This window comes from Sphingosinicella humi (assembly GCF_003129465.1).
GTDB classification, from domain to species: domain Bacteria; phylum Pseudomonadota; class Alphaproteobacteria; order Sphingomonadales; family Sphingomonadaceae; genus Allosphingosinicella; species Allosphingosinicella humi.
The window spans coordinates 895,318-952,988 of record NZ_QFFF01000001.1 but is presented as its reverse complement, the minus strand read 5'-3'; the positions used below and the strand labels follow the sequence as shown (position 1 = coordinate 952,988).

Sequence of the window (57,671 nt, the reverse complement as noted above, 5' to 3'; positions counted from 1 at the left end):
ATCGCGGCCGGCGCGCTCGCCAAGGTTTCGGTGCCGCCGAGGCTCACGGCCAGCTTGGCGATCTTGAGCGCGTCGAGGAAGGCGAAGGCCTCGCGCTCCCCGCCCTTCAGGTAGAGCGAGAAGGTGGAGCCGGCGCCGGTGCAGTGGCGCTTGTAGATGTCCGCCTGGCGGTCGTCCTTCAGGAAGCCGAGGTAGCCGACGCTCTCGACCTTGGGATGATCGCGGAGAAAGGCGCAGACCTTGGCGGCATTCTCGCCGGCGCGGGTCATACGCAGCTCCAAGGTCTCCAGGCTGCGCAGCAGCATCCAGGCGGTGTGGGGATCGGTGATGGTGCCGATCGTGTTGCGCATAGCCCGTATCTGGTCGAGCAGCGCCTTCTTGCCGACGATGCCGCCGGCGACGAGGTCGCTATGGCCGCCGGCATATTTGGTGAGGGAATAGACGCTGAGATCCGCGCCATGCTCCAGCGGCTTCGACCAGAGGGGGCCGAGGAAGGTGTTGTCGATGGCGATCGGCGGCGCCGGCGTGTCGCCGTCGAACAGGGCGGCGCGCGCGGCGGCGACGGCCTGCACGTCGACCAGCTGGTTGGTCGGGTTGGCCGGGCTTTCGAGATAGATGAGCGCGACGCGGCCGAGGTCCTTGGCGCGTTCGATCACGCTCTCGATCTCCTCGCGGGTGGCGCCGGCGGGGAAGTCGAGCCACTGGACGCCGAAGCGGCCGAGAATGCGGGCGATCAGCGTCTCGGTCGCGGCGTAGAGCGGGCCCGAATGGACGATCACGTCGCCGGGCTGGACGAAGGTCAGCAAAAGCGTGGCGATGGCGGACATGCCGCTCGAGAAGGTCAACGCCTCCTCCGCATCCTCCCAGACGCTGAGGCGATCCTCGAGTATCTCCTGGTCCGGGCCGTTGAAGCGCGAATAGACGAGGCCCTCGGCGCCGCCGGGACGCTTGCCGGTGACGCCCTCGAAGTGGCGCTTGCCGGCCGCGGCGCTCTCGAACACGAAGGTAGAGGTGAGGAAGATCGGCGGCTTCAGCGACCCTTCCGACAGCGCCGGATCGAAGCCATGGCCCATCATCAGGGTGGAGGGCTTCAATTTGCGTCCGCCGATCTCCAGCACGTCGGCCTTGGGCCGGCGGCGGGGGGTGGTGCCGCTGATATCGTTCTCGTCCTGCACGTGAGCTCTCCTGATCCGGTTCGGAAGCTGCCTAGACCTGACCGGCCAAAGCGGCAACCGCCCAGACTATGCCGACCATGATCGGGACGCCGGCCAGATCAAGCAGCAGGCCCGCCTTCAGCATCCGCGGAAGCGCTATGTGGCCGGTCGCCCAGGCGATCGCGTTGGGGCCGGTGCCGGACGGCAGCATGAAGCCCCAGCTCGCCGCCATCGCTGCGGGAAGGGCGAGCAGGATCGGGTCGGCGCCGGTGGCAAGGACGAGGCTGCCGACGACGGGAATGATGCCGCTCGCGGTGGCGACGTTGGAGGCGAATTCGGTGACGAGGATCACCAGCGCCACCAGCACCAGCGCGACGATGATCGGCGGCACGGCGGAGAGCGGCTGGAGGGCCGTGCCGAGCCAGGCCGCGAGGCCGGATTCGGTGATGCCCGCCGCCAGCGCGAGGCCGCCGCCGAACATCATGATGACGCCCCAGGGCGCGCGGTTGGCCTCGTCCCAGTTGAGCAGGGCGCGGCCGGTGCCGTCCGGAATGACGAAGAGCAGCAGGGCGCCGAAGATTGCGACCGTGCCGTCGGTCAGCGCGTCGTCCGGCATCAGGGGCGAAAGGAACGGCACCAGTACCCAGGTGACCACCACCGCCACCACCAGCGGCACGAGACGCTTCTCGGCGGTCGACCAGGGGCAAGCCTCGCCGATGCCGGCGCGGGCCGCCTCGCCGTCGAAATCCTCCGGCCGGACGCGCTGGACCTTGAGCAGGATCAGCCAGCACAGCGGGATCGAGACGAGGACGAGCGGCAGGCCGTAGATCGCCCAGGTGAGGAAATCGATCTGGAGGCCGGTGGCGCGCTCGATGATGCCGGCGGCGATGGCGTTGGTGGGGGAGCCGACCAGCGTGCCAAGCCCGCCGATCGAGGCCGAAAAGGCGATGCCCATGGTGAGCGCGCCGGGAAAACCCTCGGTCTCGCCTGCCTTCACCCCCGCCGCGTGGAGCACGGCGACGCCGATCGGGATCATGATCAGTGTCGTCGCGGTGTTGGAGACGATGAAGCTCAAGATCGCCGTGGCCGACATGAAGGCGAGGAGGAGAGCCGCCGGCGTCGTCCCGCCCCGGCTGACGATGGCAAGCGCCAGGCGACGGTGAAGGCCGGTGCGCTCGATCGCCAGCGCGATGATCGCGCCGCCGAGGACGAGGAACAGGATCGGCGAATAGTAGGCCGCCGCCGCTTCATTCGCGCTCATCACGCCGAACATCGGGAAGGCGAGGAAGGGGAGGAGGGCGGTGGCGGTGAGCGGCAGCGCCTGCGTCATCCACCAGGTCGCCATCAGCACCACCAGCGCTGCCGCCCGCCAGGCCTCGACCGGCATGCCTTCGGGCGCCGGCATCAGCAGCATGGCGATGAAGGCCGCGAGCCCGCCCCAGAGGCCCGCCCGTCCCGCGCTCATGCAGGGAAGTTTCGCTGCATCACCGGCGCCAGCTGCGGCAGCGCCTCGGCGCTCAAGGCGATGGCGTGGAGCTTCGGGCAATTTGCCGCGAACCAGGCGCGCCGCGGCCGCCAGTGCGACATGATGGTGACATAGAGGTCGAGCGCCGAGGGCTCATAGCCCAAGGTCCATGGTCCGTCGCCCAGCTGCGCCTCGAACTGCCGCCAGAGCGACTGGCGGAAGGCGTCGACCCGCTCCGCCAATTGCTCGGCCGCATCCGGCGCCCAGCGCTCGGGATAATCGCGATAGGTGAAGGTGGGATAGACGGCCGAGACGAACCAGATCAGGCGATTGAGAAAGGCCGTGCGACCCGGATGATCGGTGGGCGGGGCGAGCTTCGCCTCGGGATGAAGCTCGGCCAGACGGAGGACGATGGCGGCGCTTTCGGTCAGCACCTCGCCGTTCGGCGCAACGAGTGTCGGCACACGCGCGAGGGGATTCACCGCGATCAGGCGCTCGCGCGAGGGTCCGGGCCTGTCGAACCCTTCCACTTCGTCGAACTCGAACGGCGTGCCGGTCCAGGCCAGCGCCCCCTCGGCCAGGGTCGAGCCCCAGCCGCGCACGCCGAAGAGCTTCCAGTTCGCCATCCTTCCCCCTTTCCGGTCCAGGACCAGTCCGCGCCGTGTTCAGCGTCGTTTCGCCTGCCTGGGCGAAGACGACAATGGAGGCAAGACACCCGATGCGGCGAGACCCATGGCGCGGCGGAAGTTAGGGCACCCCATGTGACTGGGTTCCGGACATGCCGCCGCGTGCCGCAAGCCGTCGCGCACGGCGCTGAGCCTCTCGATCCGACGGTCTAGCTCGTCGGCCTTGGCCGAAAGCTGGTCGCGATCGATGCGCGGCCGGCCATCTGGCAGCAGCATGGTGCCGATCTCCGTCAGGGAAAAGCCGGCAGCCTGGCCGAGGCTGACGAACGCCAGCCGCTCCAGCACGTTCGGTTCGAACAAGCGCCTGAGGCCGCGCCTTCCGATCGAGGCGATCAGCCCTTTCTCCTCATAGAAACGGAGCGTCGAGGCCGGGACTCCAGATCGTTTCGCCACTTCCGCGATATCGAGCAGCTGCATCTTGACCTCAAGTTCACTTGAACTGCTAGGTTGTAGCGAATCACTTGTGAAACGCAATCGAGGGAGCCGGCATGTCGGAGGAATTTATCCCCAACCAGGAACAGGCGCAGCGCTGGAACGAGGTCTCCGGCCCCACCTGGGTCGATCTTCGCGAGCTGCTCGACGGGTTGCTGGCGCCCTTCGCCACCTTGCTGATCGAGGCGGTCGCGCCCGCGGAGGGCGACCGCCTTCTCGACGCGGGGTGCGGCACCGGCGCGGTCACCCTGGCGGCGGCAAGGCGTGCCGGGCCGGGCGGTGGTTGCCTGGGCGTCGATATTTCGGCGCCGATGATCGAGGCGGCAAAGGCACGAGCCCGGGATGAAGGGGTCTCAGCGGCGGAGTTCATCAGCGCCGATGCGCAGAGCCATCCCTTCGGAGCGGGAAAGTTCGACGCGATCGTCTCGCGTTTCGGAGTCATGTTCTTCGAGAATCCCGTGGCGGCCTTCCGCAATCTCAGGACGGCTGCTCGCGCGGGCGGCAGGCTCGCCTTCATCGCCTGGCGAAGCGCGGACGAGAACGCGTTCATGACGACGGCCGAAAGAGCGGCGGCGTCGCTCCTGCCTGAATTGCCGGCACGGGACGAGCAGGCGCCCGGCCAGTTCGCCTTCGGAGACGGGGAGCGCGTGCGTTCGCTATTGGAAGCGAGCGGATGGGCCGACGTTTCGATCCGTCCGATCGACGTGGCCTGCGCCATGCCCCGGCGCGATTTCGGCACCTATGTGACTCGCATGGGACCCCTCGGCGCCGTATTCCCGACGCTTCCGCAGAATGTGCGGACCGAGTTCGCGCGGCGCCTGGAGGCAGCCTTCCAGCCCTATGTCCACGGAAAGGAGGTGCGCTTTACCGCGGCCTGCTGGGAAGTGACCGCCACCACATAACCGCTCAGCCGGGGAGGGCGATCAGTGAGATCTGACGGCCATAATCCGCTTCGCCCCGATGGGTGGCGCGGCGGTAGCTGAAGAACCTATCGGCGTCGGAATAGGTGTCCAGCCCCAGCGCCTCGATCTGGCGCAGGCCGGCGGCGGCGAGGCGGAAGACGACATAGGCTTCCAGGTCGAACTGGTGATGCCCGGCGCGGCCGCCGCTGAAGAAACGCTCATTCTCCGGATCGGCCTCGAGGAAGCCGCGGAAGAAGCCTTCGTCCACTTCATAGGACTTGCGGGCGATGGTTGGGCCCACCGCAGCGACGATGCGGCCGCGTTCGCCCCCCAGCCGCTCCATCGCGGCGACCGTCGCTTCGGCGACACCGCCGATGGCGCCTTTCCAGCCCGAATGGGCCGCGCCGATCACGCCAGCCTCCCGATCCGCGAACAGGATCGGGGTACAATCTGCCGTGAGGATGCCGAGGGCGAGCCCTGGCCGGTCCGTCACCATCGCGTCCGCCTGCGGCCGGGCGTCGTCCGGGAAGGGGTCGGTCACCGCGATCACCGTCGGCGAATGGACTTGGTGAACCGTCACGAGCCGGGCGCCGGGCGCGACCGCGTCGACGGCGAGGCGGCGGTTGGTCCGGATGGCATCGCGATCGTCGTCGGAGCCGAGGCCGACATTGAGTCCGGCGCAGATGCCGGTGGAAACCCCGCCCCGCCGGCCGAGGAAGCCGTGCGGCACGCCTTCGAGCAGGCGGGAACGGATCACCTCAACCGGCATGGGCCCTGCTTAGCGGCAGGCGCATCACATGGTCCACATCGGCGTGGCTGCCGACCATGAAGTGATAGTCGCCGACATATTCGAAGCCATAGCGGGCATAGAAACGGCGGGCGCGATGATTGTCGATGAAGACGGAAAGGTAGAGATCGTCGGCGCCCCGCGCCTTCGCTTCGCCGATTACCCAGGTCATCAGCTCTCGTGCGAGGCCGCTGCCGTGCCAGGGCGCGAGGACGTAGAATTGGCGAAGCTCGATCGAGGGCCCGCGCGGCTCGAAAGGCAAGGAAGGCGGGCCGAGCTTGGCATAGGCGATCGCCTCGTCCGCCGCTTCCACCAGACGAACGGCGAACGCGGGATCGGCCAGTTCCTGCCGCCAGCGTTCCTCGCTGTGGTTGGCGAGGAAGGCGGCGAGATCCTCGGGCTTGTAGAGATGGCCGAAGGTTTCGGTGAAGCTGCGGCGGCCGAGCGCTGCCACCGTCGCCGCATCCTCGGGTCCCGCCATCCGATGAGTGGGCGTCGTCATCAAAATCCCTCCGGCTCCGGCCAATCGCGCGATATCAAGGCCATCACCTTGAACAAACTGCCCATCTGGTCCGGCTGGGTCAGCCGGTCGCGGGCAGTGGCGATCTCGTCGCCCCGTTCCGGTGCCGCCTTTGTGAGCGATGCGGCGCGAACATGGATGCCCATCGTCTTCAGCCATTCGCCCTGCTCACGGGGCCCGCAGACCCGCACCCCTTCCCCGCGCGCCGCCTCGGCGAGCGCCTCGAAATCGACATGGGCGGTAAGGTCCCGCGCTCCCGGGGCTTCCCAGGGGTCGGCATAAGCGTGACGCTCCACCGCCTGGAGCGTGTCGCCGAGGCCCGTCCGCTCATGGCCATAGTCGACGATCAGCGCGGCGCCCCCCTGGTCCGCCAGGCGCCGCGCCAGCTCGCGGACGATGGCGACGGAGGCGGGCGACGTTTCGAGGATGCTTCCGGGCGAAGCATTTCGGAGCCGCTCGGGGACGGCCGCGTCAGGCCGCTGCGATCCGGCCACCGGCGCGAACCGGTCGCCATCGAGCGCGACCATCCGCTCGCGCCAGCCCCGCTCGGTCGCCACCAGCTGGTGAACCGGCAGTGCGTCGAAAAACTCGTTGGCGACGATCAGCAGCGGCACATTTTCCGGCAGAGAGGCGACATCGCCATGCCAGCGCGCCGCCGGCACGCGGTCCGCCTGCGCCTCGCGGAGCGCCGGACTGGTCTCGACCAGTTCCGCCGGCGGCTCCAGCCCCGCCGATCGCATCGCCCTCAGCGCATCGGCTGCAAGCGTGCCGCGGCCCGGCCCCAATTCGACATAATGCGCCGTTGCCGGGCGTCCGGCGCGCATCCACAGGTCGGCCAGCCAGAGGCCGATCAGTTCCCCGAACATCTGGCTGATTTCGGGCGCGGTCGTGAAGTCGCCGGCCGCACCGAGCGGATCGCGGCTCCCATAATAATGCGCGTTCGCCTCGGCCATATATTGAGCGACGGAGATGGGGCCGCTCGCGGCGATCAGGCGGGCGAGGCGGTTTGTAATGTCCTTCACGTCAGACATCGTTCGTCCCGAGCGAAATCGAGGGGCGCTGGCACTGAGTCATCACACCCGCCCCTCGACTACGCTCGGGACGAACGAATCCTGCGATTCAACATCAAGCCACACTCTCGCTTCCGGCGATCGGCTCCACGCGCTGGCGGCGACCCTTGGCCGTGGCGATCAGGTAAATTCCGCCCACAATCATCGGCACGGTCAAGGTCTGGCCCATGGTGAGGCCCCAGGAGAGATTTTCCAGCCCCGCATCGGGCTGCCGAACCAGCTCGACGAGGAAGCGGCTGATGCCGTAGCCGAGGATGAAGGTGCCGACGAGCTTGCCCGGCTGGTAGCGCGCGTCGGTCTTCCAGAAGAGGAACCACAGGACGAGGCCGAGCAGAATTCCTTCGAGGCCCGCTTCGTAGAGTTGGCTCGGATGGCGCGCGACCTCGCCGCCCGACGGAAAGACCATGGCCCAGGGCAGGTCCGTCGGCCGCCCCCAAAGCTCGCCGTTCACGAAATTGGCGAGGCGGCCGAAGAACAGGCCGAAGGGGACGCAGCAGGCGACATAATCGTGGATGCGGAGCCAATCGAGGCCGTGCTTCCGCGCCATCCAGAGAATGCCGAGGCTGACGCCGATGACGCCGCCGTGAAAGGACATGCCGCCATCCCACAGCTGCACGATCTCGGCCGGATTGGCGAAGTAGAATTCGGGCCGGTAGAAAAGGACGTAGCCGAGCCGGCCGCCGATCAGGATGCCCAAGGTCGCGTAGAACACCATGTCGTCGGCATGGCGCCGCGCCATCGGCGCGCCCGGCTTCTCGATCAGCTTCAGCAAATACCACCAGCCGAGGACGATGCCGGCGAGATAGGCCAGCGAATACCAGCGCAGCTGGAAAAAGCCGAGATCGAGCGCGACCGGATCGAGGCCCAGGCTGTCCCAACGCAAGGCGGCCGTAGCGTCAGCGGCGAGGGCGGCGATTTCCGGCTGTATCAAGGCTTTTCCCTTCGAATTTCCGCCCTCATAGTAGGCCGAAAAGAAAACCGGAAGTGCAGGAGAGTCTGGGTGCCGAGTGAACTCGATCGCAAGTTCGATGCGGTGATGGGCGTGGTGACGGGCCCCGAGGGCCGGATCCGCGTCGGCCATGATGCCGAGGGGCTGGCGGTGGTGACCAACCTGCCGGCCACCCTGCCCGGCCTGTTCGACGCCTTTTGCGCCCTCCATGCGGAGACGGTCGCGGTCATCGCCGGCGACGAGCGGCTGACCTTCGCCCAGCTGAACGCGGAGGCGACGCGCCTCGCCCACGCGCTGGCGAGCGGCTTCGGCATCCACAAGGGCGACCGGGTGGCGATCGCGATGCGCAACGCTCCAGGCTGGATCGTCAGCTACATGGCGGTGCTGAAGGCAGGCGCGGTGGCGGTGCTGATCAATGGCTGGTGGCAGGCCGATGAGCTGCGTCATGCGCTGGAGCTGACCGAGCCGAAGCTGGTCATCGCCGATGCCCCCCGCGCTCAACGAATAGAGGCGGCGGGTCTCGACCCGCAGACGGTGACGTTGCCGATTGAACGGCCGCTGCGCGAGGCGTTGGCCCCTATCCTCGACGAGGGCAATGGCGACGGCGCGCTTCCGCAGGTGAAGCCGGAGGACGATGCGACAATCCTCTTCACCTCCGGCTCGACCGGAAAGGCCAAGGGCGCGGTGTCGACGCATCGGGCGGTGACGACCGGCACCTATGCCTATGCGATCGGGCTCGCGACGCTCCTCGGCATCCTCGAAAGCGAGGGCCGCCCGCCGGCCAATCCGCCGCGTACCATGGTCGCCGTGCCTTTGTTCCACGTCACCGGCGAGGTACCGGTGATGCTGAACAGCTTCGTTGTAGGCCGGGGCATGGTGCTGCTTTACCGATGGGACGCGGGCGAGGCGCTGCGGCTCATCGAGAAGGAGACGGTCACCTATTTCGTCGGCGTGCCGACGATGAGCCTCGAGCTGATGGAGCATCCGGACCGCGATAGATACGACCTCTCGTCGCTCACCGACATCGCCGCCGGCGGCGCCGCGAGGCCGGTCAGCCATGTAAAGCGGCTCCAGAACGCCTTCGAGGGCGCGCAGCCGGCGCTCGGCTACGGCCTCACAGAGACGAACGCCGTCGGCTGCAGCAACTTCTGGTCCAACTATGCCGACAAGCCCGCCTCGACCGGACGGGCGCAGGCGCCGCTGGTCGAGGTGGCCATCCTCGGCGAGGGCGACAGCCACCTGCCGCCCGGCGAGCGCGGCGAGATCGCCATCCGCTCGGCCGCCAACATCAGCTGCTATTGGCGCGACCCCGAGGCGACGAAGGCGCTCTTCACCGCCGACGGCTATGTCCGCAGCGGCGATATCGGCTATCTCGACGAGGAGGGCTATCTCTTCATCGTCGATCGCAAGAAGGACATCATCATCCGCGGTGGCGAGAATATCAGCTGCAACGAGGTGGAAGCGGCGCTCTATGCGCATCCGGCCGTGTCCGAGGCCTGCGTCTTCGGCGTCGCCTGCGAACGGCTGGGCGAAGTGCCCGCCGCCGCCATCTACAGCGAGAACGACCGCGCGCTCGACAAGCCGGCGCTCCTCGCCTTCCTCGAAGGCCGCCTCGCCCAGTTCAAGCACCCCGCCCATGTCTGGGTCCATGACGAGCCCCTGCCGAAGCTCGGCACCGGCAAGATCGACAAGGTGAAGCTGAGGGAGCGGTACCGGGACGCATTGGAACCGTCCGCATAGAGGCGCGGCGGCACGGTGCATCCGTCATCCCGGCGAAAGCCGGGACCCAAGAACGCAGGCCTCGGAAGTAGGATGATGAACGCGTCGCCCTCCCCTTCATACCGCGGTGTTCTTGGGTCCCGGCTTTCGCCGGGATGACGTTAAGCGGGCTCTAGCCGCCTTGCCTCGGCCCGATTATCAGGCACCTGATGGCCACGAGCGCTAAAGATACGGGCGTCACCCGGCGCAATTTGCTGATCGGCGGCGGCGCCGGTGTCGGGCTGCTCGTCGCCTGGAGCCTGTGGCCGCGAGTCTATCCGCCGAACCTGCGGGCCGCCGAGGGCGAGACTTTGTTCAACGCCTTCCTCAAGATCGCCACCGACGGCCGCGTCATCGTCGCGGTGCCGCAGTCGGAGCTGGGCCAGGGTGTCTACACTAGCTTGCCCCAAATCCTGGCCGACGAGCTCGGCGCCGACTGGCGCAACGTCGCGGTGGAGCCGGCACCGATCGGGCCGCTCTATGCCAACACCTTCCTGGCGGGCGACGCGCCGGAGGATACCATCCCATCCGCCTGGCGTAGCGTCGCCCATTGGGCCACCGGCGAGCATGACGGCCGCGCCGCCCTGATGCTGACCGGCGGTTCCACCTCCGTCCGCGCCTTCGAAGCGCCGCTGAGGGAGGCGGGCGCCGCCGCGCGGGCGCTGCTCAGCATGGCAGCGGCCGAGCGTTGGGACGCGGATTGGGAGACGCTGGACGCACAGGACGGGTTCGTCGTCAACGGCCCGCAACGGATCGGCTTCGGTGAGCTGGCGGAAGCGGCAGCAGGGATGGAGCTGCCGGACCATCCGCCTGTCCGCGGCGGAACTCAGAACCGACTTGCCGGTCAGCCGCTGCCGCGCCTCGACCTCCCGTCTAAGGTCGACGGCTCGGCGCGCTTCGCCGCCGACGTGCGCCTGTCCGACATGGTCTATGCCTCGGTGCGGCGGGGGCCTTATGGCGGCGGACCGCTGATCAGGATCGACGTCGACGCGGCCGAGGCGGTGCCGGGTGTCATCGCGCTGTTCGAGAACCCCTGGTGGGTCGGCGCGGTGGCCAGCAACTGGTGGGCCGCCAACCGCGCCGTCGAGGCGATGAAACCCGCCTTTGGAGCCCCTGAAAGCCCAACCAGCGGCGAGAGCATCGATGCGGCGCTGACGACGGCGCTGGAGACGGGCGAGGGGAAGCGTGTTTTCGGACGCGGTGACATGGCGGCGGCCTATGCGGCCGGGCCGATCTACCGCGCCCGCTATTCGGCTGGCGTCGCGCCGAACGCGCCGCTGGAAACGTTGAGCGCCACGGCGCGCATCACCGGCGACCGGCTTGAGGTCTGGGCGCCCGTTCAGGCACCGGCCCTTGCCCGCGCGGCGGCGGCACGAGCGGCGGGACTGCCGGAGGCTCACGTGACGATCTATCCGATGCTCGTCGGCGGCGGCTACGGCCGCAAGCTCGAGACGGCGGCGATCGAGCAGGCGGTGATGATGACGGCGAAGGTGAAGCGGCCGGTCCAGCTGACCTGGTCGCGCATCGAGGAGACGATGCAGGACGGCTTCCGGCCGCCCGCATTGGCAACGGTGAGCGCCACGCTCGGCGAGGGCGGCCGCGTCACCGGTTGGCAGACCCGCATCGCCGCGCCCGGCACCGTGTCACAGGTAACCGCGCGCTTGGCTGGAAAAGGCGGTGCAGAGGGCGAGGCCGACCGGGCCATGGCCGACGGGGCGGTGCCGCCCTATGACATTCCCGCCGTCGCGATCGATCTGCTGCCGGCCGATATCGGCCTTCGCACCGGCCTCACTCGTGGGGCGGCGCACGGCTACACCGCCTTCTTCACCGAGAGCTTCATCGACGAGCTGTCACGGCAGGCAGGAGTCGAGCCGCTCTCCTTCCGCATGCAGATGCTGGGCGGCAACACGCGCCTCGCCCAATGCCTTTCCACCGCAGCGGCGCTCGGCGGCTGGGACGGCGGCGGTGCGGGCAGCCGCCTGGGCCTCGCCGCGCACAGTGCCTTCGGTTCCCACATCGCGCTCCTCGTCGAGGCGGAGTTCGACGCGCTGCGCCGCATTCGCGTCAGCCGCGCCGTTGCTGCCGTCGATTGCGGCCGCGTCGTCAATCCCACCATCCTCGCCCAGCTGATCGAGGGCGGCATCCTCCACGGCATCGCGGTCGCGACCGGTCGGGCCATCGAATTCGAAGGGGGGCTGCCGGCGGCTCGGGGCCCCAGCGACCTCGCGCTGCCCCGCCTTGCCGACTCGCCGGAAGTGACGGTGGAGATCATCGCCAGCCAGGAGCCTCCCGGCGGAGCCACCGAACTCGGTGTGCCGCCCGTCGCGCCCGCCATAGCCAATGCCCTGTTCGCGTCGACCGGCCGGCGGCTTCGCTCGCTGCCCTTGGGGGCTCGGCCATGATCGGCGTCCTTCTCATCAACCTTGGCACACCTGAGGCGCCGGAGCCGGCGGCGGTGCGCACCTATCTCGGGGAGTTCCTGTCCGATCCCCGCGTCATCGAGATTCCCAAATGGGCCTGGCAGCCGATCCTGCGCGGCGTGATCCTGCCGACGCGGCCGAGGAAATCGGCCGAAGCCTATCGTCAGGTCTGGAGCGAAGAGGGCTCGCCACTTGCCGCCATCACCGCACGCCAGGCCAAGGCGCTGCAGGCGGCGCTTCCCGACGTTCGGGTCGATCATGCGATGCGCTACGGCCGGCCCGCCATCGCCGATCGGATCGAGGCGCTGAAACGAGAAGGGTGCGAGCGCATTCTGCTGGCGCCGCTCTATCCGCAATATTGCGCCGCGACGACGGCAACGGCCAACGACAAGGCTTTCGCCAAGCTGGCGACGATGCGCTGGCAGCCGGCGATCCGGACGCTGCCGCCTTATTATGACGACCCCGCCTATATCGGGGCCCTGAAGGAGAGCGTGGAGGCGAGCCTCGCCCGGCTCGGCTTCGAGCCGCAGGCGCTCGTCGTCAGCTTCCACGGCATGCCGGAACGGACGCGGACGCTGGGAGACCCCTATTACGACCATTGCCTCGCCACGGCGCGTTTGCTGAGCCAAGCGCTGGGGCGCGAGCTTGTCGTCACCTTCCAGTCCCGCTTCGGCCGCGCCCAATGGCTGGAGCCGGCGACGGACGTCACCCTCGCCGCTCTTCCCGCGAAGGGTGTGAAGCGCGTTGCCATCGTCGCGCCGGGCTTTTCGGCCGACTGCGTCGAGACGCTGGAAGAGCTCGACATCCGCGGCCGCGAAACCTTCCTCGAAAGCGGCGGCACCGATTTCGCCTATCTCCCCTGCCTCAACGACAGCGAGGCCGGGATGGCGATGCTGCGCACCCTGATCGCGCGGGAACTTGCCGGATGGACGGAGGCTAAATAAGCCGGAGAGATAAAAAAACGGGAGAGGACCATATGGCACGAGTCGCTATCGTCACGGGGGGAACGCGCGGGATCGGCGAGGCGATAAGCCTGGCGCTCAGGGATGCGGGAATGAACGTCGCCGCCAACTATGCCGGCAATGACGAGAAGGCGAAGGCCTTCACCGACCGCACCGGCATCAGGGCCTATAAGTGGGACGTCTCCGATTTCGACGCCTGCCTTTCAGGGGTCCGGCAGGTCGAGAGCGAGCTTGGCCCCGTCGACGTGCTCGTCAACAATGCCGGCATCACCCGCGACGGCACCATGAAGCGGATGACCCGGCAGATGTGGGACGAAGTCATCGACGTAAATCTGGGCGGCTGCTTCAACATGGCCAAGGCGGTGTTCCAGGGCATGAGCGAGCGCCAATATGGCCGTATCGTCAACATCGGCTCGATCAACGGCCAGGCGGGGCAGTACGGCCAGGTCAATTATGCCGCCGCCAAGTCGGGCATCCACGGCTTCACCAAGGCGCTGGCCCAGGAGGGCGCCCGCGCCGGCGTCACCGTCAACGCCATCGCCCCCGGCTATATCGACACCGAGATGGTGGCGGCGGTGCCCGATGACGTGCTCGGCAAGATCGTCGCCCGCATTCCCGTCGGCCGGCTCGGCAAGGCCGAGGAGATCGCCCGCGGCGTGGCTTTCCTCTGCGCCGAGGATGCGGGCTTCATCACCGGCTCGACGCTGTCGATAAACGGCGGCCAGCACATGTATTGATGGCGGAGGTCTATGCCGGCCCGGTCAAGCGATCGATGATGATCGCAGGCCACGCGACCTCGATCAGCCTGGAGCCGATCTTCTGGGATGCGCTGCGGCAGGCGGCGGAGGCGGAGGGCCTGCCCCTCAACGCCCTCGTCGCCCTCATCGATGCCGAGCGGATCCAGGCGGACGCCCCGCCGAACCTCGCGAGCGCGATCCGGGTGTGGCTGTTCGCGCGAGAGCGAGATGGCTGAAGGAGCCCCTCTCCCTTGAGGGGAGAGGGTTGCGAAGACTTGGCAGCTTGCTGCCTAGTCGCAGCTGGGTGAGGGTGACAGAGGCGGAGAATAATCTCGACCGGTGTCACCCTCACCAACTTCGCCTAGGCTCCTTCGTCGCCAAGGCTCCGTATCCTCTCCCCTCCAAGGGAGAGGGTTATCTGCCCAGCAAAACCCGCGCCTGCGTGGCGATCTGGGCCAGCATCGGCGCCGTAGTGACGGGAGCCGTCCGCGCCCGGTCGACGACACGGCGGAACTGGGCGATGCGGGCGTCCTGCGCCTCCACCCATTTGTCCACCGCCGCCTTGGGATCGCCGTCGTGCCGCTTCTCGAGGAATTCGAGCCTCAGCTGCTCGAAGTCGCGCGCGAGGCCGGCGGTGAGCAGGCGCTCCCACTGGTCGGTCGCCTCGAAGCGATTGGCCTGGCTCTGCGCCCAGTCGAGCCCCAGGGCCTCGCCAAGCTTCGTATAGGCATTGGTGAGCTGGATCTCATCGCTGCCGAGCCGCCTGGCGAGCGCGGCGAGGCCGATGCCGCCGTTCAGCTCGAACAGCCGGACGACCTGGTGGACGATGGCCTCGGGCGCGCCTAGCTCGATCAAGCGAGCGCGCTGGGTCGAGGCCTGGCTCCGCGCCTCGTCCCGCAGCAGGTCGTCGACATGGGCATTGAGCTTCTCCAGCCCCGGGCCCATCGACTCGACCATCTCCTTCAGCATCATCGTCGGCGGCGTCACGCGCAGCAGGTCGGCAATGTGGAGCTGAAGGCCCTTGGAAGCCTGGTCGAACAGCTCGAGGCGGACGTCCTCGGGCGCGTCAATCGTATCGAGGTCGTGCCATAGCGCCTGCATGCCGAACAGCCGTTCGGTCGCAACGAAGCCGGCCGCCGCCTGGCCGAAGGAGGCCCCTTCCTCCTCGGTCAGCGAGAAAGGCGCGGTGATGCCGAGGCGGTTGACGAAGCGGTTGGCGATCTTGGTGGCGATGATCTCCTTGCGGAGGCGGTGCGCCCTGATTGCGTCGCCGTGCAGCTCCTGCATTCGCCGCGGAAAGGCGTTGCAGAGCTCCGGCGTCAAGGTCGCGTCGTCGGTCAGCTTGCCGCTCTCGATCGCCGACTGCAGCGCCATCTTGGACGTCGACAACAGCACGGCGAGCTCGGGCCGGGTGAGGCCGCGCTGCTCCTGCGCCCGCCGCATCAGCTCCTCATTGCTGCCGAGGCCCTCGACGGCGCGGTTGAGGACGCCCTGTTCCTCGAGGATTTCGATCGCCCGGACGAGCGGCGGAATAGCGCTGGCGCCGCCCCGTTCGGCGATGGAGATGGCGAGCGTCTGGAGCCGGTTATCCTCGAGGACGATCTCGACGACATCCTCCTCCATTTCGGCGAGCAGCTTGTTGCGGTCCTCGAAGGTGAGGCGGCCCTCCTGCATCTCCCGGTTCAGCGGGATCTTGATGTTGACTTCCTGGTCGGAGGAGTCGACGCCGGCCGAATTGTCGATGAAGTCGGTGTTGATGCGTCCGCCGGCGAGCGCGAATTCGATGCGGCCGGCCTGGGTGACGCCGAGGTTCGCGCCCTCGCCGACCACCTTGGCGCGAATGTCGGCGCCGTTGACCCGGAGCGCGTCGTTGCTGGGATCGCCGACCTCCGCGTTGGTCTCGCTCCTGGCCTTGATATAGGTGCCGATGCCGCCGAACCAGATGAGGTCGATGGGCGCCTTCAATATGGCCTTGATGAGCCCCGCCGGGTCGATGGTTTCCGCTTCGATGCCCAGCGCCTCACGGATTTCCGCGGTGAGCGGGATCGACTTTTGCGAGCGCGGGAAGACGCCGCCGCCCTTGGAGATCAGGCTCTTGTCATAATCGTCCCAGCTGGAGCGCGGCAGGTGGAACAGGCGGTTGCGCTCCTCCCAGCTCTTCGCCGGATCGGGTTCGGGGTCGATGAAGATGTGGCGGTGGTCGTAGGCGGCGACCAGCTTGATCGCCTTCGACAGCAGCATGCCGTTGCCGAACACGTCCCCCGACATGTCGCCGCAGCCGACGACGCGCACCGGCTCCGACTGCACGTCGACGCCCATTTCGCGGAAGTGGCGCTGGACCGAGACCCAGCCGCCGCGGGCGGTGATGCCCATTTCCTTATGGTCGTAGCCCTGGCTGCCGCCGGAGGCGAAGGCGTCGCCCAGCCAGAAATTGCGCTGGAGGGCGATTTCGTTGGCGACGTCCGAGAAAGCCGCGGTGCCCTTGTCGGCGGCGACGACGAAATAGGGGTCATCATCGTCGCGGATCGTGACGTTGGTCGGATGGACGATCTCGCCCTCGATGATGTTGTCGGTCACCGACAGCAACGCGCGGATGAAGATGCGGTAGCTCTCCGTGCCTTCCTTGAGCCAGGTCTCGCGATCTCCGGGCGGCGGCAGCTGCTTGGCGTAGAAGCCGCCCTTGGCGCCGGTCGGGACGATGACCGCGTTCTTCACCACCTGCGCCTTCAAGAGGCCCAATATCTCGGTGCGGAAGTCGTCGCGCCGGTCGGACCAGCGCAGGCCGCCGCGCGCGACCGCGCCGCCGCGCAGGTGAATGCCCTCGATGCGAGGCGAATAGACCCAGATCTCCCGCCACGGCAGCGGCGCCGGCAAGCCCGGCACCTGCGCGCTGTCGAGCTTGAAGGCGAGCGCCTCGCGGCCAGACTCGGCATAGGCGTTGGTCCTGAGCGTCGCGTTCACGACGCCCCGGAACAGCCGCAGGATGCGGTCCTCGTCGATCCCCGCCACGCCGGCGAGCCCTTCGGTGATCGTCTCGTCGGCCTTGGCGGCGAGCGCTTTCCGGGCGCCGTCCTGCGCCGGATCGTGCTGAGCGTCGAAAAGGGCGATGAGACCGCGCGCGACCGTCGGCGCCCGGCGAAGCGCCTCGACCACGGTCAACAGGCTGTAGGTGAGCCCGGTCTGGCGCAGATAGCGGAACCAGGCGCGGAACAGCACCACGTCCCGAGCCTTGAGGCCGGCGCCGACCAGAAGCTGGTTGAAGGCGTCATTCTCCGCCTTGTTCTCCAGCACGGCAGCGATGGCGCGCTCGATCGGTCCGGCCCGCTTCATCACCTCTTCGGCGTCTATCCCGGTGGGCATCTCGAGGACGAAATCGTGGATGTAGCCGAGCTTGCCCTCGTCGAGCGGCGTCGGCAGCTCCTCGAGAACGCGAAAGCCGAAATTCTCCATCACCGGCACGGCTTCGGAAAGCGGGATCACGTCCGCAAGGCGGTAGGTCTTGAGCCGCAGCCGACCCGGTGCGTCGTCTTCCTTGCGGTAGAGGCGGGCGTCGCGCGCGGCGGCGCCGTCCAGTTCGCACACGCGCAGCACGTCCTGCGCCGCCTCGTTCGCGCCGGTGCGGGTGCGATAAGGCTCGGGGAAGTCGTCGAGAATGCTGAGCGCCAGCCGCGTGGCCCGGGCCGGACCCACGAGCGTGCCAAGCGCTTCCTCGACGCTCGGCTCCCAGCCGCGGACCATGGCATCGAGCCGCTCGTCGAGCGCCGCGACGTCGGGCAGCGGGGTCGCGGCATCGACGTCGAGCGTGTAGCGGACGAGCGCGAGATCGCCGTCGCCCAGCTCCACGGACCAGCTGTAGATGCGGCCCTTGGACGCCTCTTCTATCATCCGCCCGATCTTGGTGCGGTTCCGGGTCGAAAGCTCTTCGCGCGGGAGCCAGACGAAGGCGAACAGATGGCCCTTGAGGATGCTGTGGACGAGCAGCAGCGTCGGCCGCGGCCGGTCGGCCAGCGACATCGCCGTCATCACCAGCTCCTTCACCGACGCCTTGTCGACGTTGATGAGGAGATCGCGCGGCAGCGACGAGAAGGCGTGACGGAGCGCCTTGCCGCTATGGCCCTTGGGATCGAAGTCGAACTCCTGCTCAAGCTCCTTGAGCACCCGGCGGAGGAGGGGCACGTCGTCCGTCGGCGCGGCGAGCGCCTGGCTGGTCCAGAGGCCGACATGGACGCCGATGCCCGTCACCTGGCCGCCTTCGCGCACCGGCACGACGACCAGGTCGAGCGGAACGCGGCGGTGAACCGTCGAAAGCCGCTCCGCCTTGGCGACCAGCGGCGCCGAGCCGCCTTGCGCGAAATAGTTGATCGCGCCCTCGGAGCCGCCCCTGTCGGTGGGCTGGCCGGGGATGCGGAAGAGGCCGAGCGCCTCCGACGGCTCCTCGCCGGGCCGCTCGATATGATAGCCGAGCAGCGTCATCGCCCCGTCGGCGAACCAGTGGAGGAGCGCCGTGCCTTCCGGATCGTCGAGGGCATCGGCATCGGCGCGCATCTTGGCCTGGAGCGCCGTCCAGTCGCCGACCGCGGCCCGCACGTCGGCCAGCACCCGGTGCAGCTCGGCGACCAGCCGCTGGCGGCCGCGCGCATCGGTGCGGTCGATCTCCAGATACATGATCGACTCGCGCTTCTCGTCCTCGTCGCAGAGCGGGGCGACGCTGACGAGGCAGCCCTTGGCGTCGCGCTCGACGCAGACCACGGGGTGAAGCAGGCGGTGGACGATCAGCCCCTTGGAAGCGATCGCGCCGGCGATGGAATCGACCAGAAACGGCATGTCGTCGTTGACGACGCACAGCCGCATCCGGCGCTGGCCGACCTGGCCGCCGACCGACTCCAGCCGAACCAGCGCGATGCCGGGGGGGCGCTGACGGGCGCAGGCCGCGACGAAGGCCGCCGCCTGCCTGGCGTCCTCCTCGCTGAAGCCTTCGGTTTCGTCGGGAAGCGCGCCGTCGAGCAGCGCGTGAGCGATGGCGTTCAGATAGGGCAGGTCAGCGGCCTTTTCCGCCACCATGCTGTCGGCGTTCATAACTGTCGGCTCCCACGCGGACGGCAGGACATCGCCGTCGGCTTAGTCGCGGGCTATATGCGCCTGGAAGATTCGGGGAGCAAGGCTCCTCCGGTCACGCCGCGCTTTTGCGGATCGCGCGCTCGACAAGGCTCTTGTCGCCCTCGACCGGGGCGACGACGGCGAGGCGGCCGTCCGCCTCGCGCCGGGCGATCAGCAGAACGAATTCCTCGCTCCCCTCGGTGCCGGGAATGAAGGCGACGGGGCGGGCCCTACGCAGCGTTTCGCGCGCCTCCGCCGACTTGTCGGGCTTGGATTCCGGCCGCCGCGCCTGGCGCTCGGCCTGGACCACGGCCTTGAGACCGCCGGAAAAGCTTTCGATGAAGGTCGTGAAGCCCCCTGTCGCCACGGCCTCGCGGCGAGCATGGGACAAAGCGGCGGCATATTCGGTGAGGCGTGCCTTGTCATAGGCGACGCCGAAGACGAGCTTCACGACCGGGGTCATGGGGGCGCGCGCCTGGGCCTTGAGGCCGGCATCGGCCAGCAGCTCGGCATAGTCTTCCGGCTCCGCTTCGGCGGCCAGCGCGAAGTCGTAAGCGTAGCCCAGCGCCCGATAGAGGGCGGAGCGGCTGCGGGCGTCGGCGTTTTTCACCGCTTCGGCGGTCTCCCGCGCCGCGCAGAGGCGGTCGGCGAGGCCAGCGTCGGGGCCGAGGGGAAGATCGAGGGCATGCTGGTCCTCGTCGATCTCGTCTCCGACCTCGGTGGACGGGCCGTCGGCAAAGCCTTCCAGCGGCGCTGCGCTGGGGCCGTCGGCCCAGATCGGGCTGGCATCGGCCGACAGCCCCGAAGCCGCGGCGCGATAGGCCTGCTCGGCGATGCCGTTAGCGGTGTTCTGGTCGGCCACTTCCTTCCAGTTGATGACGCCATAGATGTAATCGATCGTATCGCCGTCGGACGACAACGGCATCAATATGCCGCGATAGAGGGTGTTGACCCCGCGCTGCCCGACGAATTCCGCCTCGAAGCCGATCGGCGCGCGATTGGCGATGATCTGGAGATAATGATCGGTCAGCCGCGACAGCAGCGAGCGGGGCGGCACATCGGCGATGGTGCGGACCGGTGCGGTGAGGTCGCATTCCTCGCGCAGCGCGCGGCCGATGAACGGCACGGCCGGATTCTCGCTGCCGCCGGTGAAGTCGAGCAGCACGCTGTGCGGCCCGAAATCGTCGAGATTGTGGGGCTCGACGTCGCGGATGGAGGGATAGGGACGCCCCGCCAGCAGCGACACCCAATAATTATAGGCGCGGACATGCATGCGGCGCTCGTCGACGCCGATCTCGGGGGGTGCCTCCATCGCCGGCTCTTCCTCGCCGGCAATGTCGGCGCTGTCCTCGACGGCCCGGAAATTGTCCATGCGCGCTGCCCTTCGCGGCCTTTGACCAGAGGGTGGAATCCTGCACCCGCCATGGTTGCGAAAGCGTTAAGCCTGTTTGGCAATCCCCGCCCTTATGGCCGCTTGTCTTTGCCGAAACCCGCTGATACAGGCCGCCCCTTGACCGGATAAGCCGCTTTAGCTCAGCTGGTAGAGCACATCATTCGTAATGATGGGGTCGTGGGTTCGAGTCCCCCAAGCGGCACCACCTTCAGACATCGGCGGAAAACTGCTAGTTCCCGGCCTCCCCATAGAGGACTCTCGAGAACTGGCGCCTCAGGAGCGATGCTGCGGCTACCGCTAGACGTCCGCTATGCGCCCAACTCGAACACTGCGGGAGTCACCGACATAGGTGAGCCCGCCGATCAGGCCGCCCTCGGCGTCACCTATGGCTTCAGTTGATACATAAGCGGCTCGCGGCGCTGAGGGATCGTCGGCCAACGCCTCCACCCTCTGGTACCGATGGCCGAGTTTCTCCTCCACGACATTCTCGCTGGCCAGTAGGCTTAACTCGGCACGTTGAAAGCCTGAGCTGAGCAGTTTCGTCGATCGCCACCTGGAAGTCCTGCGCTCGTGGAATATCCCGACCGCTTCGCGAACGGCGCTGGCATCCCCCTCAACCGGCATGTTCTTCGCCTCCAAGTTCCGGCGACGGTCGTCCGGCATTGGACCCTCCCGCCGAGCCCGCATCCATTTCGGCGACGGCGAGGAGCGAATGCGCGTAGGTGCCGCCCGCGCGCATCTCAGCCGCCACCCAGATCGCCTCCATCAGTTCCTCGTCGGATGCGCCGGCGCGAAGCGCCGCCTTAGTGTGGCCCTTGATGCAGTAAGGACATTGGGTGACGTGAGCGACGGCGACCGCGATGATCTGCTTGGTCTTCGCGGCCAGCGCGCCTTCGACGAAGACCTGCCGACTGAAGGTCTGGAAGGCCGCCGCGGTTTCAGGCGCCAGTGCATTACGCGCGTGGGCGAGCTCCTTCGTGACGGGTGGAAATAGTTGCGGCATGGCGATCTCCTTGGGTTCACGCGGGTGATCGGCCGAGGAGGACCTGCCTCAGCGCGACGGCGTCGTTATGCGCCTCGTCGCGCGCCGAATAGACGAGCGTGAGCGGATCTTTCCGGGCGAGGCGACGCAACTCTGCGAGCTGTTCGCGGTGCTTGCGGACCTCCAAGGCGTAGCGCCTTTGAAACTCGGGCCAGCGCTCGGCATCGTGGCCGAACCATTCCCGCAGATCCGTGCTGGGCGCGATGTCCTTCATCCACCGATCTATGGCGGCATCGGCCTTGCTGATCCCGCGCGGCCATAGGCGATCGACCAATATGCGCCGTCCGTCGCTTGTCGCCGGCGGCTCGTAGGCGCGCTTCAACCGGATATTAGCCGCTTTTATGCCGTTCCCCATGCTTCAGGCCGTCACCGGCTTGCGAACGTCCGGACAACTCGCAGCGGCGGCCGCGCCTGCGGCGATACGCCTTTCGAATTCGACCTCCGCATGAAGACCGTCCAAATCCCGGTGAATCAGCGCGGCCGCCAACTTGCGGCCGTCGCGGCGATAGGTGATCGAGCAGTCTCGATCATCGATGCGGCCGTCTATCTCGGCCTCGTCCCAGCCTTCCGCATGCCCGACATAGGCGATGCCGAGATCATATTGTTCGGTCCAGAAGAACGGCACCGCGTCGAACGGTTCGCGGCGGCCAAGGATATTGCGGGCGGCAGTCTGGCCCTGCTGCTCCGCCACGACGAAATGCTCGACGCGGATGAACTCGCCGGTGAGCGGGTCAGGCCAGCGCGCGATGTCGCCGGCGGCGAAGATGCCGGCGGCGCTCGTTTCGAGACATTCGTCGACGAGGACGCCGCCGTCGACCGCCAAGCCTGCCTGCTCCGCCAGCTCAGTGGACGGCCGCACGCCGATGCCGATTACAACCAGATCCGCGTCGATCGTCTCGCCATTGTCGAGCGTCACGCTGTGTTCGCCGATCGAGGCCGCCGTCGCACCGAGGTGGAAGGTCACGCCATGTTCCTCGTGCATTGCGCGAAGGAAGGTGCCGACCTGTGCCCCGAGAATCTTTTCCATCGGGACCGCCTCAAGCCCGACGACATCGACTTCGATGCTGCGTGCGCGCAGCGACGACGCGACCTCGAGGCCAATGAAGCTTGCGCCGATCACCACCGCATGCTTCGCCGACTGGGCGGCGGCGGCGAGCGCACGGCTGTCGGCAAGCGTTCGCAGGTAGCGGACGTGCGGCTGATGGGAGCCGGGAATGTCGAGCCGCACCGGTTCGGCGCCGGTGGCGAGCAGGAGAGCGCCAAAGCTGTGGTGACTGCCGTCCACCAACTCGACCCGCCGGCGCTCGACATTGATCGCAGCCACGCGCGCGTTCAGGCGCACGTCTATGCTGTTCTCCTGGTAGAATTCAGCCGGCCGGAGCAGGTTCGACTCCTCCGATGCGGCTCCGGCCAGATACCCTTTCGACAGGTTGGGCCGGTCGCATGGCAGCGACCCATCAGCGCTCAGCATCGTCACCGGCCCCGAATATCCCTCATTGCGGAGCGTCGCGGCCGCGGCACATCCGGCGGCGCCGCCGCCAACGATCACCACCGAGAGGGGCGCACCAGCATCGGCTCGAGGCGGCCGTGCCGCCCTCTCCAGCCTTTCGCGAACTCGAACGACGCCGCCGGCCTCTTCGACGCGGAAACATGGCAGCGGGTCCAACGCGGGCGCGCGCAGCACTTCGCCGGTGCGCAGGCTGAAGCAGGCGTGATGCCAGGGGCAGCGGACGGTCTCGCTGACCAACAGCCCATCGCCGAGTGGAGCGCCATAATGCGGACAGGACGCGCCCACGGCGAACAGTTCATCGCCGCGCCCGACCAGCAGCAGCGGTTCGTCGCCTACGTGCCCGAGCAGCATTGTTCCGTCCGTGATCGTCGCGCGCGGTACACCTTGTGTGAAATCCGGCCCTTCGAATTCTGTACATTTTTCGGTCATTCGATCGTCCTCGTGGAGGGTGTCGGCAGTGACCTTCGTCCGGCAGGCCGACTTTCCTGGTCCGCAGCTCCGCCCTCGTGCGAGCAGTCCGGGATGGGCTCGGTATGGGCCTGCCTCAGTCCGCGGCGACCGGCATCCTGCGGTAAGGCTGCGGTTTCAACTCAATCGAGCGACCGCCTCTTAGACCGAGGTCATGGCGACATCGGCTTATGAATATATCGTGTCACGATATTATTATACAACCCTTCGGAGCAGCGCGATCACCGGCATCCCGCGGCCGGCGCTAACAATCAGCCCTCAAGCCGAGCGGCGCCGCGCAGAAGGGCGGCCACGGCTTCATCCACGTCCTCGATGTGCGTGCGGAAGGAGAGAATGGCGCATCGGAGCGTGTACCGGCCGTCTATGCGCGTGCCGCTCAGCATAACCCGACCTTCCTCCTGCACATGGCGAAGCAACCGCTCGTTGAAGTCATCCGGGTCTCCGCTCGTCGGACGATATCGGAAGGCGACGACCGACAGGTCGGGAGTCGGGCCCGGATCGAACCTGTCGATCTCCTTGAGTCGCGCATGAAAATAGCGGGCAAGCGCCAGCTTTTCCGCCTGGGCCGCCCGGAACGCGGATAGGCCGGCGATCTGCAGCGGCAGCCATAAGCGCAGCGCCCGAAAGTGGCGGGTGAGTTCGGGCGACAAGTCGGCGGGGGAGGGCCCCACTTCGGAGTCTCCAAGCGGGCGGATATATTCGGCGCTCGCGCTGAAGGCTTCGAGCAGGTGGCGACCGTCGCGCACGAGCACCGCGCCGGTCCCGTAGGGCAGGAACAGGGTCTTGTGCGGATCCAGGGCAACGCTGTCGGCACGATCGATCCCGGACAAAAGGCGCCGGCCGTCGTCGCAAAGCGCGAACAGGCCGCCATAGGCGCCGTCAACATGGAACCAGGCGCCGTAGCGGCGGCACAAGGAGGCGATGTTATCGAGCGGGTCGACCGCGCCTGTATCCACAGTGCCGGCAGAGGCGATAACGAGCCATGGACGAATGCCCGCGGCCTGGTCCTGCTCCAGCGCCTCCTCGAGCGCTTCGACCGACATCCGGTAGCGCTCATCGGTCGCTATCATTCGCCTGGGGGATTTTCCCCGACCGGAAATGTGCAGGGCCTTGTCGACGCAATGATGCGCGAAGCGCGTAGCGTAAACGGCGCCTCCGCCTTCAGGATCCTTTGCATCGCGCGCGGCGACGACCGCCGTCAGGTTGGCGATACTGCCGCCGGAGGTCAGGGTGCCGGCTGCCTCTGCGGGATAGCCGATGACGTTCGCCAGCCACTGCGTGGTCGCATTCTCCAGGCGCACCGCGCCGGGACTGGCCGAGGCAAAGCCGGAATATTTGTTGGATACCGCGGCGAGGAAGTCCCCGAGTGCAGAGTGGAACAGCCCGCCGCCGGGTATGTAGGCCATGAAGCGAGGCGAAGTGGTCGCGAAGCCGGGCCGGTCAACGCAGGCCGCGACATAATCGAACACCTCGGCCGCATCGCGCCCTTCTTCGGCGAATTCAGGGTCGAGCCGGCGCGAGAAAACCTCCGCCCAAGGCCGGTTGGTCGGAGCGTCCGGAACCTCATCGAGATAGGCCGCCGCATGGGCGAGGGCGCGGCTGCTAAGCTCTTCCCGTTTTTCACCGTCGGGCTCCAGCGCCGCCATCGCGGCGCGCAGGCCGCTGATTTGCAGCTTCAGGTCGTCAAGCATGGCTGGGCTCAATCCCACAGAAGCGTTCCGAGCGAAAGAGACCGCCCGCCTCGGTCATTCTCCCGAGGGCTGAGCGCTCAGCGGTTCGGCTGGCTTTTTTGACCGCTCTGCGCCCCAAAGGCAGACGTCGGACATGCCAAGCGGACGCTGAGCCGAGTCAGTGCATCGTGACCTGCCATGCAAGTTTCAGGGCGACTCACCCCTCCCGGTCGTTTCCGGGTGCGCTTAAACTTCCGGAAAGCGGATGCTCGACCTGCGCCCCGTCAACCACATTAAGACAGGCCGCAGCCGCTGTGATTCCGTATCAGACCAACGGTGCCGCGCTGAGCCAGTTGCAGAGCTGCTCGCCCGTCAGACCCGGAAATTGATCGGTCGAGAATTTATGAGTGTCACATGTCGCTCAGTTTAAGAATTTTATTAACACATTAATCATAGGGTCACGCTCCTCTGATCGGCGAGCGGAGCCCAATATGCCTCTATCTTCAGACTCACTCGTCGGGCTGCTCGATGAATGTGCGAAGCGGTTGGATGAAATCGAATCCGCGATGGCGGATGCTCGCCGGACGCTCGATGAGGCCCGGGAGCTCGCTCGCGACACGCTTCTCGACAATGGCCGGTCGGGGCGGATGCGCCAGGTCCTCAATGAGCACCGGGGTGAGCTCATCGCCAGCGTTCTGGCGGCGCTCAATGCCGATACGACCCCCGCCACCGCCTTCCCGACACGCTTGGCGTACAACGCGGTCGACCGCGAATTCCGTCTCGGCAGACGCAAGCTGGATCTCACCGATTCCGAAGCCCTAGTGCTGGAGCTGCTCTGGGTCGAGGCGCCTGCCCCCGTATCTCGGGAGCGGCTGCTCGCCCACCTCTATCGTGACGCAGAACGCCCGGCCGACCGCATTGTCGATGTGTTCCTCTCGAATTTGCGGCGCAAGTTAAAGCTGGTCAGCGGCGGCCGGACTTTCATACAATCCCATCGCGGGCGCGGTTGGGCTCTCGTTGTCGAGGAATGCGACACGATGGCACCAGAATTTCCCGACTCCCGCAGGCGACCGGGCTAACGGCTCCGTCAGGCTCTTCCGCCCTCGATCAGCCTGAATCGTGGTTTGGCGTCGCCGCCCGGTGCCGGCTCGTCGCCACCGGCGATCGCGTCCGCATAGTCGATCAGCTTCGACGCCAAGTCGCGCGAGATTTGGGCATCCATCTGGCGTGCATCGCCGACCACTCCTCCGAGGACTCGAAGCCGCCCTGCCGCCTCGCATCGCTCCATCAAGCCACGATTGATCATCTCGATATAGACGTAGGACGCTATCATGGCCTGGCTCTCAAGCAGCGTCTCTACGAGCGTCCCAAGTTCCGACTCTTTGATTGTCCTGCGCATTGCGGGATGGATAGTGTCTAGGTCCATCTGCCGCCATGGCCGAAGATTGGATGCCCCGGTTTAGGACACCCGTCCATGCGGCGGGGTGGCGGATATTTCGGGCTAACCGAGGGAAATGCGAATAGCCGCAGCTTGTGAGGGAAATCGTAAGGATTTACCATGATCGTGCGACTAGGGATTCCTTCCCCATTCGTGCCGGACGGGCGCATGGAAGCGGACGGGGCTGTCTCCAAACTTGCTCCACCGTCTTCCGCCTGTCCGGATCTGCTGCCGCAGCCTGGGTTCGACCGGTGTGCCTCCGCTGTTGGCACTCGCTCAGAGGCGGAAAGGTTGAATACGCGAGAACAAGCCTTCGCGCGAGGTAACTTCCAGTTTTGCGTAGACATGCTTCAGATGGGATCGGACGGTTGCGATCGATATCCTCATGTCGGAGGCGATCTCGTCTGTCGTATGACCTTCCGCCAACTTCTCCACGACCTTAATTTCGCTGCGCGTGAGTTGAAAGGCTATGTTGAGGTCCGCATAGCGCCATTCGGCTAATGGCTCACTCGAATGGAAAGCTATTCCGAAAAAGCGTTGCCCGCCGTGCCGGCCGACTTCCCGCGCCCTGAACAGCAGGAATCCGTCGCCATTGTCCCGAGGTAAGCAGAACGTCGAGACCTCTCGCCCGCAGCCGAGCACGAACTTGGCAAATGCCGCCAACCGTCCCGGATTACTGAGAGTGATTACGCCATCATAGCATTCGATGTCCCGGCCCTTCAGGAAATGACCCTGCGCTGGTGGATTGGCCCAGACCAGCTCCAGCGCGTTGTTGACGAGACAGCGGGGCAGCGGGTCGCCGTCGATCCATTGTAGCGCCAGCCACGGCGGCCCATCGCCCCGCAGCACCTCCGTCTCCCCACATCCGACTTCCATAATCCCCCTCTTAACGGTCTGGATCCGCGGCCGAAATAAAACTGCGATCCAAACATCCCGTTTCTGCAAGGAAATCTTGGAAGATGAGTAATGTCAATCACACGGGCTGCCCAGGTGCTGCTATTCGGGACCGAGAGTGACTGCACACTTCGTGGCGGTGGATATTTACAAGCAAGACTAAGTGTCGAGCAGCGCCGGTATCAGAGCAGATTAACTCATTTACGATGGAAGATAGGAACGTCTCAAAATTGGACGTGAAAGAACTTTAATGCCCAAATTTGATTACTTCAGGCGTGGCAGTTTCCATGTTGCCTTCGCGATCTATATCAAAACAAACGAAAAAATGCTCTCAGCGAACGCGAGCATCGCTTTCAGTTCCCCAAAATGGGGGATGTGCGGATCATCCAAAGCATCTTAATCCTTCAATCACCGTCGGGGGGCGAGTCAAAGGGCGCGCTTCCCCAGGTCGGCACCGTTCGGTTCTCATTGGAGACGGAACCAAGCGGCGCCGGTTCAAGCAGAATGGGGAAGGAATATCATGAAGAAGATTCTCATCGCCGCCGTCGCGTCGACCGCTCTTATTGCCACTCCGGCGTTTGCGGGCCCGACCGACTCGCAGGCCCTGAACGTGAGCGGCACCGTTAACCAGGAGTGCAGCATCGCGGCACCGGCCGCGGTCAATTTCCCGACCGTCAACATCAACGAGGGCGCCGGCGCCAATGCCCTTCTCCTCAAGAACGGCTCTCAGGCCCAGTCGCAGAACATCTATGTGAGCTGCAACTATGCCGCGAAGGTCGGCGCCTCGTCCCAGAATGGCGGTCTGCTCAATGCGGCCGGCGCCACGCTCGCCGAGAACGATCCGGACGACTTCACGAACGTCATCCATTATCGGGTCAAGCTCGACGCGACCGACAACAGCTTCCCGGTCCTGGACTTCCGGACCAGGCTTGAAGCGGGCGACTCGGTGAACGCGGCCGGTGCCTTCCATAACAATGCGCTGCTCGAGGTTCGGATCGATCGTGACGATACCGCGAAGCGGCCGGTCGCCGGTGCTTATACCGATGTGACCGTCCTCAGCGCCGGTCCGGTCTAAACCGGTCCTTCGTCAGGAAAAAGGGAGGGGGGAACTTCGGTTTCCCCCTTTCTCATTAACTGCGAATTGAGACCTGACGCCCAAAACGTGGGGCTCAGGGAGTCAGCGTAACGGCGAGAGCCGGGGGGCGACAATGTTCAGGATGTTGCTGTTTGTCTGGGGAGCCATCGCGCTCGCCCTGACGCCGGTCGCGGCCCAAGCGGCGCGCGTGTCGCCGATGATCGTCGAGATCAAGCCGATGGGGCGCGGCTCTGTCGCCCGCATCGAGCTCAGCAATCCCGGGCAAACCGAGTTCCCGGTGGAAGTCCAGATGTTCCGCGGCCTCATTTCCGAGGCCGGCGAGCTGGAGCTGACCCCGGCGGACGAACAATTTCTAGTGTTCCCGCCGCAACGCGTAGTGCCGGCTCAGTCGCAGCAGGTGTTCCGCGTCCAATATATCGGCGAAGCCGAGCTGACGGCTTCCGAAATCTATTACATGCAGATCCGCCAGATCCCGGTCGAGATCGCGCCCGGGCAGTCGCAGGTCCAGGTCGTCGTGAACTTCAACGTTCTGGTCAACGTCATTCCCGACGGGACGACACCGCAGCCGGTCGTTGAGTCGGTTCGTCCGGTCGTCCGCCGGGATGTGCCCGGCGTAGAGGTGCGCATGGTCAATCGCGGCACCCGCTATTTCACGGCCGGAACCGAGCCTTGGAGGGTGAGCGGCACGGCCGAAGACGGCAGCATCCTGGACGTTCGTCTCCCGCCGGAGGAAGTGGCGAAGCTGATCGGCGTCGGCGTCGTGGCGCCGGGCCGGGCGCGGATCTTCTTCTTCCCGACCGAAAAGCCACTCGTCGACGGCAGCATCCAGGCGAACATGGTGCCCTGATCGTGAAAGGGGGGGCACGTAGCGGGTTAAGAGCGGGGGTCAGCAATCTTGCGCTCCTGGCCGTAATCCTGTGCCTGCCAGAGGCTGCGCGCGCCGCCAACCAGCCGTCTCAGGCCACCGGCCCGGCCGCGGCGCCCCAGCCTGCCCCGTCCCTCCTCGGCTCAGAGGCCGCGCAGCAGTCCGGGCAATCCGTCACAATGTCGGTCCCGCTCGTCTGGGGAGGCCAGGTTCTCGGCGATGTCATTGTGCAGGTCCGTGCCGACGAATCGGCGGCAATCGAGAGCCAGTCGCTTCGAAAGGAACTGAGCCGGCTGCTGACGGAAACAGGCATCGAGCGTCTGGACGAAGTAATCGCCGGAGATCCGTTCGTGACACCGGCGGAGTTGAAGGCCGCGGGCTTCGAAGTTGACCTCGACCTCGCGCGGCTGGAGCTGGCGGTCACCGCCATCGATCCGTCATTTCGTCCGGTCGAGCCGCTGGGCGGACGCAGCGAAAGCAGCGAACGCCTGCTGCCGTCCATCGAACCCGCCAATTTCAGTGCCTATCTCAACACCAGCGTGAACCTTCTTTATCGCGAGCAGAGCGGCATTGAGCCGCCGGACATCTTTCTGTTCGGGGCGGCTCGGCACCGCGACATTGTGATGGAGTTCGATGGGGGCTTCACGAACAGCGTCGATGAGAGATACCGCTTCTACCGCCGCGCGGTGCGAGCGGTCTATGACGAGCCCGAGAGCTACCGGCGGTGGACCGCGGGCGATCTGCAGCTCGACAACATCGGTGCGCTGCGGACTCCCTTTATCGGCGGTTTCGCAATCGAAAAGAGCCGGCGCACCTTCGATCCCTTCGCGCCGGCGATGAACCTTGGTGGGCGCCAGATCTTCCTGACCTCGCCGTCCACCGTCGAAGTCATCGTCAACGGCGCGTCCTACCAGACGCTCGATCTGCAGCCCGGGACCTACAGCCTGGACGATCTTCCAATCCAGATCGGGTCGAACGACGTCAAGCTGGTGGTGCGCGACGCCGCGGGCCGCGAACAGGTGACACGTTTCGACTATTTCTTCGACCCGATCGATCTACGATCGGGCGAGGAAGAATACACCGTTGCGCTCGGCCTAATCGCCGACGATTTCGGTCTCCAGCCCAGATATTCCGATGATCCCGCTTTCATCGGCAACTATCGGAAGGCGCTGAGCAACATCCTGATTGTCGGAGGCGGTGTGCAAATCGCCGAGGATATCCAGGTGATCGGCTTCGAAACGCAGTTCGTTCCCCAGGTGATCCCCGGAAGCTTCGATCTTCAGGGCGCGGCGAGCATGGGCGACGGCACCGGCTTTGCCTTGCGGGGCGGGTACCGACTGACATTGGGGAGTGGCCCGCGCGTCAAGCGATTCTCAGCCACGTTCGACTATCAGAGCGAGAATTTCCGCACAGCTGGCGACCTTTCGACATTCAGACTCGAGCGGCTTTCGCTCACCGCCACTTACAGCCAGGCGTTGTCGCTGCGGACGTCGATCATCGCCGGCGCGAATTATTTCGCCCGCGCGGGCGGCACCGACCAGAGCAACTTCTTCGTCGACGTCAATCACCGCGTGTTCAACAATATCCGTGCCTCGATCGGCGTTGAGTATGGCACGGGATCGACCTTCGGCTCCAATTTCGGCGTGCGCGCCGGCATCTCCGTTCTGTTCGGTGGGCAGCACCGGGCCGACGCGGCCTACGAGAGCCGCCGCAAGCTGGCGCGTGCTTCCCTCTCGCGCGGGACCGACAACAATGTCGGCTCCCTGGGCTATTCGGTTAACGTGCAGAATTCTTCGGGGAGCACCTCGCTGGACGGCGTGCTCGATTATGTCGCGAACCGCTTCGAGGCGCGCGCCTCCCTCGGAACTTCCGGCACCAGTCTGGGCGGTATCGCCGATGATCAGACCGCCAGGCTGCAGATCGGCACTTCGTTTGCCTTCGCGGACGGGGCCTTCGGCGTCGGCCGTCCGATCCAGGATTCCTTCCTTCTCGCGCGGCCGCACGAGACGCTCGACCGCACGAACGTTATCGCGGGACGGAGTCTCAGGGATGGCCGTTACGAGGCGGCGAGCGGAACGTTCGGGGCGGCCGTCGTCAATCGCCTGGCCTCATACAATCCCCAGGACGTTCAGTACGACATCGATAGGCTGGAAGCCGGGTATGATATCGGGTCCGGCGTGGTTCGCGTCGAGCCGCCGTTCCGCGGGGGATATGATCTGGTGGTCGGAACCGACCGCTTCGTCAGCGCGGTCGGCTTCCTGGAGGTGGACGGTGTCCCAGCCGCGCTCGCCACGGGGCTCATCACTTCGCAAGATGATGAGGGTTTCAAACCGGAGCCCTTCTTCACCAACTCGGCCGGTCGCTTCGGAATCATCGGGCTCGCGCCCGGGCGGAGCTACACTGTTCGTTTGAACGAAAGTGGACGCGCGTTCACGATCAAGGTCCCGGCGGACAGCAAAGGCCTTTACCGACTGGAAACGATAAGTCTCCGGAATGAAGCCGAATAGGAAGTATCATGCGCTACTCGACACTGATTGCCTCGATCTCCCTCCTGGCTATTTCCGGCACCGCCAACGCGGCCGCTTGCCAGCCCGAATTCGTCAATGGCGACTTGTCCCTGGTGATCGACGGCATTGAGATCGAGACCGGCGGACGGTCTACTCGGGACTTCCAGATCCGGGTCCAGAATGCGGCCGGGCCGGCCGGCATGGTAGGGGCCATGAATACGCAACCGTGCGAGGCAAGGATCCGCATCGCCAGGCTGATAGCATCGCCCGATCCCGACTTCCCGCCTTACTTGCTGCGCGCCCCGGGCAATGGCCGGATAGAAGTTCTCCCCGACCCTGCGTCAGGCGGAACTGCCGACAGCGACGTCGTTGTCGCCAATGCGCCCCCGGGACCGCAGGGGCGAGCGGTTCCCTTTCAGATCGGCGTTCCCACCGAATGGGGGCTGCGAGCGGGAACATATGTGGAGCAACTTCAGCTGATGTTGATAGACGGCGCCGGAAACGTCGCTGATCGCTCTACGCTGACGATCACGATCATCATCCCGCCCGCCGTTTCCCTGCGCTTGGTGGGGGCCGTCGTCGGCGGAGAAGGCGGTGGCCCGGCGCAGGTGGACCTTGGCAGCCTGTCCAGCACCACGGAGACTCGCTCGCAGCGTTTCGGCGCCCGCATCTTCAGCACCGCGCCTTATGCGGTGAGGTTCAGTTCCGTCAATCTCGGCAACCTTCTGCACGAGCACGGCCGGGGGCAGATTCCGTACCACCTCTATTTCGACGGGGCGCTGGTCAATCTCGAGGGCGCCAACGGGTTTCCCTATTTCCAGCACACGCCCAAGGCCGGGGACCTGCGACCGCTCAGCATCGCCGTCCCGCCGGTGGTCGCGCAGGCGGGTCGCTATTCGGATCGAGTGACCGTCACGGTCACCGCGATGTGATCAAATGACGGTCAGTCCGAGGCTGATGGCGAGATCCTGGACCAGGCCTGTGGACTGGACCGAGACGGGCACGCTGTCGGCGACGGGGCCGGCGCGATAGGCTACTGCGCTGATGCCCGAAGGGTCGAGCTGCCGCGTCTCACCCGCATAGTAGATCCGGACCTGCTCTCCCTCCTCAAGCGCGCGGTAGCTGGCAACCACACGGAATCCCCGGCCACTGTTGCACATCTCGAAAACCGTGCCGCTCGCTAATCCGGTCGTGGCATCGACCGAAATCGCGGACGCTTCTATCTGGCACACCTCAGGGACAGTTACCGAAATCGGGACGCCACCTGACGCGCGCCCTCCTTCGGCTTGGGCGGCAGCGGGTAGGGCGCTCGCGGCAAGGCAAAACAGGGTCAGGCGATTCATGGTGTGCGGTCCCTCTTCGTTAAATAGGGACTAACCGCATTTGGTTAACAAAACCTGCATACTTGCACTTGAACGAGAATAGCTTGGCCAGCCGGTGTGAGCCTGCTGGCTCGGATCGCGATTGACGGGCGTCAAGGCGGCTGGCCGTCCGAGGCCGTTGCGCACCGCAATAGACGAGTAGCTTGCAGCAGTTGCTGTGCCAGGATCGGCGGACACGGCCCCGCTCGGCGTTGTTAGCCTGGCTCCTCGACGAGGAACCGGCGATCGAGCGCATCAATCCGTGCGCAGCCCAACAGGGCGAGGGTGAGATCGGCTTCGTCGCGCAATATCTCAATGGCGCGGATGACGCCCGCCTCGCCGGCCGACGCGACGCCATAAAGGGGCGCGCGGCCGACCAGCACGGCGTCGGCGCCGAGCGCGATCGCCTTGACGATGTCACCGCCGCTGCGGACGCCGCCGTCGACGAGCAGGGGGAAGCCGGCGCCCACCGCCGCCCGCGCAGCCGGGAGCATGTCGAGCGGCGCGGCGACCCAGTCGAGCTGCCGCCCGCCATGGTTGGAGAGGATGGCGCCGTCCGCGCCGGCCGCCTGGGCGCGCGCGACATCCTCCGCCGTGAGCAGGCCCTTGATCAGCAGCTTGCGCGGCCAGCGGTCGCGGATCCGGGCGGCGCGATCCCAATCCAACCCCACATCCATATGATCGCGGGTCCAGAAGGCGCTTTCGAACAGGCCTTGCTTATCCTTCGGGAACCAGCGCTGGAGGTTCGCGAAGCGGGGAAGCCCGCGGGGCAGCAAGGTCGTGGACCACCAGCGGACATGAAGGCCGGCGTCGATCACCTCCCTCAAGGTCAGTATGGACGGCTTCACCCGCCCTCGGATGTCCCAGGAGCGCTTGCCGAAGGTCTGGGCGTCGGTGGTGACGATCAGCGCCTCGCAGCCGGCCGATTCGGCGCGGGTGATAAGATCGTCGGTAATCTCCGGCGGGTCGATTACGTAGAGCTGGAACCAGTGATGGAGTCCGGCGGTCGCCGCCACGTCCTCGATCGAATTGTTGGACATGGTCGACTGCGCGAAGGGAACGCCCATTCGCGCCGCGCCCAATGCCAGCAACCGGTCCGCGTCCTTGCGGAAGACGCCGTTGAGGCCGGTGGGCGCGACCAGCAGCGGTAACGGCAGGCGCCGGCCGAACAGCGTGCGGCCAAGATCGCGTTGCCTGACATCCACCAGCGCTCGCGGCAGGAAACGCCAGCGGTAGAAGGCGGCGAGATTGCCCGCCAACGCAGCCTCGTCGCCCGCGCCGGCTTCCAGATATTCGAGGGCGAAGCGCGGCAGCCGGCGGTGGGCCATCGCGCGAAGGTCCTCGATCGTCGCGGCGCGCTTCGGATTCCGGCCGCGATAGAGGGTGCGGCGGGGGCTGGTCCCGAGCTGGGCGACGGCCGTCGCTCGCTCGGCCGGAAAGTCCGGACCGCCGCCCGGTGTCATGGTCATTTCGAGTTCGCAAGGATGCTGGCGCTCACCCGATCAGGAACCCTCGATCCCGGCATTGGTTCAGATGGGAAACGGTTAACCGAAACGAGCGGAGACAGCATCATGGCCACCACCGCGGGCGACATTCTCGTCGAAAGCCTAATCGATTGGGGCGTGGAGGTGGTGTTCGGACTTCCGGGCGACGGCATCAACGGCATCATCGAGGCGTTCCGTATCCGGCAGGACAAGATCCGCTTCATCCAGACGCGGCACGAGGAAATCGCCGCCTTCGCCGCCTGCGCCTATGCGAAGTGGACGGGGCGCCTCGGCGTCTGCATCGCGACCTCGGGGCCGGGCGGCATCCACCTGCTGAACGGCATCTACGACGCCAAGCTCGACGGTCAGCCGGTGCTGGCGATCACCGGGCTTCAGTTCCACGACCTCCTCCACACCCACACCCAGCAGGACGTCGAGCTCGACAAGCTGTTCATGGACTCCTGCGCCTACAGCGCGCGGATCATGGGCCCGACCCATGTCGAGAATGTCGTCGAGCTCGCCATCCGCACCGCGCTCGCCTATCGCCAGCCGACCCATGTCACCATTCCGGTCGACATCCAGTCGATGCCGGTCGACAAGGCGAAAAGGTCGAAGCGCAACATCGCCGACCATCTTTCGAACCTGATGGCCAAGGGCGGCCAGCTGCCCGACCGGTCGCAGCTGGAGCGCGCCGCCGCCATTCTCAACCAGGCCGAAAAGCCCTTCATCCTCGCCGGCCAGGGCGCCCTCGGCGCCGGCGACGAACTGCTGGAAATGGCGGAGAAGCTCGGCGCGCCGATCGGCAAGGCGCTGCTCGGCAAGGGCGCGGTGCCCGATCGCAGCGACTATTCCACCGGAGGCGTCGGCCTGCTCGGCACCCGGCCGTCGCAGGAGGCCCTGGAGAGCTGCGACACCCTGCTTATCGTCGGCTCGAGCTTCCCCTATATCGAATATTATCCCCAGCCCGGCGCAGCGCGGGCGGTTCAGATCGAGATCGATCCCAAGCGCATCGGCCTTCGCTATCCGGTCGAGGCGGGGCTGGTCGGCGACAGCCGCACCGTGCTGCGCGAGCTCATCCCTCTCGTCCGCCGGAGCGAAAATCGCGCCTTCCTTCAGGAGGCGCGCAAAGGCGTCGGCGCCTGGCGGGACCTGATGGAGGAGCGGGGCACGCGGACAGACATGCCGATGAAGCCGCAGGTCGTGACGCACGAGCTCAACAAGCTTCTCGACGACGACGCCATCATCGTCACCGACAGCGGCACCATCACCACCTGGGTCGCGCGCCACATCGACATGCGCGGCAGCATGATGTTCAGCTGCTCGGGTACGCTCGCCACCATGGCTTGCGGGATCGGCTATGCGATCGCGGCCGCCATTGCCTATCCCGAGCGGCAGGTGGTGGCGGTGATCGGCGACGGCTCGGTGTCGATGCTGATGGGCGACCTCGTGACGCTCCGCAAATACGGCCTCGACGTGAAGGTCATCGTCATCAAGAACGACAGCCTCGGCATGATCAAATGGGAGCAGATGGTCTTCCTCGGGAACCCCGAATATGTCTGCGAGCTGGAGCCGATCGACTTCGTCAAGGTGGCCGAAGGATGTGGACTCCGATCGCTCCGGATCGACGATCCCGCCCGCTGCGCCGACCAGCTTCGCGACGCCCTCGCGGCGCCCGGACCCTGCCTGATCGAGGCGGTGGTCGATCCTCACGAGCCGCCGATGCCGCCGAAGATCGAGGCGAAGCAGGCGCTTCATCTTGCCGAATCTCTGGTGAAGGGCACCCCCAACGCGAGCAAGATCGCCCTCACCATCGCGTCCGACAAGGTGCGCGAGTTGGTGTGAGCGGCACGCAAGAGCGTGTAGAGATCAGGGCGCCATCGGGCCGCGTCGCCGCCGAGTTCACGCCCTATTCCGTCGAAGCCGCGCGAGCGCTGGAGGCGGACCTCGGACAGGCGCTTGGCCGGGCGGTCGATTTCGGATCCCAAGGCCGCGCCCTCTTCGCCACCGATGCCTCCAACTATCGCCAGGTGCCGATCGGCGTGGTGACGCCCCGGAGCCGGGAAGAGGTGGTCGAGACGGTCCGGCTCTGCCGCCGGCACGCCGCTCCGATTGTCGCTCGAGGCGGCGGCACCAGCCTGGCGGGGCAGGCCTGCAACGTCGCGGTGGTGATCGACTTCTCCCGCTATCTCGACCGGATCGTGGCGCTCGACCCGGAGGCGCGGCTCGCCTGCGTCGAGCCCGGCTGCATCCTCGACACGCTCCGCGACGCGGCGGAGAAGCATCACCTGACCTTCGGCCCGGATCCTTCGACCCACAACCGCAACACGCTCGGCGGCATGATCGGCAATAACAGCTGCGGCGTCCATTCGGTGATGGCGGGGCGCACCTCCGACAATGTCGAGCGAATGACGATCCTCACTTATGACGGCGAGATATGGGAGGTGGGGCCGACCCCGGCGCCGGAGCTGGATCGCATCGTCGCCGGTGGCGGCCGGCGTGGCGAGGCTTATGCCGGCATGCGCGATCTGATCGGTCGCTACGGCGCCCTCATCGAGCGGCGTTATCCCGACATTCCCCGCCTCGTCTCCGGCTTCGAGAATCTCGATGCCTTGCTTCCCGGCCGCGATTTCAACGTCGCCAGCGCGCTGGTCGGCACCGAAGGGACCTGCGCCCTCGTCCTCGATGCAACGCTGAGGCTGGTGCCGAGCCCGCCCTGCCGTGCGCTGGCGGTTCTCGGCTTCGACGACATCTTCCTCGCGGCCGATGCGGTGCCGGAGGTGCTGGCGCTGGGGCCGATCGGAATCGAAGGGTTCGACGACCTTCTCTTCAAATATGTGGGGGAGGGGCATGCCGGACGGGAAGGGCTGAAGCTGTTCCCGCAAGGCAAGGGCTGGCTGATCGTGGAGACCGGCGGCGACACTCTTGCTGAAGCTCGGCAGGAGGCTGAGCGGATCGCCGCAAGGATGAAGGGGCGATGCAACGGCGTCGTCATCTGCGATCCCCGGCAGCAGCGGAAGATCTGGGACGCGCGTGAGGGCGGTCTCGGCGCGACCGCCATGGTGCCGGACAAGCCCGAAAGCTGGGAAGGCTGGGAAGACGCCGCGGTGCCGCGCGAACAGCTCGGCAACTATCTCCGCGACTTCAAGGCGCTGATGCACCGCCACGGCTATGAATCCGCCGTCTACGGCCATTTCGGAGACGGGCTGGTTCATTGCCGCATCAATTTCGATCTTCGCACCGAAGCCGGCCTCGCCAACTGGCGCGACTTCCTGGGGGAGGCGGCGCAGCTGGTCACCTCTTACGGCGGTTCACTGTCCGGAGAGCATGGTGACGGCCAGGCCCGGGCCGAACTGCTGGAGACCATGTATGGTCCCGAGCTCGTTCAATGCTTTCGCGAATTCAAGGCGATCTGGGACCCCCGAAACCGGATGAATCCCGGCAAGGCGATCGATCCCTTCCCGGTCGATGCCAATCTTCGCTTGGGGCCCGGATACAGGCCGCCGCAGCTTGACACCCATTTCGCCTATGAGGCCGATCACGGCTCCTTCGCCCACGCCACCATCCGCTGCGTCGGCGTCGGCGCCTGCCGTCGTCTCGACGCCGGCGACGAGGTCATGTGCCCCAGCTACATGGCGACGCGGGAGGAGAAGCATTCCACCCGCGGCCGCGCCCATTTGCTCCATGAAATGGTGCGGGGCGAGGTCATCAAGGACGGGTGGGAAAGCCGCGAAGTGGAGGACGCGCTATCGCTCTGCCTCGCCTGCAAGGGGTGCCGGCGCGACTGCCCGGTCTCGGTCGACATGGCGACCTACAAGGCCGAGTTCCGCTCGCATCATTATAAGCACCGCCTGCGGCCGCGCTCGGCCTATTCGATGGGCTTTATCCACAAGGCAGCGAGGCTGGCCGAACCTGCCCCCTGGCTTGCCAATTTCCTGACCCGAACGCCTGGTGTGTCGGCGCTGACCAAATGGATCGGGGGCGTTCACCCGAAGGCCGAGCTGCCCGCCTTCGCCCGCCGCTCCTTCCGCCGCTGGACCCTGGACCGAGGAACAAGTTCCGTCGGCGGCGACAGGATCCTGCTCTGGCCCGACACCTTCAACAATTATTTCCGTCCCGAAACGGCCATCGCCGCGACCCGCGTGCTGGAGAGCGCCGGCTATAGCGTCGCCATCCCTCCACGCCCCTTATGCTGCGGCCGGCCGCTCTACGACTGGGGCTTTCTCGATCAGGCCAAGGCGCTCTGGGAGGAGAGCTTCGTCGCCCTCAAGTCGGAGATCGAGCAAGGCACGCCGATCATCGGCCTGGAGCCTGCGTGCACCTCCGCCTTCAAGGACGAGCTTACGGGACTGTTCCCCAAGCGGGCCGAAGCCAAACGCCTGTCGGAGCAGGTCGTCCATTTCACCGATTTCGTCGCCGCGCATTTCGACCGCTTCCCCGAGCCGCGCACGGGCGGCCGGGCGCTCGTGCAGGCTCATTGCCACCATCATGCCGTGATCGGTTTCGAGCCGGAAATGGCGCTGCTCGAGCGCCTCCACATAACTACCGAGCGCCCACCCCAGGGCTGCTGCGGCATGGCCGGCGCCTTCGGCTTTGCGAAGGAAACGCATGATGTCGCCACGGCGATCGGAGAGCGCGTGCTGCTGCCCGCGGTTCGGGAAGCGCCGGATGACAGCCTAATCCTCGCCGACGGCTTCAGCTGCCGCGAGCAGATCGAGCGGACCGGCCGAAGGACGCGCCACATCGCGGAGCTTCTGGCCGAGCGAATGCTTGATGTGGCGGTTTGAACCTGGCGCCGCTGCGCCACTGTCGAGGCTTATAGACCCATGAGGTTGAGGCCGCTCTTCGTGGCTTCGACCGGCTGGGCAACTTTCGCTTCCGCGTCTTGGGGATGGCTGGTAAGCGGCCGGCTATGCTGACCATCAACGGAATCACGGTGCGCCTCGGCGGGCGCACGATCCTCGACCGCGCGAGTGCGGCGATCCGGCCGCGCAGCCGTGTCGGCCTGATCGGCCGTAATGGCGCGGGCAAGTCGACGTTGATGAAGGTGATCATCGGCCAGATCGAGCCGGACGAGGGCGATATCGAGATGCCCCGTGCGACCAAGCTGGGCTATATCGCCCAGGAAGCGCCGAGCGGTATCGCCACGCCCTTCGAAACGGTGCTCGCCGCCGACGTCGAACGCGCCGAACTGCTGGCCGAGGCGGAGAGCTGCACGGACATGCACAGGCTGGGCGACGTCCATGATCGGTTGCTGGCCATCGATGCCTATGGAGCGCCGGCAAGGGCTGCGCGGATCCTGCTCGGCCTCGGTTTCGACGAGGACATGCAGGGCCGGCCGCTCGACAGCTACTCCGGCGGCTGGAAGATGCGTGTCGCCCTTGCCGCCTTGCTGTTCTCCGAGCCCGATGTGCTTCTGCTCGACGAGCCGTCCAACCATCTCGATCTCGAAGCCACATTGTGGCTGGAGAACTTCCTCAAAAGCTATCCCGGCACGCTGGTCGTGATCAGCCACGAGCGCGATCTCTTGAACAACGTGGTCGACTCGATCCTCCATCTCGAGCGCGGGAAGATCGCGTTGTATGCTGGCGGCTACGACGATTTCGAGCGGCAGCGGGCGGAGCGTGCCGCGCAGATCGCCGCTGCCAAGGCGTCGCAGGACGCGCAGCGGGCGCGGCTTCAGGATTATATCGCTCGCAACAGCGCCCGCGCCTCGACCGCGAAGCAGGCCCAATCGCGCGCCAAGATGCTCGCCAAGATGCAGCCGATCGTCGCGCTGGCCGAGGACCCGAGCCTCAGCTTCGCCTTTCCCAACCCGACCGAGCTCAAGCCGCCGCTGATCACGCTGGACATGGCGGCGGTGGGTTATGCAGAGGCGAGTCCCGTGCTGCGCTCGCTGAACCTGCGGATCGACCCCGACGACCGTATCGCGCTGCTCGGCCGCAACGGCAACGGCAAGACGACCCTGGCCCGCCTCCTTGCTGCCCAGCTCGCGCCGATGGAGGGTTCGGTCAAAGCGTCCGGCAAGATGCGGGTCGGCTACTTTACGCAATATCAGGTGGAGGAACTGCAGGGCGACGAGACGCCGCTGCAGCACATGACGCGCGTAATGGAGGGGCACAAGCCGGGCGCCATACGCGCTCAGCTCGGGCGGTTCGGATTCTCGGGTGAGAAGGCGACGACGGCGGCCAGCAGGCTTTCGGGCGGAGAGCGGGCACGCCTGGCACTGGCCCTCATCACGCGCGATGCGCCGCACCTTCTGATCCTCGACGAGCCGACCAACCACCTCGACGTCGATGCGCGTGAAGCGCTCGTCCAGGCGCTCAACGATTATGACGGCGCGGTCATCCTCATCAGCCATGATCGCCACATGGTCGAATTGACGGCGGATCGGCTCGTGCTCGTCGAGAATGGCGCGGCGGTGGATTACCCGGGCAGCATAGACGATTATATCGACTTCGTGCTCGGTCGAAACCAGCCGAAGGCCCAGGCGAACCCGAGGCCGGCAAAGGTGGATCGCAAGAGCGCCGCCAAGGCGCGCGACGAAGCCCGTGCGCTTCAAAGAGCCGCTTCAGATGCCGAAAGGGAATGCGCGCGACTGACTGAGCGGTGCTCGGCGATCGATCAGGCAATGTTCGATCCGACCGGTGCAGATCCGGCGTTGGCGTCGCTTTCTATGAGCGAACTTTCTCGTCAACGGGCGAAGCTGACGGCCGAGCTGGCCCTTGCGGAAGCACGTTGGCTGGAAGCCAGCGAGCAATTCGAGAGGCAGGCCGCCTAGGCTTCATGATCGCCACTGGCAACACTCGCCCTTCTGTCCATGGAACAGATGGACAGTTTGGGGTTGGGCCGACTAGCGTTCGTGGCATGACCAAGCCCATCCTCTACGACTATTACCGCTCGTCGGCGGCCTTCCGTGTTCGCATCGCCCTCAACCTGAAAGGCGTCGATTACGAACCCGTGTCGGTGGATCTTCGCCAAGGGGCACAAAAGGGCGCGGACTATCGCGCCCGCAATCCCCAGGGACTCGTGCCGATGCTGGAAATGAACGGCATGCGCCTCACGCAAAGCCTCGCCATCATCGACTGGCTCGACACGGCCGTGCCGCAACCGCGCCTCATTCCCGCCGATCCCGCCGGCCGCGCCCATGTCATGGCGTTGGCGCTGGCCATCGCCTGCGACATCCACCCGCTGAACAATCTGCGCGTCCTCAACTATCTCTCCGGCCCGCTGGAACAGCCGGAGGACGCCCGCAACGCCTGGTACGCGCACTGGATCAGCGAGGGCTTCACCGCGCTTGAGGCGATGAGCGCCCCGCGCGCGCGTCGCTTCCTTTTCGGCGATACTCCCACGCTGGCCGACATCTGCCTCGTTCCGCAGATGTACAATGCCCGCCGCTTCCACGTGCCGCTGGAGGCCTATCCGACTCTCGTCCGCATCGATGCGGAGGCAAGCGGCCTCGACGCCTTTGCCGCGGCCCATCCCGACAAGGTCGCGCCCGCCGCGTGAGAGCGCTACAGTCGCACCGAAGGAGACTCACCATGGGCAGGATCGACGCGATCGGCGAAAGCATGGCCAAGGCGCGGGCGCTGGGCTCGGTCGAGGTTCCGAGCCTCGCGGGCAAGGTGAGCGACGAGGAATGGAGGGTTCGCGTCGATCTCGCCGCCGCCTATCGGCTGGTCGCCCATTTCGGCTGGGACGACCTCATTTTCACCCATCTCTCCGCGCGCGTGCCGGGGCCGGAGCACCACTTCCTGCTCAACCCCTATAATCTGATGTTCGAGGAGGTGACCGCCTCCAGCCTCGTCAAGGTCGACATGATCGGTAATCCGGTGATGGAGACACCGTTCATCACCAACGCCGCGGGCTTCACCATCCATTCCGCTCTGCACATGGCGCGCGAGGATGCCAAGGCGGTGATGCACCTCCACACGCCGCACGGTCAGGCGGTCTCCGCCCATGCCGAGGGTCTGCTGCCGCTGACCCAGACCGCGATGCTGATCCGCCAGGACGTCGCCTTCCACGAATATGAGGGACTTGCCGTCGACCTGGAAGAGCGGAAGCGGATCGTCGCCGACATGGGCGACAAGGGCGCGATGCTACTGCGTAATCACGGCACGCTCACCGTCGGCGAGACCGTGGGAGAGGCGTTCCTGCGTCTCTATTTTCTGGAGCGGGCCTGCGAGGCGCAGATCCTCGCCCTGTCGGCGGGCGAGGACAACCTCAACAATCCGCCCCAGGGCGCCCCGGAAGTCACAGCCCAGCAGGGCCAGATGGGGCTGAAGATGGCGGCCGGTGCGCTTGCCTGGCCGGCGCTGCTGCGCAAGGCCTATCGCCTCGACCCAGCGTTCGCGACGTAGCTCGTCATTCGAGAAGCAACGGAAGAAGATGACGCGCGCCGGCCTTCGCGTAGGGGGGGCGGGGGGCAGGCCGGCGCGCGCCGGGTCGGCTTCCGGGTCCCTCGAGAGCCGACCCTTCAGGTCAGGCCGCGAAGGCGTGCTCCGCGCGATCGAAGACGGGACGGCGGTTTACGGTGCGGATCGTCTGTCCGCCGGCCACCATGGACGAGCTCACCAGCGGCAACGCCGTCTGGCAGAAGGCGCATTCGGCCATGATCCGGCCGATATACCAGTGGGTGTGGCCGCAACCCGGGCAATGATTGATCTCGTGCTCACGATAAACGATGTGATAGCCCCGTTCGTGGGCCATGGGGATGATACACCCGCCTCGCGCTTCCAGAATACTCGTGGCCATGTTGCTGGCTCCTTTCACAAACTTGGAGCCTCAACGTGCGATAAATCGAAACGGTTTCATGGAAATGGCCACGCCGGAGTCAGCCGGGCCAGCCCTCCACTCCTGCGCCGCCTTGCGTTTACCATGCAAAGCCGCCGCGATCAGCCGTTTTCCGCAAGCGGCGAACCGAAAGAACATAGTGGCGGAAAAAACATACGGTGATCCGCATCTAGCGACCGGTGGATCGCGTGCCTACGCTGCGCTCCAAAAACAAAAGGGGAGAATAGGGCTATGATCCGGGCACGTTCGTTCGCCGGCGCCGCGATGTTCGTCGCGCTCATCGTCACGCAGGCCGCGCCCGCTGCGCCGCCCGCCGCAACCCTCAAGAAAAGCGCCGTCGCCGGGGTCGAAGCCCGCGCCAAGCTCGCGCAGGAGATCAACGACTCCGTGTTCAGCTTCGGGGAGCTCGGCTTGCACGAGGTCGAGACCTCGCGCTACCTGACCCAACTGTTGGAGGAGAAGGGCTTCACCGTCGAACGCGGCGTCGCGGGCCTGCCGACCGGCTGGGTCGCGCGCTGGACGAATGGAACCGGCGGCCCGGTCATCGCCCTCGGCAGCGACATCGACGGCATTCCCAAGGCCTCGCAGAAGCCCGGCATTCCCTGGCACGATCCGCTGGTCGCCGGCGCACCTGGCCATGGTGAGGGCCATAATTCGGGGCAGGCGGTCAACATCGTCGCCGCCCTCGCCGTCAAGGAGCTGATGGAGAAGCACGACATAGCCGGCACTTTGCTTCTCTGGCCCGGCGTCGCCGAGGAGCTCGTCGCCGGCAAGGCCTTCATGGTCCGCGACGGCGTGTTCGAGGACGTCGACGCGGTGCTCTTCACCCACGTCGGCAACAATCTGGAGACGTCCTGGGGCCAGTCGTCCGGCACCGGCCTCGTCTCCGTCGAATATACGTTCAAGGGCAACAGTGCGCATTCCGCCGGCGCGCCGTGGCGCGGTCGCTCCGCCCTCGACGCGGTGGAGCTGATGAACATCGGCTGGAACATGCGCCGCGAGCATCTTCGGCCCGAGCAGCGCTCCCACTATGTCATCACCGACGGCGGCGACCAGCCCAATGTGGTCCCCTCCGTCGCCTCGGTCTGGTATTATTTCCGCGAGCAGGATTTCGAAGGCATCCGCGAGAATTTCGAAACCGGCAACGAAATCGCCGAGGGCGCCGCGAAGATGACCGGCACCACCGTCGCCCGCCGCATCGTCGGCACCGCCGCCCCGCGCCATTTCAACCGCCCGATCGCTGAGGCGGCCTACGTCAACATCAAGGCGGTGGGTCTCCCCCAATGGACGCAGGACGAGCAGGCCTTCGCCAAGCTCGTCCAGAAAAATGTCGGCGCTGACGAGATCGAAGGGCTCGCTACCGAGCTCGAAGAGCTGGAGGCGCCCGAGGAGGAACCGAAGAGCGGTGGCTCGGACGACATCGGCGACGTTTCCTGGATCGTTCCCACCATCACCGTCCGCTACCCATCCAACATCCCGGAACTGCCCGGTCACCACTGGTCCAACGCCATCGCCATGGCGACGCCCATCGCCCACAAGGGCGTCGTGGCCGGCGCCAAGGTCGTCGCGATGACGACCCTCGACCTCCTCACCAAGCCGAAGCTGCGCGAGGCCGCCTGGGACTATTTCAACACCGTTCAGACCAAGGACCAGAAATATGTGCCGATGCTAGGCGCGGAGGACAAGCCGGCGCTGGAGATCAACGCCGACATCATGGCCGAATATGCGCCGAAGCTTCGGGAATATTATTACGACCCTTCCCGCTATCCGACCTATCTCGACCAGCTCGGCATCGAGTTTCCCGTCTTGGAGATGCCGGCAGCTTCAGGAGAGTGAATTGTCTGCCGCAGGCGTCCGGCCTACCATCGCTATATCTCCATAGGTGTGCCGCGCCTGTGTCGACCGGCAGGAGCAGGCGTCGTCGCGGCGGCTTCAGCGGCAGACCTTCCCCCACCGCTTCCTCCTTGCTAGAGCGCCGGGAACTCAAGGCATAGCAGAAGGATAAGGCGCCATGACTGCCGTCGGCCAGGACACACTCAAAACCCGCAGCACGTTGAATGTCGGCGGCCGATCCTATGGCTATTATTCGCTGGCCAAGGCGGCTTCGGCGCTGGGCGATGTCTCCCGCCTGCCTTTCTCGATGAAGGTGCTGCTCGAGAACCTGCTGCGCTTCGAGGACGGCGTCACCGTCACCCGCGAGGACATCCAGGCGATCGTCGACTGGCAGCAGGACAAGGGCGCCAATCCACGCGAGATCCAGTATCGCCCCGCGCGCGTGCTGATGCAGGACTTCACCGGCGTTCCGGCGGTGGTCGATCTCGCCGCGATGCGCGACGCGATGAAGACGCTCGGCGGCGACCCGCAGAAGATCAACCCGCAGGTGCCGGTCCATCTCGTCATCGACCATTCAGTGATGGTCGACGAGTTCGGCTCGCCCAAGGCGTTCGAGAAGAACGTCGCCCTCGAATATGCCCGCAACATGGAGCGCTACCAGTTCCTGAAATGGGGCGCGTCCGCTTTCGACAATTTCAAGGTCGTGCCGCCGGGCACCGGCATCTGCCACCAGGTGAACCTTGAGAATATCGGCCGCACGGTCTGGAGCAGCAAGGACGCCTCGGGCGCGGAGGTCGCCTATCCGGACACGCTGGTCGGCACCGACAGCCACACCACCATGATCAACGGCCTCGGCGTGCTCGGCTGGGGCGTCGGCGGCATCGAGGCGGAGGCGGCGATGCTCGGCCAGCCCGTGTCGATGCTCATTCCCGAAGTCGTCGGCTTCCATCTCTCCGGCGCGCTCGGCGAGGGCATCACCGCGACCGACCTCGTGCTCACCGTCACGCAGATGCTTCGCGCCAAGGGCGTCGTCGGCCGCTTCGTCGAATTCTACGGCCCCGGCGTCTCCGCGCTCAGCCTCGCCGATCGCGCGACCATCGCCAACATGGCGCCCGAATATGGCGCCACCTGCGGCTTCTTCCCGGTCGATGCCAAGACGCTCGATTATCTCCGCCTCACCGGTCGGAGCGAGGAGCAGATCGCGCTGGTCGAGGCCTATTGCAAGGAGCAGGGCCTGTGGCTCGATCCGACCGTGGAGCCGGTCTTCACCGATACGCTTCGCCTCGACATGTCGACGGTCCAGCCTTCGCTCGCCGGCCCCAAGCGGCCGCAGGACAAGGTGCTGCTCTCCGAGCTCGACACCGAGTTCATCGAGGACCTCAAGACCGAATATGACCGCAACGGCGATCCCTCCGTGCGGCACATGGTGTCCGGCACCGGTCACGATCTCGGCCATGGCGACGTCGTCATCGCCGCCATCACCAGCTGCACCAACACCTCCAACCCCAGCGTTCTGGTCGCCGCTGGGCTCGTCGCCCGCAAGGCGCGCGAGCGCGGCCTCGATTCCAAGCCCTGGGTCAAGACCAGCCTCGCGCCGGGCTCCCAGGTGGTCACCGACTATCTGGAGCGCGCCGGCCTGCAGGAGGATCTGAACGCCATCGGCTTCGACCTGGTCGGCTATGGCTGCACCACCTGCATCGGCAATTCGGGCCCGCTGCCGGAGCCGATCTCGAAGGCGATTCACGCCAACGATCTGGTCGTCGCCTCGGTGCTCTCCGGTAACCGAAACTTCGAAGGGCGCGTATCGCCCGACACGCGCGCCAATTATCTCGCCTCGCCGCCGCTCGTCGTCGCCTATGCGCTGAAGGGCACCGTCACCGAGGACATGATCTCGACGCCGATCGGCCAGGACAAGAATGGCGCGGACGTCTATCTCAAGGACATCTGGCCCACCAACGACGAGGTCCGCAGCCTCATCGACCAGCATGTCAATGCCGACATGTTCAAGGCCCGTTACGCCGACGTCTACAAGGGCGACGACCAGTGGCGCGCGATCGATATTACGGGCGGCGACACCTATGCCTGGTCGGCGGGCTCGACCTACATCCAGAACCCGCCTTATTTCGAAGGCATGACGATGACGGCGTCAGCGCCCACCGACATTGTCGGCGCCCGGGCGCTTGCCGTCTTCGGCGATTCCATCACCACCGATCACATCAGCCCGGCCGGTGCCATCAAGCTCGACAGCCCGGCCGGCCAGTATCTGACCGACCATCAGGTCGCCCGCCCGGACTTCAACAGCTACGGCGCCCGCCGCGGCAATCACGAGGTGATGATGCGCGGCACCTTCGCCAACATCCGCATCAAGAACCAAATGACGCCCGGCATCGAGGGGGGCGTCACCAAGCACATCCCCACCGGCGAGGTGCTGCCGATCTATGACGCCGCCATGCGCTACAAGGAGGCGGGGACGCCGCTGGTCGTCATCGCCGGCAAGGAATATGGCACCGGCTCTTCCCGCGACTGGGCGGCCAAGGGCACGAACCTGCTGGGCGTGCGCGCCGTCATCGCGGAGACCTATGAGCGTATCCACCGCTCGAATCTCGTCGGCATGGGCGTCGTGCCCCTCCAGTTCACCGGCGCCGACAATCGCGAGACGCTGGGCCTCACCGGCGACGAGATTTTCAGCATCACCGGGGTCGCCGACCTCCAGCCGCGCCAGGACGTCGAGGTGCAGGTGAGCCGCGCCGACGGCTCGACCTTCACCTTCACCGCGCGTTGCCGGATCGATACGCTGAACGAGCTCGAATATTTCCGTGCCGGCGGCATCCTCCACTATGTGCTGAGGAACCTCGCCGCCTGAGCACGGAGCAGCTCTTCGTCGAGATAGCGGGCTGGTCGGGCGCGGTCGTGATCCTGCTCGCCTATCTGCTGCTGTCGATAGGACGGCTGACGGGGCAGTCGGCCGCCTATCAATGGATGAACGTGGGCGGCGCCGCGGGTTTCATCGTCAACGGTTGGTGGCACGGCGCCATGCCGTCGGCATCGCTCAACGTGATCTGGATGCTGATCGGCGCGATGGCGCTATGGCGGATTAGGCAAAGAGGCTCGTCGACCTCGACTAGGTGATCGCGGCGGCGACTGACCCACTCAGCGGCCGGCGACTGTGCCGCTCCGGTGATGCTTGCACGTCACCTTCGGGTTGAAGGGCGCGAAGACGCCGTTCGGATTGTCGCGATAGAGCCACACATGCCGGTCGTAATGCGGCTCGAACATATGGGCTTCGTCGAGAGAGGTGGCTGGATCGTCCGCCATAGTGTCGTAGACGAGGCCCTGATAGGTCGGCGGCGCCATATGCCCTAGGGCCTCCCACGCCCCTCGAAAGACGAGGTTCTCGACCGCCACCAATTCGAGCGAACCGTCGGCTTGCGGCTCGTAGATCAGGATGGCGGGCTTCCTAAAGTCGGTGTGCGTGCCATTTCCGTTTACCCGGGGATTGGGCGGCGCCGTGATGCCGAGCAGATCGGGGCGGAAATAATGGACGCCCATTGCGCCGAACTCCGCCGGCTGGCCGAGCAGGTCGGCCGTCTCGCAGATATTCATCGGGTCCCGGATATAGCCTTCCGCCAACGCGACCTTCACGTCGCGAAACCGCTCGGTCGCGGATCGCACTTCGGCCAGGTCGGGTTCGCCGCTCGGCGCCGGAGCGTCGTTGGCGGCGACAAGCAGGCTCGCCGCGGTCAGAAGCGCTGCGAACCGGCGGATGGAATGGGGATGGGCGATTTTGGCAGGCGACAGCGCGCCCGCTGCGGCAGCTCTCATCTGATCCTCCCTGAAACTGAAGTTTCACGCAACCAACAGGTGGAGAAACTCCGCCAATCACAGGACGGAAACACTGATGCTGGACTCGGGCTTGGGCCCGGACTCAAAATACCGCGCCGGCGGCAGCGGCGTCAATCGGCCGACTCCGGTTCGGGCGCTTGTGCCGTTCGGCTAGCGCCGCGCCTCGGCGCTCTTCTGCCGCACTTCCTTGAACTCCGAACCGTCCTTCCAGGTCGGCCAACGGTCGGAGAAGGCGAGATCGCGCGCCATGTCCCAGACGAGGTCGATGTCCTGGACCGCGCCGGCGAGATTCCAGGTCTCGTCCCAGCGGTCGCCGGGCGTGTGGTAGCGGTTCTTGGTATAATCCGCGACCCAGGCTTCGCCGGCCTCCCGGCCGCCCTCGACCAGGTCGGCACCGCCGCCCAGACCCATCATCAGCAGCACGGGGACGCCGCGCTTGGCGAGCGAGAAATGGTCGGCGCGGTAGAATAGGCCGCGTTCCGGCGCCGAGTCGGGGGTCACCGTCCGGCCCTGCGCCTTGGCGAAGCGGCCGAGATCGTCCTCCAGGCTGTTCTGGCCTTCGCCGATCAGGATTACGTCGCGCGCCAGGCCGGCGGTCTGCAGCACGTCGACGGTGAGGTTGGCCACCGTCTTTTCCAACGGATAGATCGGGTTCAGCGCATAATATTCCGAGCCGAGCAGGCCGCGCTCCTCGGCCGTCCAGGCGGCGAACACGACCGACCGGTCGGGCTGCGGCCCCGCCTTGAAGGCGCGGGCGATCTCAAACATCGCGGCAAGGCCGATGCCGTCGTCATTGGCGCCGGCGCGGACCGTGCGGCCCTCAGCATCCGGCGCGCCGATGCCATAGGCGTCCCAATGCGCGGCGATCATCACCGTCTCGTCGGGCCGCTTGGCGCCGGGAATGCGGGCGAGCACGTTGCGGCTCTGGACCACCTGCTGCTTCACCGGGAAGGCGGCGGAGAAGGTCGCATCTTTGAGCGGAACGGCGGTGAAGGCGTCGGTGCGGGCGCGGGTGCGTTCGGCGGCGAGATCGAGGCCGGCACGCTTGAAGAGGTCGGCCGCCGCCTCGCCGCTGATCCATCCCTGGAGCTTCAGGCTGGTGACGTCCTCGGGCGCGCGGACGAGACCGTAATTCTCGCCGCCGCCGGAGATCACCGTGCTCCAACCATAGCCCGCGCCCGGCGTGTCATGGACGACGAGGGCGCCGATCGCGCCCCGCCGGTCCGCTTCCTCGAACTTGTAGCTCCAGCGGCCATAATAGGTCATCGCCTGGCCGGAGAATTTGCCGGCGACGGGATCGCCCTCCTTCGCCTCGAAATCCGGATCGTTGACCAGGAAGACGGCGACCTTGCCCTTGAGATCGACGTCGCCGAAATCGTCCCACTGCCGCTCCGGCGCATCGACGCCATAGCCGACGAACACCATTTCGGCATTGTCGATGGCGGTGCGATCGACCGGTTGCAGAGTGCTGACGTAAATGTCTTCCGCGAAGGTCCACGGCACTTCGTTGTCGCCCACCGTGACGGACAATTCCTCCGGTTCGCCGAGTTGCGTGTGAAGGAGGTCTACGCGCTGGGTCCAGCCGCCATTCTCCCCGCCGGGCTCGAGCCCGATCTCCTGGGATTGGGAGACGAGATACGCGACCGTCCGCTCCTCGCCCGGTGTTCCCGGCGCACGACCGCCGAACTCGTCCGACCCCAGGATCTTGACCGCTTCCTCGATTCTGGCGGCGTCGATCGGCGTGTCCGCCGCGTCGGCTTGCACGCAGGCGGCTGCGGTCGTCAGCGCGAGAAGGGCGAGCAGGGTTCGAGACATCATGGGAGACTCCGTTCTGCGGGGGCGTCCTTGTGACGGCCGAGACGCTCCGAAGCAAGTCAGGCGGGCTGAAGCGAGGCCCCTAGCCAGCCGGGAATGATGGCATCTCCGAGGTCGTCGACCCGGCGATGCTCGACCGCTAGGCCGAGGTCCGGATAGTGGATACGAGTGCGCTCTCCGGCCGCATCGGCGGGAACGACGACGAGGCGGCGGTTGACCTTGTTGCGGTAGTTCATGCGCGCCGTGTTTTCCTGTCCGACATAGCAGCCCTTGGCGAAGCTGACGCCGTTCAGCTCGCCGGCGTTGCATTCGAGCCAGAGCGTCTTGTCGGAGCCCAGCTCCGCCACGCTCTCGGTGACGCCGAGCGAGAGGCGGTGTTCGAGCCAGCCTTCGGCGGGATCATCGGCAGGCGCGAGCCAGCGATGGCCGAGCTCGGCAAGGCGAGGATCGTGCACAGGCGAAAGCCGCGGGCCAGTGCCGGACTCGACCCTGCCCTCAGCCGGGGAACCGAGCGACCAGTGCACCGCCAGGCTCTCGTCCCGCTCAATCGCGATCGGCCGGCGGAGGCGGTAGAGGAGGAGGCGTTTGCGAAGCGGCTCGAGCTGCTCGGCCTCGCAGTCGATCAGCACGTCATCGCCGTCCGCCCACAGGATGAAGTCGAACAGCGCCTTGCCCTGTGCCGTCAGCAGCCCGGCCCAGAGCGGTCTGTCCGGGGCGAGCCGATTTACGTCGTTGGTGACGAGGCCTTGGAGAAATCCGCGGATGTCTTCACCCGAGATACGGAGAAGGGCGCGGTCGATGAGGGTGGTCGCTGGCATGAAGACGAGTTAGGGGGTCTCCACCCGATTTCCAAACCGCTCGTGACCGATTGCGCTGCATCACATGACTCAAACCGCCCGCCTCACCCTTCGCCGCCCCGATGACTGGCATGTTCACCTTCGCGACGGCGAGATGCTGAAGGCGGTGGCGCCCTACACCGCGCGCCAGTTCGGCCGCGCGATCGTGATGCCGAACCTCGTGCCGCCGGTGATCAGCGTCGCCGACGCGGTCGCCTATCGCGAGCGCATCCTGGCGGCGCTTCCTGAAGGCAGCGACTTCACGCCGCTGATGACCTGTTACCTGGTCGATCATGCCGACGCGGCCGAGATCGAGCGCGGCTTTGGCGAAGGCGTCTTCACCGCCGCCAAGCTGTATCCGGCTCATGCCACCACCAACGCCGCCCACGGCGTGACGGACGTGCGGACCCTTTATCCGGCGCTGGAGGCGATGCAGCGCATCGGCATGCCGCTTCTCGTCCACGGCGAAGTGACCGATCCCGACATCGACATCTTCGACCGCGAGGCCGTGTTCATCGAGCGGGTGCTCTCGAAGCTCGTCAGCGACCTGCCGGAGCTGAAGGTCGTGTTCGAGCATATCACGACCGCCGAAGGCGTCGCTTTCGTCGAAGCAGCGGGCCCCAACGTCGCGGCGACGGTCACGCCCCAGCATCTCATCATCAACCGCAACGCGCTGTTCGCCGGGGGCTTGAGGCCCCACGCCTACTGCCTTCCCGTCGCGAAGCGCGAGCAGCATCGTCTCGCCGTCCGCCGCGCCGCCACGTCGGGATCGCCGAAATTCTTCCTGGGGACCGACAGCGCGCCGCACGCGGTGGAGCGCAAGGAGGCCGCCTGCGGCTGCGCCGGCATCTTCAATGCGCCCTTCGCACTCGAATCCTACGCGGGGGTGTTCGAGGAGGAAGGCGCGCTCGACCGGCTCGAGGCCTTCGCCTCGGAGAATGGCCCGCGCTTCTACGGGCTGCCGCTCAACGAGGGCCGCGTGGTCCTGGAGCGGGTGCCGTCAGAGGTTCCGGACGCGCTCGCCGCCGCCGGAAGCAGCCTGGTGCCCTTCCACGCCGGCGAGACCCTGCCCTGGCGCTTCGCGGGCGTCGCGGCCTGAGCCTCAGAAGGGCAGCCAGCGGGTCTTTTCGGTGAAGTTCATATAGCCGGCATTGACGCCCAACCTCAGGCCGACGCCCAGGCGCACCGGGATCAGGACGACGTCGCCGCTGCGATGATAACTCGCGGTGAAGCCGCCCAGGACATAGGCATTGCCCTCGGCGCCCGGATAGCGCTTGAAGAGGTTCTGGCTGTCGTAGAGGTTGTAGACCAGCACGAAGACCTTGCTGGCATCGGCCCCGAAATCGAAGCCGAGCGACGGCCCGGTCCAGTAGACGAGGCGGTCGCCCTCGACCTGATGGTGCATGGTCCCCGAACCGTAGCGGACGCCGAAGACGAAGGCGCCGCCTGCCTCCTGCCCCTTGATATAGGCGACGGGTTCGCCCTGGTCGCGCAGGATATTCTCGATGATGCCGGCGAGGCCCTCGGTGCCCTTGCCGAAAACGTCTTCGGCGGCGGTGAAGATGTCCTCGCGCGGGATGGTCTGGCCGGCCGCGGCATTCGCCTGGGGAGCGGGGACCGGCGCCGTCGCCATGGGGGCTGCGGGCGCAGCCTCCCAGTTCTCATCGGTGCCGGGGTCGACCGGCTGATAGGGATCGTCGGCGGGGGCGAAGCCATTCGGGTCGGTGGCATAGGGATCGGCCGCATAGGGATCGGTGTAGCCCTGCTCCGCCGGCGCCTGATACTGGCCGGCGTTGTTGGGGTCGATCTCAGTGATCTGTGCGATCGCCGGCGCGGCCGACAGGGCAAGGCCTGCGGCGAGCAGTTTCACAAATGCGGCTTTGAACATGATACGCGTTCCCCCGGGCCCTCGCTGCGGCTTAGTTAACCCGTTCTAGCCTTGCGCCGCAATGAACGGACGATGAGCCGAGTCGATAGCGCGCCGGAACGGTTGTCTTTTGATTGGTTGAACAGTGTGAATGCCGCCGCTATAGCCCGCCGTTCAGCGCTTTGCGGAGACGTGGGTGAGTGGCTGAAACCAGCGGTTTGCTAAACCGCCGTAGGGATAAATTCCCTACCGAGGGTTCGAATCCCTCCGTCTCCGCCATCCTTCTTGTTCAGCCAGTCGCCGGGAAGGGGGCGGTTCCGGCAGGCGGCCGTCGTTGGAGAGCAGGACGGCCACCCACCGCGTGCTGTCGAATTCGGCGCAGACCATCATCAGCATCAGGGTAAGCGGCACCGCCAGGAAGGCGCCCGGCACGCCCCAGAGGAATCCCCAGAAGGACAGGGCCAGGATCGTCGCGACGGGATCGATATTCTGCGTCTCGGCCTGCATACGCGGATAGATGAGGTTGCCGACGACGAAGGCGGCGAGCTGGATCCCGGCGAACACCACGGCGGCCTGCCACACCGTCGGAAACTGGAGCAGGGTGAACAGGGCCGGAGCCACCGATCCGACGGTGACGCCGATGATCGGGATGTAGGACAGCAGGAACAGGACGACGGTCCAGAAGAGGGCATTGTCGAGGCCGACGCCGACCATCACCGCGCCCGACGCGCCCGCCAGCATGATGCCGGTCAAGGTCTGCACCCACACATAGGTCTCGATGTCCGTCGCGATGCGGGTCATGCCCGACTTGATCGCCTCGGCGCGGTCCGACGAAGCGGCGATGGCGCGAACCTTGGTGGCGAGCCGCGGACGCGAGGCCAGCATGAAACCGAAATAGACGATCATCAGGAAGACGCCGGAGAGAATGTCCTGCGCGCCCTGCAGCGCGTCCCCCGCCAGCTGCGGAACGCTGACGCTGCCGACCAGGGTGCTGAGGTGCAGCGGCTTTTCCAGGCCGAAAGACTGCCCGGCGTCGTGCACCAGCTGTTCCAGCCGGGCGGCGAGGGCAGGGGCCTGCTGGACCATCTCCACCGCGCCCTGTGCGATCACATAAAAGGCAGTGAAGGCGCCGATCCCGATGACGGCGCCGGCCAAGGTCGCCACGGCCCAGCCGGGCGCCTTCGGCCAGCGCCGCACGATCGAGCGGACGAAGGCATCCACCAGCACCGCCAGGACGAAGGCGATGACGAAGGGGATCAGGATGCTCCCGAGGAAATAGAGCAGCGCCATTCCGAGCGCCGTGCCGGTAATCACCTGCGCGATGCGGACAGGCATCAACCTCAACCGCTTCCTCCCTGACAGATGCTCGTTCTTAGGGACTGGGCCCTCGGCCGGTCAATTTCAATGACTGGCCGGCGACTGGCGGATGCTTCATCGCGCGTTATAGAGAGGGGAACGAGCCGGGGAGGACATGATGGAGAGACGGGAATTTCTGGCCGCGTTGCCGGCCGCCGCGGTGGGACTTTCGCTTACGGAAACCGCCAAGGCGCAAACCGAGGCCGAGCCCTTTCCCGGTTTTCAGCCACCCGGCGTCGATCGCTGGGAGCGGTCCGATGTCGAGGCGGGCGACAGGCCGGTGGGCGCCAGCTTCGGTACCCGCTCCGAAGTGTTCGGCCGATCGGGCGCGGCGGGCACGTCGCACCCGCTGGCGACCCTGGCCGGCATCGACATCTTGAGGAAGGGCGGCTCGGCGGTCGACGCGGCGATCGCGATCAACGCCTGCCTCGGCTTCCTGGAGCCCACCGCCTGCGGCATCGGCGGCGACGGCTATGCGATGCTGTGGGACCCGAAGGCCGCCAAGGTCGTCGGCATCTCCGGCTCGGGTCGCTCGCCCCGCTCGCTAACTCTTGAGGCGGTGCGGAGTCGCCTCAGGAACGGCTTCATCCCGCCCTATGGCGCGCTGCCGGTGTCGGTGCCCGGCACGGTCGACATGTGGTGGACGCTCCACGGCAAATACGGAAAGCTCAAATGGGCCGAGCTGTTCGAGCCCGCCATCGCCTATGCCGAGGGCGGCGTGCCGGTGCCGGCGGTGGTCGCTTATTATATTCGGCGCGGCATGACGAACTTCGCACGGCCCGGCATGGGCATCGAGGAGCTCGACAATGCCCGCGCCACGTTCGCACCCGGCGGCGAGACGCCAGGGGTGGGCGAGATCTTCCGGAACCCGGACCTCGCCCGCACCTACCGCATGATCGCCGAGGGCGGCCGCGATGCCTTCTACGAAGGCGACATCGCCCGCGCCATCGACGCCTATTTCAAGCGCATCGGCGGCTGGCTCTCTTATGCCGATCTCGCCGCCCATCAGTCCAAATGGACCCAGCCCTATTCGACCGACTATCGCGGCGTCCGCGTCCATGCGATTGGCGAGAACACGCAGGGCCTGGCGACTCTCCAGATGCTCAACATTCTGGAGCATTTCGATCTGAAGGGCGCGGGCTTCCAGTCGCCGCTCTCGATCCATCTCCAGGCGGAGGCGAAGCGGCTCGCCTATGAGGATCGCGCCCGCTACTATGCCGATCCAGACCTGGTGGACGTGCCCGCCGACTGGCTGGTGTCCAAGGCCTATGCAGCCCAACGGGCGAAGCTGATCCGGCCGGACCGAATCAACGACAAGATACGGCCAGGCGACGCGCCGTCGCGGGGCGACACCACCTATTTCTCGGTCGCCGATAGGGACGGGATGATGGTGTCGATGATCCAGTCCAACTTCCGCGGCATGGGCTCCGGCCTCGTCGCCGACGGGCTCGGCTTCATGTTCCAAGACCGCGGCCAGCTCTTCACGACGGTGGACGGCCACCCCAACATCTATGCGCCGGGCAAGCGCCCTTTCCAGACCATCATCCCCGGCTTCGCGACCAAGGGCGATCAGCCGTGGCTGTCCTTCGGCGTCATGGGCGGCGACATGCAGCCGCAGGGCCAAGCGCAGATCATCATCAATCGGACCGATTATGGCCTCGACGCCCAGGCGGCCGGAGATTCGCCGCGCTGGCATCATGAAGGCTCGTCGCAGGCGATGGGCGAGGACGATCCCACGCTCGGTCCGCGCGGCCTGCTGCGGCTGGAGACGGGCGTACCCGATAGAACGGCGGCGGCGCTCGCGGCGATGGGCTGGAAGATCGGCGAATCCGACGGCGGCTTCGGTCGCTATCAATGCGTGGAGCGGCGGATGGACGGCAATGAGCGCGTCTACGGCGCGTCGAGCGAGATGCGCGCCGACGGGCTGGCGCTTGCTTATTGAGGAAGCTAGGGCGGCGCCATGCTGAGCCTGAATTTCATCCGCGAGAATGGCGATACCGTCCGTAAGGCGATCGCCGACAAGAATGTAGACATCGATATCGATGCGCTCCTCGCCCTCGACGGCGAGGTGCGGGCGATGAAGACCGAGGTCGACGACCTCCGCCGACAGCGCAACGAGATCAGCGCCAGCTTCAAGACCGCGGATCCCTCGGAGCGGCCGGCGCTCGGCGCCAAGGCCAAGGAGATGGGCGCGCGCGCCGGCGAGATTGAGGCCGCGCTGGCGGAGAAGTCGGGCGCGCTCGAAGCGCTGATGCTGCGCCTGCCCGGCATCCCCTGGGACGGTGCGCCGATTGGACCGGACGAGACCTTCAACACGGTCGTGCGCCAGGTCGGCGAGATTCCGAGCTTCGATTTCGAGCCGCGTGATCATGTCGCGCTGATCGAGATGAACGATTGGGCCGACCTCGGCCGCATCACCCAGGTATCGGGCTCGCGCCAATACTGCCTCAAGGGCCGCCTCGCTTTGCTGGAGCAGGCGCTGATGTTCTGGGCGCAGCAGAAGCTCGCCGCCGAGGGCTTCACGATGATGACGGTACCGGCTCTGGCTAGGCCGAGCGCCTTCGTCGCCACCGGGCATTTCCCCGGTCATGAGGAAGAAGCCTACGAGATTCCGAAGGACGAGCTCTATCTCGCCGGGACCGGCGAGATCGCGCTGACCAGCCT

Annotated in this window: 47 protein-coding genes and 2 tRNA genes (2 of these 49 only partly in view); 24 read left to right on the top strand and 25 right to left on the bottom strand. The window is 66.3% G+C overall.

Translation table 11 applies throughout. The annotated features are described in order from the left end of the window. The 4 genes in view from DF286_RS04715 to DF286_RS04700 are tightly spaced (at most 39 nt apart) and all read right to left on the bottom strand, a layout consistent with a single transcriptional unit that may run on beyond the window. A protein-coding gene (locus tag DF286_RS04715; RefSeq protein ID WP_109270384.1) for a cystathionine gamma-synthase family protein crosses the window boundary here: on the bottom strand, positions 1-1,175 show its 5' portion. Its footprint begins 133 nt before the window's first position; the window shows 1,175 of its 1,308 coding nt (coding positions 1-1,175); it begins with the start codon at positions 1,173-1,175; its stop codon lies beyond the left edge, outside the window. 31 nt (positions 1,176-1,206) lie between these two features. Next, positions 1,207-2,619, bottom strand: a complete 1,413-nt coding sequence (locus DF286_RS04710) for an SLC13 family permease (protein WP_109270383.1) — start codon at positions 2,617-2,619, stop codon at positions 1,207-1,209. Then, the gene (locus DF286_RS04705; protein WP_109270382.1) at positions 2,616-3,245 is read right to left on the bottom strand and encodes a glutathione S-transferase family protein; all 630 of its coding nucleotides are present in this window, start codon (positions 3,243-3,245) and stop codon (positions 2,616-2,618) included. Before DF286_RS04705 ends, DF286_RS04710 begins: the two co-directional genes overlap by 4 nt. Positions 3,246-3,284: 39 nt before the next feature. After that, on the bottom strand, positions 3,285-3,722 hold the full coding sequence (locus tag DF286_RS04700) for a helix-turn-helix domain-containing protein (protein ID WP_109270381.1): 438 nt from the start codon (positions 3,720-3,722) through the stop codon (positions 3,285-3,287). Positions 3,723-3,793: 71 nt separating this feature from the next. Between DF286_RS04700 and DF286_RS04695 the strand changes: the two genes are divergently transcribed. Next, a complete protein-coding gene (locus DF286_RS04695) occupies positions 3,794-4,639 on the top strand; it encodes a class I SAM-dependent methyltransferase (RefSeq protein ID WP_109270380.1) in 846 nt (281 codons plus the stop codon). Between the two features lie 4 nt (positions 4,640-4,643). Here the strand turns inward: DF286_RS04695 and pgeF are convergent, their stop codons facing one another. The 4 genes from pgeF to lgt form a co-directional block, all read right to left on the bottom strand. Beyond that, positions 4,644-5,408 carry a peptidoglycan editing factor PgeF gene (pgeF, locus tag DF286_RS04690; RefSeq protein WP_109270379.1) on the bottom strand — a complete coding sequence of 255 codons (765 nt, stop codon included), beginning with the start codon at positions 5,406-5,408 and terminating at the stop codon, positions 4,644-4,646. After that, on the bottom strand, positions 5,398-5,928 hold the full coding sequence (locus tag DF286_RS04685) for a GNAT family N-acetyltransferase (RefSeq protein WP_170303935.1): 531 nt from the start codon (positions 5,926-5,928) through the stop codon (positions 5,398-5,400). The genes pgeF and DF286_RS04685 overlap by 11 nt, the downstream gene beginning before the upstream one ends. Continuing rightward, positions 5,928-6,977 carry a class I SAM-dependent methyltransferase gene (locus DF286_RS04680; RefSeq protein WP_243444719.1) on the bottom strand — a complete coding sequence of 350 codons (1,050 nt, stop codon included), beginning with the start codon at positions 6,975-6,977 and terminating at the stop codon, positions 5,928-5,930. The genes DF286_RS04685 and DF286_RS04680 overlap by 1 nt, the downstream gene beginning before the upstream one ends. Before the next feature lie 94 nt (positions 6,978-7,071). Next, entirely contained in the window at positions 7,072-7,947 is an 876-nt protein-coding gene (gene lgt, locus DF286_RS04675; RefSeq protein ID WP_341533229.1) for a prolipoprotein diacylglyceryl transferase, read from the bottom strand. Positions 7,948-8,016: 69 nt separating this feature from the next. Here lgt and DF286_RS04670 point away from each other — a divergent pair, with 69 nt between their 5' ends. The 5 genes from DF286_RS04670 (at position 8,017) to DF286_RS04650 (ending at position 14,078) form a co-directional block, all read left to right on the top strand. Continuing rightward, positions 8,017-9,705: a class I adenylate-forming enzyme family protein gene (locus tag DF286_RS04670; protein WP_243444718.1), complete on the top strand. Its 1,689-nt coding sequence runs from the start codon at positions 8,017-8,019 to the stop codon at positions 9,703-9,705. A gap of 188 nt (positions 9,706-9,893) precedes the next feature. Beyond that, positions 9,894-12,125 (top strand): xanthine dehydrogenase family protein molybdopterin-binding subunit, encoded by a 2,232-nt coding sequence (locus DF286_RS04665; protein ID WP_109270376.1) that lies wholly within the window; start codon positions 9,894-9,896, stop codon positions 12,123-12,125. Further along, a complete protein-coding gene (hemH, locus tag DF286_RS04660) occupies positions 12,122-13,087 on the top strand; it encodes a ferrochelatase (RefSeq protein ID WP_109270375.1) in 966 nt (321 codons plus the stop codon). Before DF286_RS04665 ends, hemH begins: the two co-directional genes overlap by 4 nt. A 32-nt stretch (positions 13,088-13,119) precedes the next feature. Further along, positions 13,120-13,842, top strand: coding sequence for an acetoacetyl-CoA reductase (phbB, locus tag DF286_RS04655; protein WP_109270374.1), 723 nt, complete (start codon positions 13,120-13,122; stop codon positions 13,840-13,842). Continuing rightward, on the top strand, positions 13,842-14,078 hold the full coding sequence (locus DF286_RS04650; RefSeq protein WP_109270373.1) for a ribbon-helix-helix domain-containing protein: 237 nt from the start codon (positions 13,842-13,844) through the stop codon (positions 14,076-14,078). The genes phbB and DF286_RS04650 overlap by 1 nt, the downstream gene beginning before the upstream one ends. 178 nt (positions 14,079-14,256) lie before the next feature. On the opposite strand, the gene DF286_RS04645 is transcribed toward DF286_RS04650, so the two are convergent. Both DF286_RS04645 and DF286_RS04640 read right to left on the bottom strand, forming a co-directional pair. Then, complete coding sequence (locus DF286_RS04645; RefSeq protein ID WP_243444717.1) at positions 14,257-18,918, bottom strand: NAD-glutamate dehydrogenase; 4,662 nt, start codon at positions 18,916-18,918, stop codon at positions 14,257-14,259. 94 nt (positions 18,919-19,012) lie between these two features. After that, complete coding sequence (locus DF286_RS04640) at positions 19,013-20,311, bottom strand: PAS domain-containing protein (protein WP_109270372.1); 1,299 nt, start codon at positions 20,309-20,311, stop codon at positions 19,013-19,015. Positions 20,312-20,461: 150 nt separating this feature from the next. Here DF286_RS04640 and DF286_RS04635 point away from each other — a divergent pair. Then, positions 20,462-20,537: transfer RNA gene (locus DF286_RS04635), tRNA-Thr, on the top strand. A 92-nt stretch (positions 20,538-20,629) separates the two neighbouring features. Here DF286_RS04635 and DF286_RS04630 read toward each other — a convergent pair. From DF286_RS04630 to DF286_RS04610, 5 genes are all read right to left on the bottom strand, one after another. Further along, a complete protein-coding gene (locus DF286_RS04630; protein WP_146193564.1) occupies positions 20,630-20,995 on the bottom strand; it encodes a hypothetical protein in 366 nt (121 codons plus the stop codon). Continuing rightward, the gene (locus DF286_RS04625; RefSeq protein WP_109270370.1) at positions 20,946-21,335 is read right to left on the bottom strand and encodes a carboxymuconolactone decarboxylase family protein; all 390 of its coding nucleotides are present in this window, start codon (positions 21,333-21,335) and stop codon (positions 20,946-20,948) included. The genes DF286_RS04630 and DF286_RS04625 overlap by 50 nt, the downstream gene beginning before the upstream one ends. Positions 21,336-21,351: 16 nt before the next feature. After that, positions 21,352-21,696: a DUF488 domain-containing protein gene (locus DF286_RS04620; protein ID WP_243444716.1), complete on the bottom strand. Its 345-nt coding sequence runs from the start codon at positions 21,694-21,696 to the stop codon at positions 21,352-21,354. A 36-nt stretch (positions 21,697-21,732) separates the two neighbouring features. Then, positions 21,733-23,313, bottom strand: coding sequence for an FAD-dependent oxidoreductase (locus DF286_RS04615; protein ID WP_109270368.1), 1,581 nt, complete (start codon positions 23,311-23,313; stop codon positions 21,733-21,735). 290 nt (positions 23,314-23,603) lie between these two features. Further along, a complete protein-coding gene (locus DF286_RS04610) occupies positions 23,604-25,043 on the bottom strand; it encodes a pyridoxal phosphate-dependent decarboxylase family protein (protein WP_109270367.1) in 1,440 nt (479 codons plus the stop codon). Positions 25,044-25,567: 524 nt separating this feature from the next. On the opposite strand from DF286_RS04610, the gene DF286_RS04605 reads away from it, so the two are divergent. Then, positions 25,568-26,101, top strand: coding sequence for a winged helix-turn-helix domain-containing protein (locus DF286_RS04605; RefSeq protein WP_207790004.1), 534 nt, complete (start codon positions 25,568-25,570; stop codon positions 26,099-26,101). A gap of 8 nt (positions 26,102-26,109) precedes the next feature. Here the strand turns inward: DF286_RS04605 and DF286_RS04600 are convergent, their stop codons facing one another. Then, positions 26,110-26,355 (bottom strand): hypothetical protein, encoded by a 246-nt coding sequence (locus DF286_RS04600; protein WP_146193563.1) that lies wholly within the window; start codon positions 26,353-26,355, stop codon positions 26,110-26,112. A gap of 381 nt (positions 26,356-26,736) precedes the next feature. After that, positions 26,737-27,309 carry a helix-turn-helix transcriptional regulator gene (locus DF286_RS04595; protein WP_158274629.1) on the bottom strand — a complete coding sequence of 191 codons (573 nt, stop codon included), beginning with the start codon at positions 27,307-27,309 and terminating at the stop codon, positions 26,737-26,739. Positions 27,310-27,874: 565 nt separating this feature from the next. On the opposite strand from DF286_RS04595, the gene DF286_RS04590 reads away from it, so the two are divergent. The 4 genes from DF286_RS04590 to DF286_RS04575 all read left to right on the top strand — a co-directional run bounded on the left by DF286_RS04590 (position 27,875) and on the right by DF286_RS04575 (position 32,754). Further along, a complete protein-coding gene (locus tag DF286_RS04590) occupies positions 27,875-28,429 on the top strand; it encodes a hypothetical protein (protein ID WP_109270363.1) in 555 nt (184 codons plus the stop codon). A gap of 133 nt (positions 28,430-28,562) precedes the next feature. Then, the gene (locus DF286_RS15350; RefSeq protein ID WP_109270362.1) at positions 28,563-29,297 is read left to right on the top strand and encodes a fimbria/pilus periplasmic chaperone; all 735 of its coding nucleotides are present in this window, start codon (positions 28,563-28,565) and stop codon (positions 29,295-29,297) included. Positions 29,298-29,494: 197 nt separating this feature from the next. Continuing rightward, positions 29,495-31,822 (top strand): fimbria/pilus outer membrane usher protein, encoded by a 2,328-nt coding sequence (locus DF286_RS15345; protein WP_109270361.1) that lies wholly within the window; start codon positions 29,495-29,497, stop codon positions 31,820-31,822. An 8-nt stretch (positions 31,823-31,830) separates the two neighbouring features. After that, positions 31,831-32,754: a hypothetical protein gene (locus tag DF286_RS04575; RefSeq protein WP_109270360.1), complete on the top strand. Its 924-nt coding sequence runs from the start codon at positions 31,831-31,833 to the stop codon at positions 32,752-32,754. On the opposite strand, the gene DF286_RS04570 is transcribed toward DF286_RS04575, so the two are convergent. Continuing rightward, positions 32,755-33,165, bottom strand: a complete 411-nt coding sequence (locus DF286_RS04570; RefSeq protein ID WP_109270359.1) for a hypothetical protein — start codon at positions 33,163-33,165, stop codon at positions 32,755-32,757. 233 nt (positions 33,166-33,398) lie between these two features. After that, a complete protein-coding gene (locus DF286_RS04565) occupies positions 33,399-34,652 on the bottom strand; it encodes an alpha-hydroxy acid oxidase (protein WP_207790003.1) in 1,254 nt (417 codons plus the stop codon). Between the two features lie 102 nt (positions 34,653-34,754). On the opposite strand from DF286_RS04565, the gene DF286_RS04560 reads away from it, so the two are divergent. From DF286_RS04560 to DF286_RS04540, 5 genes are all read left to right on the top strand, one after another. Next, entirely contained in the window at positions 34,755-36,509 is a 1,755-nt protein-coding gene (locus DF286_RS04560; protein ID WP_109270358.1) for a thiamine pyrophosphate-dependent enzyme, read from the top strand. Beyond that, positions 36,506-39,451, top strand: a complete 2,946-nt coding sequence (locus tag DF286_RS04555; protein ID WP_158274628.1) for an FAD-binding and (Fe-S)-binding domain-containing protein — start codon at positions 36,506-36,508, stop codon at positions 39,449-39,451. Before DF286_RS04560 ends, DF286_RS04555 begins: the two co-directional genes overlap by 4 nt. A gap of 125 nt (positions 39,452-39,576) precedes the next feature. After that, positions 39,577-41,445 (top strand): ABC-F family ATP-binding cassette domain-containing protein, encoded by a 1,869-nt coding sequence (locus tag DF286_RS04550; RefSeq protein WP_109270356.1) that lies wholly within the window; start codon positions 39,577-39,579, stop codon positions 41,443-41,445. Between the two features lie 86 nt (positions 41,446-41,531). Next, a complete protein-coding gene (maiA, locus tag DF286_RS04545; protein WP_109270355.1) occupies positions 41,532-42,173 on the top strand; it encodes a maleylacetoacetate isomerase in 642 nt (213 codons plus the stop codon). A 62-nt stretch (positions 42,174-42,235) separates the two neighbouring features. Next, the gene (locus DF286_RS04540) at positions 42,236-43,024 is read left to right on the top strand and encodes a class II aldolase/adducin family protein (protein WP_109272016.1); all 789 of its coding nucleotides are present in this window, start codon (positions 42,236-42,238) and stop codon (positions 43,022-43,024) included. Positions 43,025-43,145: 121 nt separating this feature from the next. Here DF286_RS04540 and DF286_RS04535 read toward each other — a convergent pair whose 3' ends face one another. Further along, a complete protein-coding gene (locus tag DF286_RS04535; RefSeq protein WP_146193561.1) occupies positions 43,146-43,418 on the bottom strand; it encodes a hypothetical protein in 273 nt (90 codons plus the stop codon). A 270-nt stretch (positions 43,419-43,688) separates the two neighbouring features. Here DF286_RS04535 and DF286_RS04530 point away from each other — a divergent pair, with 270 nt between their 5' ends. The 3 genes from DF286_RS04530 to DF286_RS04520 all read left to right on the top strand — a co-directional run bounded on the left by DF286_RS04530 (position 43,689) and on the right by DF286_RS04520 (position 48,419). Further along, on the top strand, positions 43,689-45,293 hold the full coding sequence (locus DF286_RS04530; RefSeq protein ID WP_109270353.1) for an amidohydrolase: 1,605 nt from the start codon (positions 43,689-43,691) through the stop codon (positions 45,291-45,293). Positions 45,294-45,468: 175 nt separating this feature from the next. Next, on the top strand, positions 45,469-48,153 hold the full coding sequence (gene acnA / locus DF286_RS04525) for an aconitate hydratase AcnA (protein WP_109270352.1): 2,685 nt from the start codon (positions 45,469-45,471) through the stop codon (positions 48,151-48,153). Next, positions 48,099-48,419, top strand: a complete 321-nt coding sequence (locus DF286_RS04520; protein ID WP_424141249.1) for a CBU_0592 family membrane protein — start codon at positions 48,099-48,101, stop codon at positions 48,417-48,419. Before acnA ends, DF286_RS04520 begins: the two co-directional genes overlap by 55 nt. Before the next feature lie 21 nt (positions 48,420-48,440). On the opposite strand, the gene DF286_RS04515 is transcribed toward DF286_RS04520, so the two are convergent. The 3 genes from DF286_RS04515 to ygfZ form a co-directional block, all read right to left on the bottom strand. Beyond that, entirely contained in the window at positions 48,441-49,112 is a 672-nt protein-coding gene (locus DF286_RS04515) for a hypothetical protein (RefSeq protein ID WP_207790002.1), read from the bottom strand. A 171-nt stretch (positions 49,113-49,283) separates the two neighbouring features. After that, complete coding sequence (locus DF286_RS04510) at positions 49,284-50,948, bottom strand: M28 family metallopeptidase (RefSeq protein ID WP_109272013.1); 1,665 nt, start codon at positions 50,946-50,948, stop codon at positions 49,284-49,286. Positions 50,949-51,007: 59 nt separating this feature from the next. Continuing rightward, entirely contained in the window at positions 51,008-51,766 is a 759-nt protein-coding gene (gene ygfZ, locus DF286_RS04505) for a CAF17-like 4Fe-4S cluster assembly/insertion protein YgfZ (RefSeq protein ID WP_109270351.1), read from the bottom strand. A 64-nt stretch (positions 51,767-51,830) separates the two neighbouring features. Between ygfZ and pyrC the strand changes: the two genes are divergently transcribed. After that, positions 51,831-52,883: a dihydroorotase gene (gene pyrC / locus DF286_RS04500; RefSeq protein WP_109270350.1), complete on the top strand. Its 1,053-nt coding sequence runs from the start codon at positions 51,831-51,833 to the stop codon at positions 52,881-52,883. Between the two features lie 3 nt (positions 52,884-52,886). Here pyrC and DF286_RS04495 read toward each other — a convergent pair whose 3' ends face one another. Further along, positions 52,887-53,672 carry a DUF1134 domain-containing protein gene (locus DF286_RS04495; RefSeq protein ID WP_109270349.1) on the bottom strand — a complete coding sequence of 262 codons (786 nt, stop codon included), beginning with the start codon at positions 53,670-53,672 and terminating at the stop codon, positions 52,887-52,889. 165 nt (positions 53,673-53,837) lie between these two features. Here DF286_RS04495 and DF286_RS04490 point away from each other — a divergent pair. Next, positions 53,838-53,930, top strand: a tRNA-Ser gene (locus DF286_RS04490). On the opposite strand, the gene DF286_RS04485 is transcribed toward DF286_RS04490, so the two are convergent. Further along, positions 53,898-54,986, bottom strand: a complete 1,089-nt coding sequence (locus tag DF286_RS04485; RefSeq protein ID WP_207790001.1) for an AI-2E family transporter — start codon at positions 54,984-54,986, stop codon at positions 53,898-53,900. The genes DF286_RS04490 and DF286_RS04485 overlap by 33 nt on opposite strands. Positions 54,987-55,125: 139 nt before the next feature. On the opposite strand from DF286_RS04485, the gene DF286_RS04480 reads away from it, so the two are divergent. After that, entirely contained in the window at positions 55,126-56,949 is a 1,824-nt protein-coding gene (locus DF286_RS04480; RefSeq protein WP_109272011.1) for a gamma-glutamyltransferase family protein, read from the top strand. Between the two features lie 18 nt (positions 56,950-56,967). Beyond that, positions 56,968-57,671: the 5' portion of a serine--tRNA ligase gene (serS, locus tag DF286_RS04475; RefSeq protein WP_109270347.1), read on the top strand. 556 nt of this gene lie beyond the right edge of the window; only the first 704 of its 1,260 coding nucleotides appear in the window; the start codon lies at positions 56,968-56,970; the stop codon falls past the right edge of the window.

Excerpts from the sequence above, each read along its gene's own strand:
- DF286_RS04515 (WP_207790002.1), bottom strand. The coding sequence starts at position 49,112 with ATGAGAGCTGCCGCAGCGGGCGCGCTGTCGCCTGCCAAAATCGCCCAT.
- hemH (WP_109270375.1), top strand. The coding sequence starts at position 12,122 with ATGATCGGCGTCCTTCTCATCAACCTTGGCACACCTGAGGCGCCGGAG.
- pyrC (WP_109270350.1), top strand. The coding sequence starts at position 51,831 with ATGACTCAAACCGCCCGCCTCACCCTTCGCCGCCCCGATGACTGGCAT.
- phbB (WP_109270374.1), top strand. The coding sequence starts at position 13,120 with ATGGCACGAGTCGCTATCGTCACGGGGGGAACGCGCGGGATCGGCGAG.
- DF286_RS04650 (WP_109270373.1), top strand. The coding sequence starts at position 13,842 with ATGGCGGAGGTCTATGCCGGCCCGGTCAAGCGATCGATGATGATCGCA.
- DF286_RS04535 (WP_146193561.1), bottom strand. The coding sequence starts at position 43,418 with ATGGCCACGAGTATTCTGGAAGCGCGAGGCGGGTGTATCATCCCCATG.
- DF286_RS04600 (WP_146193563.1), bottom strand. The coding sequence starts at position 26,355 with ATGATAGCGTCCTACGTCTATATCGAGATGATCAATCGTGGCTTGATG.
- DF286_RS04695 (WP_109270380.1), top strand. The coding sequence starts at position 3,794 with ATGTCGGAGGAATTTATCCCCAACCAGGAACAGGCGCAGCGCTGGAAC.
- acnA (WP_109270352.1), top strand. The coding sequence starts at position 45,469 with ATGACTGCCGTCGGCCAGGACACACTCAAAACCCGCAGCACGTTGAAT.
- DF286_RS04685 (WP_170303935.1), bottom strand. The coding sequence starts at position 5,928 with ATGACGACGCCCACTCATCGGATGGCGGGACCCGAGGATGCGGCGACG.
- DF286_RS04700 (WP_109270381.1), bottom strand. The coding sequence starts at position 3,722 with ATGCAGCTGCTCGATATCGCGGAAGTGGCGAAACGATCTGGAGTCCCG.
- DF286_RS04680 (WP_243444719.1), bottom strand. The coding sequence starts at position 6,977 with ATGTCTGACGTGAAGGACATTACAAACCGCCTCGCCCGCCTGATCGCC.
- DF286_RS04615 (WP_109270368.1), bottom strand. The coding sequence starts at position 23,313 with ATGACCGAAAAATGTACAGAATTCGAAGGGCCGGATTTCACACAAGGT.
- DF286_RS04560 (WP_109270358.1), top strand. The coding sequence starts at position 34,755 with ATGGCCACCACCGCGGGCGACATTCTCGTCGAAAGCCTAATCGATTGG.
- DF286_RS04570 (WP_109270359.1), bottom strand. The coding sequence starts at position 33,165 with ATGAATCGCCTGACCCTGTTTTGCCTTGCCGCGAGCGCCCTACCCGCT.
- DF286_RS04565 (WP_207790003.1), bottom strand. The coding sequence starts at position 34,652 with ATGACCATGACACCGGGCGGCGGTCCGGACTTTCCGGCCGAGCGAGCG.
- ygfZ (WP_109270351.1), bottom strand. The coding sequence starts at position 51,766 with ATGCCAGCGACCACCCTCATCGACCGCGCCCTTCTCCGTATCTCGGGT.
- DF286_RS04640 (WP_109270372.1), bottom strand. The coding sequence starts at position 20,311 with ATGGACAATTTCCGGGCCGTCGAGGACAGCGCCGACATTGCCGGCGAG.
- DF286_RS04480 (WP_109272011.1), top strand. The coding sequence starts at position 55,126 with ATGGAGAGACGGGAATTTCTGGCCGCGTTGCCGGCCGCCGCGGTGGGA.
- maiA (WP_109270355.1), top strand. The coding sequence starts at position 41,532 with ATGACCAAGCCCATCCTCTACGACTATTACCGCTCGTCGGCGGCCTTC.
- DF286_RS04630 (WP_146193564.1), bottom strand. The coding sequence starts at position 20,995 with ATGCCGGACGACCGTCGCCGGAACTTGGAGGCGAAGAACATGCCGGTT.
- DF286_RS15350 (WP_109270362.1), top strand. The coding sequence starts at position 28,563 with ATGTTCAGGATGTTGCTGTTTGTCTGGGGAGCCATCGCGCTCGCCCTG.
- DF286_RS04710 (WP_109270383.1), bottom strand. The coding sequence starts at position 2,619 with ATGAGCGCGGGACGGGCGGGCCTCTGGGGCGGGCTCGCGGCCTTCATC.
- pgeF (WP_109270379.1), bottom strand. The coding sequence starts at position 5,408 with ATGCCGGTTGAGGTGATCCGTTCCCGCCTGCTCGAAGGCGTGCCGCAC.
- DF286_RS04550 (WP_109270356.1), top strand. The coding sequence starts at position 39,577 with ATGCTGACCATCAACGGAATCACGGTGCGCCTCGGCGGGCGCACGATC.
- DF286_RS04610 (WP_109270367.1), bottom strand. The coding sequence starts at position 25,043 with ATGCTTGACGACCTGAAGCTGCAAATCAGCGGCCTGCGCGCCGCGATG.
- DF286_RS04495 (WP_109270349.1), bottom strand. The coding sequence starts at position 53,672 with ATGTTCAAAGCCGCATTTGTGAAACTGCTCGCCGCAGGCCTTGCCCTG.
- DF286_RS04530 (WP_109270353.1), top strand. The coding sequence starts at position 43,689 with ATGATCCGGGCACGTTCGTTCGCCGGCGCCGCGATGTTCGTCGCGCTC.
- DF286_RS04575 (WP_109270360.1), top strand. The coding sequence starts at position 31,831 with ATGCGCTACTCGACACTGATTGCCTCGATCTCCCTCCTGGCTATTTCC.
- DF286_RS04510 (WP_109272013.1), bottom strand. The coding sequence starts at position 50,948 with ATGTCTCGAACCCTGCTCGCCCTTCTCGCGCTGACGACCGCAGCCGCC.
- DF286_RS04540 (WP_109272016.1), top strand. The coding sequence starts at position 42,236 with ATGGCCAAGGCGCGGGCGCTGGGCTCGGTCGAGGTTCCGAGCCTCGCG.
- DF286_RS04485 (WP_207790001.1), bottom strand. The coding sequence starts at position 54,986 with ATGCCTGTCCGCATCGCGCAGGTGATTACCGGCACGGCGCTCGGAATG.
- DF286_RS04705 (WP_109270382.1), bottom strand. The coding sequence starts at position 3,245 with ATGGCGAACTGGAAGCTCTTCGGCGTGCGCGGCTGGGGCTCGACCCTG.
- DF286_RS04645 (WP_243444717.1), bottom strand. The coding sequence starts at position 18,918 with ATGAACGCCGACAGCATGGTGGCGGAAAAGGCCGCTGACCTGCCCTAT.
- DF286_RS04625 (WP_109270370.1), bottom strand. The coding sequence starts at position 21,335 with ATGCCGCAACTATTTCCACCCGTCACGAAGGAGCTCGCCCACGCGCGT.
- DF286_RS15345 (WP_109270361.1), top strand. The coding sequence starts at position 29,495 with ATGTCGGTCCCGCTCGTCTGGGGAGGCCAGGTTCTCGGCGATGTCATT.
- DF286_RS04590 (WP_109270363.1), top strand. The coding sequence starts at position 27,875 with ATGAAGAAGATTCTCATCGCCGCCGTCGCGTCGACCGCTCTTATTGCC.
- DF286_RS04665 (WP_109270376.1), top strand. The coding sequence starts at position 9,894 with ATGGCCACGAGCGCTAAAGATACGGGCGTCACCCGGCGCAATTTGCTG.